The organism is Cellulomonas sp. C5510 (genome assembly GCF_019797765.1).
Lineage (GTDB): Bacteria > Actinomycetota > Actinomycetes > Actinomycetales > Cellulomonadaceae > Cellulomonas.
Genome location: NZ_CP081862.1, coordinates 230,336 through 286,201, shown reverse-complemented (window position 1 = coordinate 286,201; position 55,866 = coordinate 230,336). Strand labels below are relative to the sequence as shown.

Annotated in this window: 57 protein-coding genes, 1 tRNA gene and 1 pseudogene (2 of these 59 only partly in view); 20 read left to right on the top strand and 39 right to left on the bottom strand. The window is 75.9% G+C overall.

Annotated features, from left to right (window positions below; all coding sequences use genetic code 11):
- Positions 1-42, bottom strand: partial view of an ATP-binding cassette domain-containing protein gene (locus K5O09_RS19025; protein WP_255595965.1) — the 5' portion only. Its footprint begins 1,773 nt before the window's first position; the window shows 42 of its 1,815 coding nt (coding positions 1-42); its start codon is at positions 40-42; its stop codon lies beyond the left edge, outside the window.
- A complete protein-coding gene (locus tag K5O09_RS01280) occupies positions 39-1,136 on the bottom strand; it encodes an ABC transporter permease (RefSeq protein WP_222171098.1) in 1,098 nt (365 codons plus the stop codon). The genes K5O09_RS19025 and K5O09_RS01280 overlap by 4 nt, the downstream gene beginning before the upstream one ends.
- A 108-nt stretch (positions 1,137-1,244) precedes the next feature.
- Here K5O09_RS01280 and K5O09_RS01275 point away from each other — a divergent pair, with 108 nt between their 5' ends.
- On the top strand, positions 1,245-1,871 hold the full coding sequence (locus K5O09_RS01275) for a TetR/AcrR family transcriptional regulator (protein WP_222171097.1): 627 nt from the start codon (positions 1,245-1,247) through the stop codon (positions 1,869-1,871).
- A 204-nt stretch (positions 1,872-2,075) separates the two neighbouring features.
- On the opposite strand, the gene K5O09_RS01270 is transcribed toward K5O09_RS01275, so the two are convergent.
- A complete protein-coding gene (locus K5O09_RS01270) occupies positions 2,076-2,774 on the bottom strand; it encodes an alpha/beta fold hydrolase (RefSeq protein WP_222171096.1) in 699 nt (232 codons plus the stop codon).
- A 131-nt stretch (positions 2,775-2,905) separates the two neighbouring features.
- Between K5O09_RS01270 and K5O09_RS01265 the strand changes: the two genes are divergently transcribed.
- Positions 2,906-3,460: a hypothetical protein gene (locus K5O09_RS01265; protein WP_222171095.1), complete on the top strand. Its 555-nt coding sequence runs from the start codon at positions 2,906-2,908 to the stop codon at positions 3,458-3,460.
- 24 nt (positions 3,461-3,484) lie between these two features.
- Here K5O09_RS01265 and K5O09_RS01260 read toward each other — a convergent pair whose 3' ends face one another.
- Both K5O09_RS01260 and K5O09_RS01255 read right to left on the bottom strand, forming a co-directional pair.
- The gene (locus tag K5O09_RS01260; RefSeq protein WP_222171094.1) at positions 3,485-4,504 is read right to left on the bottom strand and encodes a LacI family DNA-binding transcriptional regulator; all 1,020 of its coding nucleotides are present in this window, start codon (positions 4,502-4,504) and stop codon (positions 3,485-3,487) included.
- A 299-nt stretch (positions 4,505-4,803) separates the two neighbouring features.
- On the bottom strand, positions 4,804-7,386 hold the full coding sequence (locus K5O09_RS01255; protein WP_222171093.1) for an ATP-dependent Clp protease ATP-binding subunit: 2,583 nt from the start codon (positions 7,384-7,386) through the stop codon (positions 4,804-4,806).
- A gap of 347 nt (positions 7,387-7,733) precedes the next feature.
- Between K5O09_RS01255 and K5O09_RS01250 the strand changes: the two genes are divergently transcribed.
- A complete protein-coding gene (locus tag K5O09_RS01250) occupies positions 7,734-9,371 on the top strand; it encodes a methyl-accepting chemotaxis protein (protein ID WP_222171092.1) in 1,638 nt (545 codons plus the stop codon).
- A gap of 133 nt (positions 9,372-9,504) precedes the next feature.
- On the opposite strand, the gene K5O09_RS01245 is transcribed toward K5O09_RS01250, so the two are convergent.
- Positions 9,505-11,145, bottom strand: coding sequence for a methyl-accepting chemotaxis protein (locus K5O09_RS01245; RefSeq protein WP_222171091.1), 1,641 nt, complete (start codon positions 11,143-11,145; stop codon positions 9,505-9,507).
- Between the two features lie 174 nt (positions 11,146-11,319).
- Here K5O09_RS01245 and K5O09_RS01240 point away from each other — a divergent pair, with 174 nt between their 5' ends.
- Positions 11,320-12,207, top strand: a complete 888-nt coding sequence (locus tag K5O09_RS01240) for a Cof-type HAD-IIB family hydrolase (RefSeq protein ID WP_255595964.1) — start codon at positions 11,320-11,322, stop codon at positions 12,205-12,207.
- A 3-nt stretch (positions 12,208-12,210) separates the two neighbouring features.
- On the opposite strand, the gene K5O09_RS01235 is transcribed toward K5O09_RS01240, so the two are convergent.
- From K5O09_RS01235 to K5O09_RS01220, 4 genes are read right to left on the bottom strand one after another with little or no spacing between them, the layout of a single operon-like run.
- Positions 12,211-12,684, bottom strand: coding sequence for a thioesterase family protein (locus K5O09_RS01235; RefSeq protein WP_255595963.1), 474 nt, complete (start codon positions 12,682-12,684; stop codon positions 12,211-12,213).
- Positions 12,681-13,043, bottom strand: coding sequence for a hypothetical protein (locus K5O09_RS01230; protein WP_222171090.1), 363 nt, complete (start codon positions 13,041-13,043; stop codon positions 12,681-12,683). The genes K5O09_RS01235 and K5O09_RS01230 overlap by 4 nt, the downstream gene beginning before the upstream one ends.
- 33 nt (positions 13,044-13,076) lie before the next feature.
- Complete coding sequence (locus tag K5O09_RS01225) at positions 13,077-13,742, bottom strand: TetR/AcrR family transcriptional regulator (protein WP_255595962.1); 666 nt, start codon at positions 13,740-13,742, stop codon at positions 13,077-13,079.
- A gap of 1 nt (position 13,743) precedes the next feature.
- The gene (locus K5O09_RS01220) at positions 13,744-14,589 is read right to left on the bottom strand and encodes an SDR family oxidoreductase (protein ID WP_255595961.1); all 846 of its coding nucleotides are present in this window, start codon (positions 14,587-14,589) and stop codon (positions 13,744-13,746) included.
- A 152-nt stretch (positions 14,590-14,741) separates the two neighbouring features.
- On the opposite strand from K5O09_RS01220, the gene K5O09_RS01215 reads away from it, so the two are divergent.
- Positions 14,742-15,749, top strand: coding sequence for an ATP-binding cassette domain-containing protein (locus tag K5O09_RS01215; protein ID WP_222171089.1), 1,008 nt, complete (start codon positions 14,742-14,744; stop codon positions 15,747-15,749).
- A complete protein-coding gene (locus tag K5O09_RS01210; RefSeq protein ID WP_222171088.1) occupies positions 15,746-16,579 on the top strand; it encodes an ABC transporter permease in 834 nt (277 codons plus the stop codon). The genes K5O09_RS01215 and K5O09_RS01210 overlap by 4 nt, the downstream gene beginning before the upstream one ends.
- Positions 16,580-16,690: 111 nt before the next feature.
- On the opposite strand, the gene K5O09_RS19020 is transcribed toward K5O09_RS01210, so the two are convergent.
- From K5O09_RS19020 to K5O09_RS01200, 3 genes and pseudogenes are all read right to left on the bottom strand, one after another.
- Positions 16,691-18,418: a hypothetical protein gene (locus tag K5O09_RS19020; RefSeq protein ID WP_255595960.1), complete on the bottom strand. Its 1,728-nt coding sequence runs from the start codon at positions 18,416-18,418 to the stop codon at positions 16,691-16,693.
- Positions 18,419-18,777: 359 nt separating this feature from the next.
- A pseudogene (locus K5O09_RS19485) lies at positions 18,778-19,797 on the bottom strand (BTAD domain-containing putative transcriptional regulator); the annotation flags it as partial.
- A 571-nt stretch (positions 19,798-20,368) separates the two neighbouring features.
- The gene (locus K5O09_RS01200; protein ID WP_222171086.1) at positions 20,369-20,725 is read right to left on the bottom strand and encodes a TraR/DksA C4-type zinc finger protein; all 357 of its coding nucleotides are present in this window, start codon (positions 20,723-20,725) and stop codon (positions 20,369-20,371) included.
- A 171-nt stretch (positions 20,726-20,896) separates the two neighbouring features.
- Between K5O09_RS01200 and K5O09_RS01195 the strand changes: the two genes are divergently transcribed.
- Entirely contained in the window at positions 20,897-22,054 is a 1,158-nt protein-coding gene (locus K5O09_RS01195) for a pyridoxal phosphate-dependent aminotransferase (RefSeq protein ID WP_222171085.1), read from the top strand.
- A 33-nt stretch (positions 22,055-22,087) separates the two neighbouring features.
- Here the strand turns inward: K5O09_RS01195 and K5O09_RS01190 are convergent, their stop codons facing one another.
- Positions 22,088-22,612, bottom strand: a complete 525-nt coding sequence (locus K5O09_RS01190) for an O-acetyl-ADP-ribose deacetylase (RefSeq protein WP_222171084.1) — start codon at positions 22,610-22,612, stop codon at positions 22,088-22,090.
- A gap of 64 nt (positions 22,613-22,676) precedes the next feature.
- Between K5O09_RS01190 and K5O09_RS01185 the strand changes: the two genes are divergently transcribed.
- Positions 22,677-22,859 carry a hypothetical protein gene (locus K5O09_RS01185; protein WP_222171083.1) on the top strand — a complete coding sequence of 61 codons (183 nt, stop codon included), beginning with the start codon at positions 22,677-22,679 and terminating at the stop codon, positions 22,857-22,859.
- Between the two features lie 102 nt (positions 22,860-22,961).
- Complete coding sequence (locus tag K5O09_RS01180) at positions 22,962-23,438, top strand: GNAT family N-acetyltransferase (protein WP_222171082.1); 477 nt, start codon at positions 22,962-22,964, stop codon at positions 23,436-23,438.
- A 25-nt stretch (positions 23,439-23,463) separates the two neighbouring features.
- Here the strand turns inward: K5O09_RS01180 and dtd are convergent, their stop codons facing one another.
- The 8 genes from dtd to K5O09_RS01140 form a co-directional block, all read right to left on the bottom strand.
- Positions 23,464-23,907, bottom strand: coding sequence for a D-aminoacyl-tRNA deacylase (gene dtd / locus K5O09_RS01175; RefSeq protein ID WP_222171081.1), 444 nt, complete (start codon positions 23,905-23,907; stop codon positions 23,464-23,466).
- Positions 23,904-25,010: an asparaginase gene (locus K5O09_RS01170; RefSeq protein WP_222172502.1), complete on the bottom strand. Its 1,107-nt coding sequence runs from the start codon at positions 25,008-25,010 to the stop codon at positions 23,904-23,906. The genes dtd and K5O09_RS01170 overlap by 4 nt, the downstream gene beginning before the upstream one ends.
- Positions 25,011-25,054: 44 nt before the next feature.
- Complete coding sequence (locus K5O09_RS01165; RefSeq protein ID WP_255595957.1) at positions 25,055-25,393, bottom strand: DUF2516 family protein; 339 nt, start codon at positions 25,391-25,393, stop codon at positions 25,055-25,057.
- A gap of 38 nt (positions 25,394-25,431) precedes the next feature.
- A complete protein-coding gene (locus K5O09_RS01160; protein ID WP_370635503.1) occupies positions 25,432-26,469 on the bottom strand; it encodes an aromatic acid exporter family protein in 1,038 nt (345 codons plus the stop codon).
- Positions 26,470-26,548: 79 nt separating this feature from the next.
- The gene (locus K5O09_RS01155; protein WP_222171079.1) at positions 26,549-27,739 is read right to left on the bottom strand and encodes a folate-binding protein YgfZ; all 1,191 of its coding nucleotides are present in this window, start codon (positions 27,737-27,739) and stop codon (positions 26,549-26,551) included.
- 1 nt (position 27,740) lies between these two features.
- Positions 27,741-28,310 carry an FABP family protein gene (locus K5O09_RS01150; RefSeq protein WP_222171078.1) on the bottom strand — a complete coding sequence of 190 codons (570 nt, stop codon included), beginning with the start codon at positions 28,308-28,310 and terminating at the stop codon, positions 27,741-27,743.
- A 164-nt stretch (positions 28,311-28,474) separates the two neighbouring features.
- Entirely contained in the window at positions 28,475-28,708 is a 234-nt protein-coding gene (locus K5O09_RS01145; protein WP_222171077.1) for a hypothetical protein, read from the bottom strand.
- Between the two features lies 1 nt (position 28,709).
- Positions 28,710-29,447: a hypothetical protein gene (locus K5O09_RS01140; protein WP_370635502.1), complete on the bottom strand. Its 738-nt coding sequence runs from the start codon at positions 29,445-29,447 to the stop codon at positions 28,710-28,712.
- A gap of 206 nt (positions 29,448-29,653) precedes the next feature.
- Here K5O09_RS01140 and K5O09_RS01135 point away from each other — a divergent pair, with 206 nt between their 5' ends.
- From K5O09_RS01135 to K5O09_RS01125, 3 genes are all read left to right on the top strand, one after another.
- Positions 29,654-30,385 (top strand): response regulator transcription factor, encoded by a 732-nt coding sequence (locus tag K5O09_RS01135; RefSeq protein WP_222171075.1) that lies wholly within the window; start codon positions 29,654-29,656, stop codon positions 30,383-30,385.
- A gap of 91 nt (positions 30,386-30,476) precedes the next feature.
- Positions 30,477-31,769, top strand: a complete 1,293-nt coding sequence (nhaA, locus tag K5O09_RS01130) for a Na+/H+ antiporter NhaA (RefSeq protein WP_222171074.1) — start codon at positions 30,477-30,479, stop codon at positions 31,767-31,769.
- A gap of 11 nt (positions 31,770-31,780) precedes the next feature.
- Positions 31,781-32,704: an alpha/beta fold hydrolase gene (locus K5O09_RS01125; protein WP_222171073.1), complete on the top strand. Its 924-nt coding sequence runs from the start codon at positions 31,781-31,783 to the stop codon at positions 32,702-32,704.
- Positions 32,705-32,728: 24 nt separating this feature from the next.
- Here K5O09_RS01125 and nth read toward each other — a convergent pair whose 3' ends face one another.
- Positions 32,729-33,466, bottom strand: a complete 738-nt coding sequence (gene nth / locus K5O09_RS01120) for an endonuclease III (protein WP_222171072.1) — start codon at positions 33,464-33,466, stop codon at positions 32,729-32,731.
- 154 nt (positions 33,467-33,620) lie between these two features.
- Here nth and K5O09_RS01115 point away from each other — a divergent pair, with 154 nt between their 5' ends.
- Together K5O09_RS01115 and K5O09_RS01110 are read left to right on the top strand one after the other, a co-directional pair.
- Positions 33,621-34,043 carry a hypothetical protein gene (locus K5O09_RS01115; protein ID WP_222171071.1) on the top strand — a complete coding sequence of 141 codons (423 nt, stop codon included), beginning with the start codon at positions 33,621-33,623 and terminating at the stop codon, positions 34,041-34,043.
- Between the two features lie 90 nt (positions 34,044-34,133).
- Positions 34,134-34,769 (top strand): Crp/Fnr family transcriptional regulator, encoded by a 636-nt coding sequence (locus tag K5O09_RS01110; protein WP_222172500.1) that lies wholly within the window; start codon positions 34,134-34,136, stop codon positions 34,767-34,769.
- A gap of 116 nt (positions 34,770-34,885) precedes the next feature.
- On the opposite strand, the gene K5O09_RS01105 is transcribed toward K5O09_RS01110, so the two are convergent.
- From K5O09_RS01105 to K5O09_RS01095, 3 genes are read right to left on the bottom strand one after another with little or no spacing between them, the layout of a single operon-like run.
- Positions 34,886-35,368 (bottom strand): RidA family protein, encoded by a 483-nt coding sequence (locus tag K5O09_RS01105; protein WP_222171070.1) that lies wholly within the window; start codon positions 35,366-35,368, stop codon positions 34,886-34,888.
- Positions 35,365-35,526, bottom strand: a complete 162-nt coding sequence (locus K5O09_RS01100) for a DUF4177 domain-containing protein (RefSeq protein ID WP_146837291.1) — start codon at positions 35,524-35,526, stop codon at positions 35,365-35,367. Before K5O09_RS01100 ends, K5O09_RS01105 begins: the two co-directional genes overlap by 4 nt.
- A 53-nt stretch (positions 35,527-35,579) precedes the next feature.
- Entirely contained in the window at positions 35,580-35,888 is a 309-nt protein-coding gene (locus K5O09_RS01095; protein WP_222171069.1) for a WhiB family transcriptional regulator, read from the bottom strand.
- A 251-nt stretch (positions 35,889-36,139) separates the two neighbouring features.
- On the opposite strand from K5O09_RS01095, the gene K5O09_RS01090 reads away from it, so the two are divergent.
- From K5O09_RS01090 to K5O09_RS01080, 3 genes are all read left to right on the top strand, one after another.
- On the top strand, positions 36,140-38,578 hold the full coding sequence (locus K5O09_RS01090; RefSeq protein ID WP_222171068.1) for a transglycosylase domain-containing protein: 2,439 nt from the start codon (positions 36,140-36,142) through the stop codon (positions 38,576-38,578).
- Positions 38,575-39,552: a metallophosphoesterase gene (locus K5O09_RS01085; RefSeq protein WP_222171067.1), complete on the top strand. Its 978-nt coding sequence runs from the start codon at positions 38,575-38,577 to the stop codon at positions 39,550-39,552. Before K5O09_RS01090 ends, K5O09_RS01085 begins: the two co-directional genes overlap by 4 nt.
- Before the next feature lie 88 nt (positions 39,553-39,640).
- Positions 39,641-39,714, top strand: a tRNA-Pro gene (locus tag K5O09_RS01080).
- A 224-nt stretch (positions 39,715-39,938) separates the two neighbouring features.
- On the opposite strand, the gene K5O09_RS01075 is transcribed toward K5O09_RS01080, so the two are convergent.
- The 10 genes from K5O09_RS01075 to K5O09_RS01030 form a co-directional block, all read right to left on the bottom strand.
- Positions 39,939-41,156 (bottom strand): GGDEF domain-containing protein, encoded by a 1,218-nt coding sequence (locus tag K5O09_RS01075; RefSeq protein WP_222171066.1) that lies wholly within the window; start codon positions 41,154-41,156, stop codon positions 39,939-39,941.
- Between the two features lie 85 nt (positions 41,157-41,241).
- Positions 41,242-42,012: an ABC transporter permease gene (locus K5O09_RS01070; protein ID WP_255595954.1), complete on the bottom strand. Its 771-nt coding sequence runs from the start codon at positions 42,010-42,012 to the stop codon at positions 41,242-41,244.
- 1 nt (position 42,013) lies between these two features.
- Positions 42,014-42,961: an ABC transporter ATP-binding protein gene (locus tag K5O09_RS01065; protein WP_222171064.1), complete on the bottom strand. Its 948-nt coding sequence runs from the start codon at positions 42,959-42,961 to the stop codon at positions 42,014-42,016.
- An 83-nt stretch (positions 42,962-43,044) separates the two neighbouring features.
- Positions 43,045-43,848, bottom strand: a complete 804-nt coding sequence (locus K5O09_RS01060; RefSeq protein ID WP_222171063.1) for a hypothetical protein — start codon at positions 43,846-43,848, stop codon at positions 43,045-43,047.
- On the bottom strand, positions 43,845-44,753 hold the full coding sequence (locus K5O09_RS01055) for an ABC transporter ATP-binding protein (RefSeq protein ID WP_222171062.1): 909 nt from the start codon (positions 44,751-44,753) through the stop codon (positions 43,845-43,847). Before K5O09_RS01055 ends, K5O09_RS01060 begins: the two co-directional genes overlap by 4 nt.
- On the bottom strand, positions 44,750-45,127 hold the full coding sequence (locus K5O09_RS01050; RefSeq protein ID WP_222171061.1) for a GntR family transcriptional regulator: 378 nt from the start codon (positions 45,125-45,127) through the stop codon (positions 44,750-44,752). Before K5O09_RS01050 ends, K5O09_RS01055 begins: the two co-directional genes overlap by 4 nt.
- Before the next feature lie 149 nt (positions 45,128-45,276).
- Positions 45,277-46,347 carry an aspartate-semialdehyde dehydrogenase gene (locus K5O09_RS01045; protein ID WP_222171060.1) on the bottom strand — a complete coding sequence of 357 codons (1,071 nt, stop codon included), beginning with the start codon at positions 46,345-46,347 and terminating at the stop codon, positions 45,277-45,279.
- Positions 46,344-47,618 carry an aspartate kinase gene (locus tag K5O09_RS01040; protein WP_222171059.1) on the bottom strand — a complete coding sequence of 425 codons (1,275 nt, stop codon included), beginning with the start codon at positions 47,616-47,618 and terminating at the stop codon, positions 46,344-46,346. Before K5O09_RS01040 ends, K5O09_RS01045 begins: the two co-directional genes overlap by 4 nt.
- A 125-nt stretch (positions 47,619-47,743) precedes the next feature.
- Entirely contained in the window at positions 47,744-48,523 is a 780-nt protein-coding gene (locus K5O09_RS01035) for a TSUP family transporter (protein WP_222171058.1), read from the bottom strand.
- Positions 48,520-49,122 (bottom strand): TetR/AcrR family transcriptional regulator, encoded by a 603-nt coding sequence (locus K5O09_RS01030; RefSeq protein WP_222171057.1) that lies wholly within the window; start codon positions 49,120-49,122, stop codon positions 48,520-48,522. The genes K5O09_RS01035 and K5O09_RS01030 overlap by 4 nt, the downstream gene beginning before the upstream one ends.
- Before the next feature lie 131 nt (positions 49,123-49,253).
- On the opposite strand from K5O09_RS01030, the gene K5O09_RS01025 reads away from it, so the two are divergent.
- Positions 49,254-49,679, top strand: coding sequence for an organic hydroperoxide resistance protein (locus K5O09_RS01025; RefSeq protein ID WP_222171056.1), 426 nt, complete (start codon positions 49,254-49,256; stop codon positions 49,677-49,679).
- A gap of 107 nt (positions 49,680-49,786) precedes the next feature.
- Here K5O09_RS01025 and K5O09_RS01020 read toward each other — a convergent pair whose 3' ends face one another.
- The 3 genes from K5O09_RS01020 to K5O09_RS01010 form a co-directional block, all read right to left on the bottom strand.
- A complete protein-coding gene (locus K5O09_RS01020; RefSeq protein WP_255595953.1) occupies positions 49,787-50,395 on the bottom strand; it encodes a DUF5063 domain-containing protein in 609 nt (202 codons plus the stop codon).
- 70 nt (positions 50,396-50,465) lie between these two features.
- Complete coding sequence (gene recR, locus K5O09_RS01015) at positions 50,466-51,065, bottom strand: recombination mediator RecR (protein WP_222171054.1); 600 nt, start codon at positions 51,063-51,065, stop codon at positions 50,466-50,468.
- Between the two features lie 63 nt (positions 51,066-51,128).
- Positions 51,129-53,945: a DNA polymerase III subunit gamma and tau gene (locus K5O09_RS01010; RefSeq protein ID WP_222171053.1), complete on the bottom strand. Its 2,817-nt coding sequence runs from the start codon at positions 53,943-53,945 to the stop codon at positions 51,129-51,131.
- A gap of 536 nt (positions 53,946-54,481) precedes the next feature.
- On the opposite strand from K5O09_RS01010, the gene K5O09_RS01005 reads away from it, so the two are divergent.
- Together K5O09_RS01005 and K5O09_RS01000 are read left to right on the top strand one after the other, a co-directional pair.
- Positions 54,482-55,378 carry a MetQ/NlpA family ABC transporter substrate-binding protein gene (locus K5O09_RS01005; protein WP_222171052.1) on the top strand — a complete coding sequence of 299 codons (897 nt, stop codon included), beginning with the start codon at positions 54,482-54,484 and terminating at the stop codon, positions 55,376-55,378.
- 102 nt (positions 55,379-55,480) lie between these two features.
- On the top strand, positions 55,481-55,866 hold the beginning of the coding sequence (locus K5O09_RS01000) for a methionine ABC transporter ATP-binding protein (protein WP_222171051.1). The gene runs 685 nt beyond the window's last position; 386 of the gene's 1,071 nt are visible here — the first part of the coding sequence; the start codon lies at positions 55,481-55,483; its stop codon lies off the right edge, out of view.

The following is a 55,866-nucleotide window of genomic DNA, read 5'->3' as shown; positions in this document are numbered from 1 at the left end:
CCCGCGGTGGACCGTCAGCCCCTCGACGCCGTAGCCGGTCACCGGGCCACCGCCGCCCGCTCGGCGACCGCCCCGGCGTCGCCCGCGGAACCGCGCGCACCGCGCGGCCGCCGCGGGGTGATGGACGCCCGGAACCGCCACACCGCCGCACCGAACACCGCCACCGCCATCCCCGACAGGACCACGACCGGCAGCCAGAGCGAGTCCAGCCCGGCGCCACGCAGCATCACGCCCTGCGCGACCTCCGTGAAGTACGTCAGCGGCAGGCAGTAGCCGATCCACCGGACGCCCAGGGGCATCGCGTCCAGCGGGAAGATGATGCCGGACAGCAGGATCTGCGGGAGCAGCACGAGGATCGCCGCCTGGATCGCCTGGCCCGCGTTCTGCGAGACGGTCGAGATGAACACGCCGAGGCCGAGCACCACGAACAGGAAGATCGCCCCCGCCAGCACGAACACGAGCACGCTGCCCGTGAACGGCACCCCGAAGATCAGCATCCCGAGCGCGGTCACGACCGCCATGTCGAGGGCCGCGAGCAGGAAGTACGGCGCGATCTTCCCGACGATCACGTCGACGGGCCGCAGCGGCATGACGGCGAGCTGCTCCAGGGTGCCCGCCGCCCGCTCCTTGACCAGACCGATGCTCGTGATGATCGTGCCGATGAAGGTGAGGATCAGCCCGATCAGCGCGGGGACCATCACCCAGGACGTCTCGAGGTCGGGGTTGAACAGCACCTCGGGCCGCACCTGGTCCCCGAGCCCCGCGACGACGACGTTCGCGGCCTGCGCGGCGAACAGGTTCGTGCCGTCGATCAGCACCTCGGGCGTCTCCGCGCCGGCGCTCGTGACGACGGCGAGGTCGTACCGGTCGGCCGCGAGCGCGTCGACCGCGTCGGCTCGCCCCTCGGACGGGCGGATCGACCGGACGTCGATCGTCCCGGAGGCAGGCGATGCGGCGATGCGGTCAGCCGCCTCCTGCGCCTGCGGGCCGACGGCGACGGTGGTGAGGCTGTCGACCGTGAAGTTCGCGGCGAAGCCGAAGATCGTCAGCAGCAGCAGCGGGAGCACCACCAGCATCGCGACGGTCCGGTGGTCGCGTCGCAGCTCCCGGAACTCCTTGAGGATCATCGCGCGCATGCTCGCCTCCCGGCAGCGTCGGGGGCGTCCTCCACGGCGCCCGTCCGCGACCACGGTAGCACCGAACCGGAACGTCCGGTTCCGCTTATGTCGGGCTAGGGTGACGTCGTGAGGGCGGACGCGGCACGGAACCGGCAGCGCATCCTCGACGCCGCCCGCACGCTCTACGGCACCCGCGGTCTGGACGTGCCCATGGAGGCCGTCGCCCGCGCCGCCGGTGTCGGCATCGGCACCGTCTACCGGCACTTCCCCGACCGGGCGACGCTCGTGCGCGCCGTGATCGCCGACCGCCTCGCGCACGTCGGCGGGCTCGTCACGACGGCCCACGCAGGCCTCGCCGGGGACGACCCCGGGGCCGCCTGGGACGCGTTCCTCACCGGCGTGCTCGAGTCGGGGCTGCCGATGCTGGTGCCCGCCCTGGCTCCCCGGGCCCGCGACGCGGACGTGTTCACCCCCGAGCTCGTCGAGGAGCGCGCCCGCACCGCCACATCGGCGGCCGGCGTCGTCGGCGCCGCCCAGCAGCGCGGACTCGTGCGGCCGGACATCGGCGTGCCCGAGATCCTCCTCATGTTCGCCGCGGCCCTGCGCCCGCTGCCCGGGCTGCCCGACGCGCTCAACGCGGCGATGCTGGAACGCCGCGCGCCGCTGCTCCGTGCCGCGCTGCGTCCCGGCGGCGACCCGCTGCCCGGACACCCGGTGGGCGTCGAGGACCTGCTCACGGCCCTGACCCCCTGACCCGCCCCTCCCCCGCGCCGCTCCCTCTCCGCCCACGAGCCCGGTCCGGTCGAGAGGCCGGCACCCGGGGCGCGCCCCCGCTCGTGACCCCCGCCTGGTGGCCGCTCGGCGGGTCGGAGCGCGGGGACGCCCGGCGCGCGGGTGCGCGCGCAGCGCCGGGAGGCGCGGGGGTCGAGGGCCACGGGGCTGCCCGCGGCGGCGCGGTCAGGCCGGGAGGTCGGCCAGGAACGCGCGGACCAGCGCGGTGAACGCCGCCGGGTCGTCGAGCGGCAGCCCGTGCCCCGCGCCGGCCACGACGTGCACGCGACCCTCCGGCAGGTGCGCCGCGATCGCCTCGGTGTGCGCACGCCGCACGACGTCGTGCTCGCCGGCCGCCACCAGCACCGGGACGTCCACCCGCGCCAGCGCCCGCAGGGGGATGCGCGGGTGGCGGACCATCAGGTCGGTGACCTCGGCCCGCTCGCGCGCACGCGCGTCGACCAGCCCCCGCGCCCGCTGTGCCAGCCACGTCAGCGTGACCTGCGCGCGGGTGCGGCCCGACAGGCCGGCGGGATCGGTGTTCGCGCCGTACAGCACGAGCGAGCGCACCAGCGCCGGATGACGCAGGGCGAGCAGCAGCGCGACGTTGCCGCCGTCGGAGTAGCCGACGACGTCGACCGGGCCGGTGACCCGCAGCCCGCCGAGCACGTCCGCCACGTCGTCGGCCATGCGCGGGATCGTCAGCGGTCCGGTGCCGCGCGGCGACGTGCCGTGCGCCCGCGCGTCGGGGGCGATGACGCGGTGGTCGTCCGCCAGCCCTCCGGCCACCGGCGCCAGGGACCGGGCGTCCTCGCCGTTGCCGTGCAGCAGGACGAGCGGCGGGCCGTCCCCGCTGACGCGCACGTGCAGAGGCAGGTCGGTCACCCGTCCGACCGTACCCGCGGCCGGCCGGCCGGGCCGCACGCACCACCGCACCGGTGCAAGGTCCGGTGATGCCGCCACACAGACCTGGCACACCCGGCCGCGCGTGCCGGGCACGACGACGGGAGGACGCCGTGCGGACCGACGAGCCAGACCCGCGCCCGCTCCCGGCGGGCCGGACCACCACCGCCCGGGCGGTGCTGCCGCTCCTGGCGGCCGTGGCCCTCGTGGCGTCCGGGGGCTGCGCGGCGGGCGCGACCCGCAGCGAGACCTGCGTCGACTGGGTGTCCTTCCCGACGCCGGCGGACGCGGTGGCGGAGGCGGACGCCGTGGTGCGCACCTCCGGCCCGGCGGCCGCCTCGGGGACGGCGGAGCTGTTCGGCACCGACGCGACCGTGCACACGCTCGCGGTCGGGGCGGTGCTCGCGGGTTCAGGCGCGCGCGCCGGGGACGTCCTCGAGGTGGCGTCGACGCCGGCGACCTGCACGGGCGGGAGCCGCTACCCGGACGGCGACCCGCTGGACACCGCCGGGACGCTGCTCGTCCTGCTGGAGCGGGACGAGCAGACGGGCACCTGGCGGACCCTCACCCCCGCGCAGGGCGTGGTGGCCGCGCCGGACGACGCCGTGCCGGGCTCCTGGCCGGCGGGGACCACCGGCACGGGAGACGCCGGCCGCGCTCAGGGCTGAACGAGCGCGCCGGTCCGCACGCGCTCACACGCCGGGCGTCGACCCCCGCAGGACGACCTGGCCGGTCACGCGGATCGTCTCGGGTTCCCCGTCGGCGGGCGGCTCGAGCGCCAGCCGGACCGCCCGCGCGCCGATGTCCGCGAACGGCAGCCGCACCGTCGTCAGGCCCGGCATCGCGTCCCGCAGCAGGCCGACGTCCCCGTAGCCCGCGACCGCGACGTCGCCCGGCACGGACAGCCCGGCGTCGCGCGCCGCGGCGAGCGCCCCCGCGGCCATGACGTCGCTGACGGCGACCACCACCTGCGCGTCCACCCGGTCCTCGACGAGCTGGCGCATCCCCTCGTAGCCGCCGTCGCGGGAGAACGCCCCGCGGAGCACCACCGGCGGCGGGCACCCGAGCGCGGCGAGCGCGGCGACGGCGCCCGCGCTGCGGTCCGCCGCGAGCGTGTGGGTCTGCGGGCCGGCGAGGACGGCGAACCGACGGTAGCCCCGTCCGTGCAGGGCCGTCACCAGGTCGGACGCCCCCTCACGGTCCCCGACCACGACCGTCGGCACCCCGAACGCGGCGCGACCGACGGACGCGACGGCCCCGCCCACCGCGCGGAACGAGTCGACGGCGGCACGCACCGCCTGCTCCCCCGCGGGATCGGCCTGGCGCCCGCCGGCGAGCACGACCGCCCGCGCACGCTGGCGCCCCAGCAGGGCGACGAGCGCGGCCTCCCGGCCCGGCTCGTGCCGGGTCGACGTCAGGGTCACGCTCATCCCGGCGTCCTCCGCGGCGGCGACCACCCCCGACGCGAGCTCGGCGCAGGCCGGGTCGGCGATGTCCGGGACGACCAGCCCGAGTGCCGTCGTCCGGCCCCGCGCCATGGCCTGCGCGATGCCGTCGGGCGAGTAGCGCAACCGCGACGCCGCCTCGAGCACCCGCTCGCGGAGGTCCGCCCCCACGGTCCGGTTGGCGCTGCCGTTCAGGGCCCGGGACGCGGTCGCGAGCGACACGCCGGCCTGGCGGGCCACGTCGCTGAGCGTCACCTGTCCGGCCATGGCCGCAGGGTAGGCGCATTCCCGCGCGCGCCGAGGGTCGGATCTGGGTGGCAGGACCCAGGCCGCGGGCACCCGCCCCGCTCGGTCGGGCGGCCGGCCCGCGCAGGTCCAGGCACCCGTCCGGCAGGACGCGCCCGTCCGCCGCGGTCGCGTCCACCGACCGCACGACCGCACCGGGCACGAGGCGCGACGGCCGCTCGGCGCGCACCCGACCAGTACCGCCACGCCCGAGACGCGACGAGGGCCGGGCCCGCACCGTAGGAGGTGCGGACCCGGCCCTCGTCGAGGCGGGACCGGCGTCAGGCCGGCATGAGCCCCGTGCCGCTGTCGCCGGACGACGCGATCGGCGGTGCCGGCGGGACGTCCGTCCCCGAGCCCGGGGTGCCCGCGGAGTGCGCGCCGACGGCCACCGGCTCCTTCGGGCGCGGCCCGCGCGCCTCGCCGCGGAACGTGAACTCACCGAGGATCCCCTCGCCGTGCGCGTCCACGACCACCTGCTGGCCCGCGTGCAGCTCCCCGAACAGGATCTTCTCGGACAGCGCGTCCTCGATCTCCCGCTGGATCGCGCGGCGCAGCGGCCGGGCGCCCAGGACCGGGTCGTAGCCCTTCTCCGAGAGCAGCTTCTTGGCCGCCTCGGTCAGCTCGATGCCCATGTCCTTGTCCCGCAGGCGGGCGTCGAGCTTCGCGATCATCAGGTCGACGATCGCGAAGATCTCCGTCTGCGACAGCTGCGGGAACACGACCACGTCGTCGACGCGGTTGAGGAACTCCGGACGGAAGTGCGTCTTGAGCTCGTCGTTGACCTTGGCCTTCATCCGCTCGTAGGACGTCGACAGGTCGCCGCCGGCCTGGAACCCGGTCTGCACGCCCTTGGCGATGTCCCGGGTGCCGAGGTTGGTGGTCATGATGATCACGGTGTTCTTGAAGTCGACCACCCGACCCTGCGAGTCGGTCAGGCGACCGTCCTCGAGGATCTGCAGCAGCGAGTTGAAGATGTCCGCGTGCGCCTTCTCGACCTCGTCGAACAGCACGACCGAGAACGGACGACGCCGCACCTTCTCCGTGAGCTGGCCGCCCTCGTCGTACCCGACGTAGCCGGGGGGCGAGCCGAACAGCCGCGAGACGGTGTGCTTCTCCGAGAACTCGGACATGTCGAGCTGGATCAGCGCGTCCTCGTCCCCGAACAGGAACTCGGCGAGCGCCTTGGCCAGCTCGGTCTTCCCGACGCCGGTGGGGCCGGCGAAGATGAACGACCCACCGGGACGCTTCGGGTCCTTCAGACCCGCACGCGTGCGGCGGATGGCCTGCGAGAGCGCCTTGATGGCCGCCTCCTGGCCGACGACCCGCTTGTGCAGCTCGTCCTCCATCTTGAGCAGCCGGCTCGACTCCTCCTCGGTGAGCTTGAACACCGGGATACCGGTGGCCAGCGCCAGCACCTCGGCGATGAGCTCCTCGTCGACCTCGGCGACCGCGTCCAGGTCGCCCGACTTCCAGGCCTTCTCCTTCTCCTGGCGCTTGAGGCCGAGCTGCTTCTCCTGGTCGCGCAGCCGCGCGGCCTTCTCGAAGTCCTGCTCGTCGATCGCCGACTCCTTGTCGCGGCGGGTCTCGGCGATCTGCTCGTCGAGCTCGCGCAGCTCCGGCGGGGCCGTCATGCGGCGGATGCGCAGGCGGGCGCCGGCCTCGTCGACCAGGTCGATCGCCTTGTCCGGCAGGAACCGGTCGTTGACGTACCGGTCGGCCAGGGTCGCCGCAGCCACGAGGGCCCCGTCGGTGATGGAGACGCGGTGGTGCGCCTCGTACCGGTCGCGCAGGCCCTTGAGGATCTCGATGGCGTGCTGGAGGTTCGGCTCGGAGACCTGGATGGGCTGGAACCGGCGCTCGAGGGCCGGGTCCTTCTCCACGTACTTGCGGTACTCGTCCAGGGTCGTCGCGCCGACGGTCTGCAGCTCGCCGCGGGCCAGCATCGGCTTGAGGATGCTCGCGGCGTCGATCGCGCCCTCGGCGGCACCCGCACCCACGAGGGTGTGGATCTCGTCGATGAACAGGATGATGTCGCCGCGCGTGCGGATCTCCTTGAGCACCTTCTTCAGGCGCTCCTCGAAGTCACCGCGGTACCGGGAACCGGCGACCAGGGCGCCGAGGTCGAGCGTGTAGAGCTGCTTGTCCTTCAGCGTCTCCGGCACGTCGCCCCGGACGATGTCCTGGGCGAGGCCCTCGACGACCGCCGTCTTGCCGACGCCGGGCTCGCCGATCAGCACCGGGTTGTTCTTGGTGCGGCGGGACAGCACCTGCATGACCCGCTCGATCTCCTTCTCGCGCCCGATGACCGGGTCGAGCTTGCCCTCGCGCGCGGCCTGCGTGAGGTTGCGTCCGAACTGGTCGAGGACGGCCGAGCCCGAGGGCTGACCCTCCTGCGGGCCGCCGGCCGAGACCGGCTCCTTGCCCTGGTAGCCGGACAGCAGCTGGATGACCTGCTGGCGGACGCGGTTCAGGTCCGCGCCGAGCTTGCCGAGCACCTGGGCCGCGACACCCTCGCCCTCGCGGATGAGACCGAGCAGGATGTGCTCGGTCCCGATGTAGTTGTGGCCGAGCTGCAGCGCCTCGCGCAGCGACAGCTCCAGCACCTTCTTGGCGCGCGGCGTGAACGGGATGTGCCCGCTGGGAGCCTGCTGGCCCTCGCCGATGATCTCCTGCACCTGGGCGCGCACCGCGTCGAGCGAGATGTTGAGCGACTCGAGCGCCTTGGCCGCGACACCCTCCCCCTCGTGGATGAGACCCAGGAGGATGTGCTCGGTGCCGATGTAGTTGTGGTTGAGCATCCGCGCCTCTTCCTGGGCGAGGACGACCACGCGACGGGCTCGGTCCGTGAATCTCTCGAACATGTGCACTCCTCACGAGCGGCGTGCTCGCCGCGCGACCCGGCCCGTTGACCCGGGGTCGACACGCACGACGAGTCGGCGTTGTTCGATGCTAACGGCGGGGTGTGTCGCGGGCGTCCCGTGTTCGCCCCTGGCGTGAAGGGGCCGCCCGGTGCGCGACCCGGCCACGGCGGCCGCCGTGCGGGTGAAGACCGGTCCCGGGCCCGGATCCGCCGTCACCCGTCCTGCGGTCGCACTGTCGCCCGAACGGGTCGTCTCGGCTCTTAACCGGTTTATCAGCACGGGTCCGGCCGATCAGCGAGGGCAGAGCGTTCCAGCAGGTGGGGCGCCCGAGCCCGAGGAGCGGGTCGATGACGACGGTGGCGGACAGCAGACGGGGATCGCGGATCAGGGACGGGCTCACCCGGTTCGGCTTCGCGACGAAGATCCTCCTGACGGTGGCGACCGCCGTCGTGGCCACCGTCGTGGTCGGCCTGGTCTCGGTGTCCTCCGTCCGGCACATGGCCGAGGCCTCGCACCGCATGTACGACGAGGACGTGCAGCTCACGGCGCTCGCCGGCGAGATGCGCTTCCAGATGGTCACCGCCCGGCAGAACACGATCGCGGCGCTGTACCAGCAGGTCGCGACCGGAGACGCGGAGATGATCGCGGGGTTCCAGGACGCGCGGGACGCCGCTCTGGAGCAGGTCGGTGAGCTCGCCGCCCAGTACGCCGGGCACCGTGGCCTGACCACCGAGCAGGCGGACACGGTCGCAGCCGTGCACGCGGACGTGCTGACCTACCAGCAGAAGATCGCCGACACGGCAGCGGCGCGGGCAGCGGGCGACGACGACCGCGCGCAGGCGCTGCAGACCGAGACGGCTCCGATCGGTCAGTCGGTGACCGACGGCATCGAGCGACTCGTCGACCTGCAGGTCACCTCGTCGAGGGCGGCGGACGAGTGGGCCGCCGAGCAGGCTCAGCAGCGCACCTGGCTCGTGCTCGGCTGCCTGGTGGCGGGGACGCTGCTGGCGGCAGCCGTGGCCGTGGTCGTGGCACGGAGGCTCAGCTCGAGGATGAGCAGCGTGCAGGCCGTCGCGGACGCCCTCGCCCACGGGGACCTGACGGTGCGCAGCGGTACGGGCGGCCGCGACGAGATCGGACGCACCGCCGCCTCGCTGGACAGGGCGACCGAGATCCTGCGCGGCACGGTCGCGGAGATCGTCCAGTCCTCGAACGACGTGGCCGGTGCGGCTCAGCAGCTCGCGGCGTCCTCCGCCCAGGTGGTCACCGGGTCCGACGAGACCTCGGCGCAGGCCGGGATCGTCGCAGCCGCGGCCGAGCAGGTGTCGCGGAACGTGCAGACCGTCGCCGCCGGCGCCGAGGAGATGGGTGCGAGCATCCGGGAGATCGCCCAGAACGCCACCCGGGCCGCCAAGGTCGCCGGCCGGGCGACCGACGCCGCCACACGGACGAACGAGCAGGTGGCGCGGCTCGGGACGTCGAGCACGGAGATCGGGAACGTCGTGAAGGTCATCACGAGCATCGCGGAGCAGACGAACCTGCTGGCCCTCAACGCGACGATCGAGGCCGCGCGAGCCGGCGAGTCCGGCAAGGGCTTCGCCGTCGTCGCCGGTGAGGTCAAGGAGCTCGCGCAGGAGACGGCGCGCGCCACGGAGGACATCGCGCGCCGCGTCGAGGCCATCCAGGGCGACACGACCGGCGCGGTCGCCGCGATCGGGGAGATCTCGCAGATCATCGCGTCGATCAACGACTACCAGCTCACGATCGCCTCCGCCGTGGAGGAGCAGACCGCGACCACCACGGAGATGTCCCGCTCGGTGTCGGAGGCGGCCGCCGGCTCCGGAGGGATCGCCACCAGCATCGTCGGCGTCGCCACGGCGTCCGCGTCGAACACGCAGGTGCTCGAGTCCATGCGGTCCTCGATCGACGACCTGGCCCGCGTCTCCACCGAGCTCCGCGCCCGCGCGTCGGGCTTCACGTACTGACCGGACGCGCTCGGCCGGTGGCCCTCGTCCCGGCAGACGGGGCCAGGACGAGGTAGGAGCCCTGACGGGAGGATCGAAGGGACCCCAGGGGTCGGCCACGCCACGGTTCCCGGCGTGGCCGACCGGGCGTCGGTCAGTACGTGAACTGCGCGACGCGCGCCCGGAGGTCCTCCGACATGCGCGCGAGCTCGCGGACGGCGCCGCCGACCTGCCCGACGATCTGCGAGGAGGACGCCGCGGCGGAGGCGACGCCCGTGATGTTCGTGGCGATCTCCCCCGAACCCGTCGCGGCCTCGGCCACCGAGCGGGACATCTCGTTCGTGGTCGCCGTCTGCTCCTCCACCGCCGACGCGATCGTCAGCTGGTAGTCGTTGATCGACGCGATGATCTGCGAGATCTCCCCGATCGCCGCCACCGCACCCGAGGTGTCGCCCTGGATCGCCTCCACCCGCCGGGCGATGTCCTCCGTCGCCTTCGCCGTCTCCTGCGCCAGCTCCTTGACCTCACCCGCCACGACCGCGAACCCCTTGCCCGCCTCCCCCGCACGCGCCGCCTCGATCGTCGCGTTCAACGCCAGCAGGTTCGTCTGCTCCGCGATCGACGTGATCACCTTCACCACGTTCCCGATCTCCTGACTCGAGACCCCGAGCCGCGACACCTGCTCGTTGGTGCTCGCCGCGACCTCGGTCGCCTGCCCGGCGACCTTCGCCGCCTGCGAGGAGTTCTGCGCGATCTCCCGGATCGAAGCCCCCATCTGCTCCGCACCGGCCGCCACCGTCTGCACGTTGCGCGACACCTGCTCGGCCGCAGCCGCCACCACACCCGCCTGCGCCGACGTCTCGTCCGTCCCGGCGGCGACCTCCGCGGACGCCGCGGACAGCTCCTCGGCGGCGGACGCCACGGTGTGCGCGGTCTCGACCACGCCCGCCATCGCCGCCCGCAGGCTGGTCTGCGCGGTCGCGAGCGCCGACGCCATCTCGCCGAGCTCGTCGCGGGTACGGACGTCGGGCACCAGGGTGAGGTCCCCGGTGGCCATCGCCTCGGCGGTCGCCCGGACGCGGCCGGCGGCGCGGGCCATCGACGAGGACGTCCGCAGCCCCAGGAGCAGCGCGAGCACGACACCCAGCGCGATGACCACCGCGGTCACGACGCGCCCCGTGCGGGCGGTCGACGCGGCGTCCTGCGTCGCGGCGACCGTCCGCTCGCGCAGCGAGTCCAGCAGCGACGTCGTCGCGTCGCCGATCGCGTAGTAGACGTCGTAGGCGTCGCCGGTGACGAGCGCGTCACCGGCGTCGAGCGACTCCGGGGTGTCCTCGCGGTACGTCTCGACGACGCGGTCGTCCGCCGCGAAGAAGTCGTCCCAGAGCGAGGCGATGTCGGAGAACGTCGCCCGCTCGGAGGCCGTCAGGTCGTCGGTGTCGACCGCCGCGAGCGTGTCGCGCAGACGCTGCGCGGACTCGAGGTAGCCGGCACGGTTCGGGTTCGCGTCGGCGACAGCCTCGGGGCCGCCGATCCGACGCGTGTCCCAGGCGTACGCCACCTGCCAGCCGGAGACGTCGGAGTTCATGGTGCGGACCTCCCCGACCTGGGTCGAGACCTCCTGCAGGTGCGCCAGCCGCTCGTTCGCCTCGGAGACGCCGCCGAGCGCCACCTGTGAGACGACTCCCGCGGCGACGGCCGTGGCCGCCCCGATCGCCGCCACGCCCAGCACCTTCGCCCGGACCCCCGTCCACCGCCGCGATCCCGACGCCGACGATCCCGCTGCTGCTGCCATGTCACGTCCTCCACCGTGTCGTCCCCCCGCGTGCGGCCGATCGGCTCACGGGGCGCCCACCTGAGCCGTCCGGCGCGCGGCGTCCGCCACACCCCCGCAGCCCGCCCGGCAGCCCGCCCGGACGCCTCGACCCGCGGGTGCAGCGGACGTCGGCGACCTTGGGACACTGGACCCGTGACGACCTCCACCACCGCGCCCGTGACCGACCCTCCCGCGCTGCCCCCGGGCCTCGACATCCGGCTGGTCGTGTCCGACATGGACGGGTCGCTGCTCGACGAGCAGGGCCGCGTGCCGGACTCGTTCTGGCCGGTGCTGGACGAGCTGGAGCGCCGGGGCATCGAGTTCTGCCCGGCGAGCGGGCGGCAGTACGCGAACCTGCGCGAGCTGTTCCGGCCGCACGGCCGCGACCTGGTGTGCATCGCCGAGAACGGGGCGTACGTGGGCCAGGGCGACGTCGCGCTGTCCGCCGACCCGCTGCCCGGGGACGAGGTGCCGGGGATCGTGGGACGGGTGCGCGACCTCACCGCGGCGGGGCGTGACGTCGGGATGGTGCTGTGCGGCCGGCGCGCCGGGTACGTCGAGCGGGGCGACGGCCCGTTCTTCGCGCACGCCGCGCGGCACTACGCGTGGCTGGAGCAGGTGGACGACCTGACCGCCGTCGAGGACGAGGTGCTGAAGATCGCGGTGTTCGACTTCGGCTCCGTCGAGGACGCCACCGCGCCGGCGTTCGCGGACCTGGAGCCGCGGCTGCGGGTGCTCGTGTCGGGGCAGCACTGGCTCGACGTGATGAACCCGGACGCGGACAAGGGCCACGCGCTGCGACGGGTCCAGGAGCGGCTCGGCGTCACCGCCGCCCAGACGATGGCGTTCGGGGACTACCTGAACGACGCGGGCCTGCTGGACGCCGCGCAGTGGTCGTTCGCGATGGACAACGCGCACCCCGACGTGCGGGCCCGGGCTCGGGACGTCGTGCCGTCGAACGCCCGCCACGGCGTGGTCCGCACGCTGGAGGCGCTGCTCGCCGCGACGCCCGGGGCTGACCGCCAGGCCGTCCGGGGCTGACCGCTACCAGGGGTGCAGCGACGGGGCCTCGCCCGGGAACTGCTCGAACACGGCCCGCTCCCCGGCGGTGAACGCACGCGGCGCGTGGGTCTCACGGTCCAGCTGCACCATGCGGGAGCGGGCGCTCAGGTAGACGACGGGGTCGGCGCCGTCGGGGTCGAGCACCTCGTAGCCGAAGTCCACCGACGACCGCCCGATGCGGGGCACCCAGACGTCGACGGCCACGGGCGCCGGGCGGAAGGACAACGGCGCCCGGTACTCGATCTCGTGCTTGACGACCACCAGCAGCGAGTCGGTGGGCCGGCCCGCGGGGTCGACGCCCATCGAGGGGAACAGCGCGAACCGCGCGTCGTCGAGGAACCGCAGGTAGGCGGCGTTGTTGACGTGCGCGAACAGGTCGACATCGGACCAGCGGACCTGCATGGTCACGCGACCGCGCCGGCCGTCGGGGGACGTGGTGGCGAGGGTGTCGGTCACCCCGTCAGCGTAGGTCCGCCCGTCCGCTCAGCCGTCCTGCGCCGCGGACGCCGCCCCCACCGCCACCCGGACCCCGGCACCCGCGCCTCCCCGCCGAGCCCGGGGTGCCGGTCCCGCAGCACCCCGAACGCCTCGTGCGCGACCTCGACCGTGCGCGCGACGTCGGCGGACGTCAGCGCGGCGTCCACGACGTGGTTGTGGTGGGACGTCACCCCGCGCCGCACGCACTCGGCGATCCACTCCTGGTGCAGCACCAGCGAGTCGTCCTCGGCGAGCCGCAGGACGAGCAGCACCGGGGAGTCGAGCTCGCGCAGCTGGGTGGTCGTCGCGATGCCCGCGGCGAACGGCACGGCGCTCATCCAGTCACGAACGCGGCGGCGCGGGGATCGGTGTCAGTGAGCACCGACGTCCTCCCGGTCGGGGTCGGGGGCGACGTCGTCCGGCTCCGCGAGCGCGGCCACGGACCTCGCGGCGAACCGGGCGCTGCGGAGCGCGGCGGCGGTGTCGCGGTCGGCGAGCCAGGTGGTGGTGAGCCCGTCGGTCATCATCACGAGCGCCCGGGCCGCGTCGTCGAGCGGCACGGTCCACCGGCTGCCGGTGGTGCGCGCGGCGGTGGTGAGGCTGGCGCACGCGGCCTCCCGGTACACGTCGTACTGCGCGACGAGCGCGGCGCGCTGCCCGGGGACCCGCATGGCGTACAGCGCGACCTCCAGCAGCGCGCGCTCCCGCTCCGGGTCGGCCGCGAGCAGCTCGACGTAGCGCTCGAGCCCGTCGCGGACGACCTCCTCGAGCGAGCGCGGGTCGGTGCCGGCCGGAGCGCCCTCCAGCGGCAGCAGGCCGGCCTCGGCGGCGCGACGCTCCTGGGCGGTGACGCGCGCGATCACCGCCTCCAGCAGGTGGTCGCGGGAGGGGAACGCGTAGTGGAGGCTCGCGAGCGACATCCCGGCCTCCGCGACGACGGCGCGCGTCGTCGCCCCCGCCACGCCATCCCGCGCGATCACGCGCACGGCGGCGTCCACGAGCGCGTGACGACGGTCCTCCACGGCCATCCGCGCCATGTCACTCCCCCGTCAGCCGGCCGGCGACCCGCAGCACGAGCCGCCGCGGCAGCGCCCCCGCCAGCGCGGCGGCGACGGCGTTCCGCCGCCCGGCGACGACGGACGGCGGCGGGTCCCGGCGGTCGAGCGCCCGGAACGCGACGTCGACCACCTGCGCGACCGTCAGGACCTGGCCGACGCGGAACCGGTCGGAGCCGGCGACCTCGAAGAACTCGGTCTCGGTGGGTCCAGGCGCCAGCGACAGCACCCGCAGCGCCGTGCCGCGGTGCTCCTGCCAGATGGCCTCCGTCAGCGACCGGACGTACGCCTTGGTCGCGGCGTACACCGCGAAGGACGGGCCGGGCTGGTACGCGGCGGTGCTGGCGACGTTGACGAGGACGCCGGCCGGTGCCGCGACGAGGTCCGGCAGCAGCAGCCGGGACAGCACCGTCAGCGCCACGACGTTGACCTGCACCTCCGCCGCGATCCGCGCGGGGTCCTCCGTCGCGAACGGCCCGTACGTGCCGAAGCCGGCGCTGTTGACGAGGGCGTCGGCGCGCAGGCCACGCCGACGCAGGCCGGCCGCCACCTCGGCCGGGCCGCCCGGGTCCGCGAGGTCGACCGGCAGCACGGTCACGCTGACGCCGTGCTCGGCGGCCAGCGCGTCCCCGAGCACGGTCAGCCGGTCCTCGCGGCGGGCGACCAGGACCAGGTCGTGCCCGCGGGCGGCGAAGCGGCGGGCGAACTCCTCGCCGATGCCGGAGGACGCCCCGGTGACGACGGCGACGGGACGGGCTGCGGTGGTGATGGCGGTCTCCTCGTGCGGGGCGCCGGTGGTCCGGCGACTGGAGTGGGTCGATCGACCCACAGCCGACTCTCGCACCGCACCCGACCGCGCGGAAGCCCGCGCGACCAGGTTTCACGTCCTGCTCACACGCCGCGCACCGGATGTCAGCGCGACGTGAGCGCCACGTGAGCGGCGGCGCGCACGCTCGGTCCGTCACCACAAGGAGGACCACCATGACCACATCCACCAGGGGAGCCTGGGCCGTCGAGGCGCACGGCCTCGTCAAGACGTTCGGCGACAACCGCGCCGTCGACGGCATCGACCTGCGCATCCGCACCGGCGCCGTCTACGGGTTCCTCGGGCCGAACGGAGCCGGCAAGACCACCACGATCCGGATGCTCGCCACGCTGCTGCGCCCGGACGGCGGCCGCGCCACCGTCTTCGGCCGGGACGTCGCCCGCGAGCCGCAGGCCGTGCGCTCGCTCATCGGCGTCACCGGCCAGTACGCGTCCGTGGACGAGAGCCTGTCCGCCACCGAGAACCTCGTGCTGTTCGCGCGGCTGCTCGGGCTGTCCCGGCGCGACGCGCGCACGGTGTCCGCCGCACTGCTCGACGAGTTCGGGCTCGCGGAGGCCGCCGCCCGGCCGCTCAAGAACTTCTCCGGCGGCATGCGGCGCCGCCTCGACCTCGCGGCCTCGCTGATCGCGCAGCCCCCGCTCATCTTCCTCGACGAGCCGACCACCGGGCTCGACCCGCGCACCCGGCTCCAGATGTGGGAGACCGTGCGGCGGCTCGTCGCGGGCGGCTCCACGGTCCTGCTCACCACGCAGTACCTCGACGAGGCCGACCAGCTCGCGGACCGCATCGCCGTCATCGACCGCGGCCGGCTCGTCGCCGAGGGCACCGGGGCGGAGCTGAAGGACTCGGTCGGCACCGCCCGCCTGCAGGTCGGGCTCGCCGACCCGGACGACGAGGCCGAGGTGCTGCGCCTCGCCCGCCAGGTGCTCGGCGTCGAGCCGGCCCGCACCCCCGACGGGCGGCTCTCGGCGCCCGTCACGACCGCCGACGCCGCGGGCGACCTGCTGGTCGCGCTGCGCTCCGCCGGCATCCCGCTGCGCGACGTCGCCGTGCAGCAGCCCACGCTCGACGAGGTCTTCCTCACGCTGACCGGGCACGCCGCCGAGGCGCCCGCCGGCGCGGACGGCACCGAGCCCCGCACCCTCCAGGAGGCCCGCGCATGACCACCCTCACCCCCGCCCGGCCCGCCGTCGACCCGCAGGCGCTGGCCCGCGACGCCGGCAGCGTCGTCCCGCTCGGGACCGCCGTCCGGCAGTCGCTCACGATGGGCTGGCGCGGCCTGCTGAAGATCCGCCGCACGCCCGAGCAGCTCGTCGACGTGACGCTGCAGCCCATCCTGTTCACGCTGATGTTCACGTACATCTTCGGCGGCGCGATCGCCGGGGACGTCCAGGCCTACCTGCCGTTCTTCATCCCCGGCATCCTCGTGCAGACCGTCATCACCACCTCCGTGGTCACGGGCGTGCAGCTGCGCGAGGACATGGACAAGGGCGTGTTCGACCGGTTCCGCTCGCTGCCGATCGCCCGCATCGCGCCGCTGGCCGGCGCGCTGCTGGCCGACACGGTGCGCTACGCGATCGCCACGGTGCTGACGTTCGTGATGGGCCTCGTCATGGGCTGGCGTCCCGACGGCGGCGCGGTCGGGGTCGTCACCGCCGGGCTGCTCGTCGTCGTCAGCGCCTGGTCGCTGTCCTGGATCTTCGCGTTCTTCGGCGTCGTCGCCCGCTCCGCCACAGCCGTCCAGGGCATCTCGATGCTCGTGCTGTTCCCGCTGACGTTCGCGTCCAACGCGTTCGTGCCGGCCGACACGATGCCGTCGTGGCTGCGCTCCTTCGTCACGGTGAACCCCGTGTCCCACCTGGTGACCGCTGCGCGCGACCTCACCACCGGCACGGGGATCACGGCCGACGCCGGGTGGGCGCTGCTGGGCGCCGCCGCCGTGGTCGCGGTCTTCGCACCGCTCACCGTGCGGGCGTACATGCGGCGGGCCTGAGCGGCGCCGCGGGCCGGGGTCGTGGGCGGCGTCGCGCGCGGGCGTCGCGCGCGGGCGTCGCGCGCTGGCGACGGGATCGGGCGACGGGATCGGGCGTCGGGCGCGGCAGGCTCAGCGCACGTCGGCGTCGACCGCGGACCCCGGGCCGGGCCCTCCCCCCGGCCCCGCGCCGCCCCCGGCCCGCAGCAGCTCCACGGCCCGGACCGCGTCCGCGCCGTGCGGCATCGCAGCCGCGCGCTCCCAGGCCGCGGCCACGGCCCGCTCGCCGTACACCGCGACAGCGCGCTCCCGGTGCAGGTCGGTGCGGGCCGCCGGGAAGTCCTGGCGGGGCCCCATGCGCGCGGCCACGGCCAGCAGCTCCAGGCCCGTCGGGTCTCCGGGGTCCGTCGCCACCCGCCACGTCGCGACGCCGAGCAGGGCCGTGCCGAGCACCGGGCGGTCCGTGAACCCCGCCGGGGCGATCTCGAGCCCCGCGACGCGCTGCGCGACGCCCGCGAGCGCCGGGTGACCCGCACGCCCCTCGAGCACGTGGGCGGCGAGGCAGATGCCCGTGGCGACGAGCAGCCACGGGTCCCCCGGACGCAGGCCGCCGACGTGCCCGAGCACCGCGCGGAAGCGGGCGAGCGCGCGGTCGACGTCGCGCCGCCCACGCCACGCCTCCGCGATGCCGAGGCCCGAGACGAGCTCGGCGTCCCGGACGTCCACCACGGAGCGGGCGACGAGCTCGAACACCCGCTCGGCCTCGTCCCACTCGCCGAGCACGAGCAGCGTCATCGCGAACGACTGCTCCAGCCCGTCGGACAGCGCCGTCAGCAGCGGGTCGCGGTGCGCGATCCGGGGGTCAGCGAGTGCCGTCCGCGCGGCGGCCACCCAGTCGAGGGCCTCCTGCGGGCGCAGGAGCTGGGCGTAGCCACCGGCCAGCGTCACGGCCCCCATCGCCCGGGTCCAGGGGTCGTCGGTGTCCACCGCCAGGTCGTACCCCTCGCGGGAGTACGCGACCGAGGCCTCCAGGTCCCCCTCGTTCTCGGCGACCGTCCACGACACCAGCAGCGCGAGCCGCCGGGCCCCGAGGTCGTCGGACGCGCGGGCGCGGGCCAGCACCCCGGCGACGGCCGCGCCGTCGTGGAACCGCTCGACCAGGTCGACCAGCAGCCGGGCCGGCGGGCGCAGGTCCGCCCCGACGGCCGCACGGCGCAGCCGCACCCGGGCGGTCACGCCGGCCCGGGCGTCCCCGAACAGCAGCTCGGTGCCGGCCAGCAGCGCGAGCCCGATCACCGCCGCCTCGGACTGGGCCTCGGGCCGCCACCGGGCGCTCGCCGCGAGCGCCCCGGCGGACACGTCCTTGACCTCCGCGTGCGCCCCCTGCGCCATCCACCGCAGGGCCACCACGGCGTACAGCGGCAGCACCGCGTCCGGGCGCTCGGTGCCGACCGCGAGCTCCCGGCGCAGCACGGCGACCAGGTTGTCGTGCTCGGCCTCGCCCACCGGGTCCAGCAGCAGCCGCTCCGGGCTGCCCGCGTCCCGCACGATCCGGGCGGCCAGGTCCTTGGCCCAGTCGAGCACGAGGTCGCGCACCCGGGCCTCCTCACCGACCTCGAGCACCTCGCGGCGGCCGAACTCCCGGACGGTCTCCAGCATGCGGTAGCGCACCGCGCCGGTCCGGGCGTCCTCCTCGACCCGCAGCAGCGACTGCGCCACCAGCGCGTCGAGGTCGTCGAGCACCCGGCTCTCGTGCGGTCCCCCGGCCGCCAGCACCACCGCCGCGTCCACCCCGAAGCCGTCGGGCAGCACCGCCACCCGACGCGCGAGCGTGCGCTGCGCTCCGTCAGCAGGTCCCACGACCACGCGATGACGGCGCGCAGCGTCCGGTGCCGCTCGGGCGCCCCCGCCGCGCCGGTGACCAGCAGCGCGAAGCGGTCCGACAGCCGCCGCTCCACCTCCACGACCGTCAGCGACCGGGTACGGGCCGCCGCGAGCTCGATCGCCAGCGGCAGGCCGTCCAGGCGGCGGCAGAGCCGCTCCACCACATCGGTCGGCAGGCTCACGCCCGGCCGCACCGCGGTCGCGCGCTCGGTGAACAGCCGGACCGCCGGGCCGGGCGCGCCGTCGGGCTCCCGGGCGGGCAGCGGCGCCAGCGGGTGCACACGCTCCCCGCGGACCCCCAGCGGCGAGCGGCTGGTCGTGAGCACCTGCAGCGACGGCAGCGCTGCGACGACCTCCGCCACCCAGGTCGCCGCGCCGTCGAGGACGTGCTCGCAGTTGTCGAGCACCAGCAGCGTCGGCTGCTCGCCGAGGCGGTCGAGCACCCGCTCGGACAGCGGCCGGGACCGGACGTCCGCGACGCCGCGCCGGGTCGTCGGGTCGGGCAGCTGGAGAGCCGCCGCGAGCGCGGGCAGCACGTCCGCGTCGTCCCGCACGCCCGCCAGCTCGGCGACGTGCACCACGGGGAAGCGGCCCGCGGCGCGGCGTGCGACCTCCTGCACGAGCCGCGTCTTGCCGAGCCCACCCGTGCCGAGCACCGTGACCACCGGGGCGGTGCGGAGCAGCTCCTCGACCGCGCGGACGTCGCCGTCGCGGCCGATCAGCGCGGTCGGGGCGACGCGCAGCCCGGGAGGTCCGGGACGCGTCGGCGGCGGGTCGACGGCGGGACGCGCGGGCGGGCTGCCCGCCGGGCGCGTGACGCCGGGTCCGCGGGGCCCCGTCCGGTCCGCCGGTGGGGGGTCCGGGCGGGATCCCGGGCCGGCCCCCGCCCGGGGGGACGCGGCCGACAGCAGCTCGAGGTGGTACGCCGCGACCTCCGCGGAGGGGTCCGTGCCGAGGGTGTCACGCAGCTGCTCGCGGTAGCGGGCGAAGGCCGCGACGGCCTCCGACGTGCGCCCGGCGGCGTGCAGCGCCCGGAGCAGCAGCAGGTGGGCCGTGTCGTCCAGGGGCGCGAGGGCGACGAGGTCCTCGGCCGCCCGGACCGCGCCCTCGGCGGCGGCACGGTCCGCCGGCCCGTCGAGCAGAGCGGCCGTCCGGACCCTCAGCAGCTGCCGGCGGGCGGCGTCCGCCCGCGTGCGCAGCGCCGTGACCACCGCACCCGCGGGGGCGCCGGTCCCCGGCTCGCCGTCCCAGAGCTCCAGCGCGGCCCCGGCCGTCCGCGCGGCACCGTCCGGGTCGCCGGCGGCCAGCAGCGTGCGCGCCTCCTCCGCCGCCGCGGTCGCACGGCCCAAGTCCACCCGCTCGGGCGGCACCCCGAGGGCGTAGCCGACGGCGGTCGAGGCCACGAGCCCGGCGTGGTGCGCCCCGCGGAGCCGCGACACGAGCGTCTGCAGCGCGGCACGCCCCGACGCGGGCGGCGCGTCCGGCCACGTCTCCTCGATCGCGCGGGCGGTGCTCAGCCCGCGCGGTTCGAGGGCGAGGGCGACCAGCAGGTTCGCGCCGAGGCCCGACACCGGCAGCAGCTCCGCGCCGTCGGGCGAGGCGGCCCGGACCTGGCCGAGGACGGTCAGGTCCAGCGGCAGGGGCGCGCGACCGGGCACCGCGGCAGTCTAGGTCGCCCACCCCCGGCCCACGCCCACACGCACCCCCGGGCCCGCGCGCCCCCCGGCCCGCGTGCACTCCCCCGGCCCGCGCGCACCCCACCTCCCGGCCCGCGCGCACCGAGATGCCAGGACACGCCCGGGCCGGGCCCGAACCTCGGGCGTGTCCTGGCATCTCGACGCATGCGGGTGGACGCGGGGTGCGCGGGTAGGGCGGGTGCGCGGGTAGGGCGGGTGCGCGGGTAGGGCGGGTGCGCGGGTGGGGCGGTCAGCGGGAGGCGCAGGCCACGCAGGTGCGCGCGGCCGGGAGGGCGCGCAGCCGTTCGACCGGGATCGGCTGCCCGCACCGCTCGCACGTGCCGTACGTCCCGCGGTCCAGCCGGTCGAGCGCGGCGTCCACCTCGGCGATCCGCTCCCGCATGTCGTGCGTCAGCGCGTCGAGCATCCGGCGCTCGTAGGCGATCGTCGAGCCCTCCGGGTCGTGCTCGTCGTCCGTGACGGACTCGCGGGCGGCCGCCACGACGGCCTCCCGCTCGGCGCCCGTCCCCGCGAGGCGCGCCACCGCCTCGCGTCGGCGCTCCCGCAGCACCGCCGCGACCTCGTCCCGGTCGAGCGTCTCTGCCATCCGTCGAGTATCCGCCCCCGGCGCCACGCCGGCACAGGGACGGACGGCACCGCGTCGCAGGGCCTCCCGCCGGGGCTGCCGGCCCGCCGTCCGGCCCGCGTGCGGCCGGCCCCCGGCGTCACCGGCCCGCGGCGTCACCGGCCCGACACACACGCGACCTAGCCTGCGGGCATGCCCGTGGCCGCCCCGCACGCCCTCACCGTCCCCGCCTCCGGGATCCGCCGCGTCCTGGAGCTCGCGTGGACCGTGCCGGACGCGGTCGTGCTCTGCGTGGGGGAGCCGGACCTGCCGACCGCGCCGCACGTGCTGGCCGCCGCGCGCGACGCCCTCGACCGCGACGACACCCGGTACACGCCCAACGGCGGCATCCCGGAGCTGCGCGACGCCCTCGCCGCGTGGCTGGACCCGCAGCACGCGCCGCCGGTCCGCCGTGACGACGTGTGGGTCACGGCCGGCGGCGCGCAGGCTCTCCACCTCGGGCTCAGCCTCACGGTCGGGGCCGGCGACGGCGTGCTGGTACCCGATCCCGGCTACCCGCCGTTCTCGATGGCGACCCGGCTGCTCCAGGCCGAGCCGCAGCCGTACGTGCTGCGCGCCGAGGACGGGTTCCTGCCCGACCCGGCCGTGGTCGAGGCGGCCGTGACCGACCGCACCCGGGTGCTGCTGCTGAACTCGCCGTCCAACCCGCTGGGCACGACCCTGCCGGCGGACCTCCTGGCGGAGCTCGTGGGCGTCGCGCGTCGGCACGACCTGTGGGTGCTGTCCGACGAGTGCTACGCCGCGTTCCCGGGCGACGCGCCGCACGTCCCGGCCGCGCGGTTCGACACGGACGGTCGCGTGCTGACGGTGCACACGTTCTCGAAGACCCACGCGATGACCGGTTTCCGGGTCGGCGCGCTCGTGGTGCCCGACCTGCTCGCCCCGCTGCTGCCGCACGTGCAGGAGGCCGTCGTGTCGTGCGTGAACACCCCCGCGCAGTACGCGGCACTCGCCGCGCTGACGGGCCCGCAGGACGCCGTCGAGCACGCCCGGCGCACCTACCGCGAGCACCGCGCCCTGGCGACCGCCGTCCTGGACGAGCGCGGCATCCCGTGGCTCGGGGCGACGGGCGGGCTGTACCTGTGGGCGGACGTCTCCCACGCCAGCGGCGGTGACGTGGCGGCGTGGGCGGAGGACCTCGTGCGGCAGGAGGGCGTGGCGGTCGCGCCGGGCTCGGCGTTCGGCACGGCCGGCGAGGGCTGGGCGCGGATCTCGCTCACCGCCGGCGCGGACGACCTGCGCCGGGGGCTGTCCCGCCTGCCTGCCCGCGTCCGGCGCGAGCCCGTCTGACGGCCCCGGGCCCCGGGCCCGTCACGACCGCGCTCAGGGCGTCGCCAGCGCGTCCTCGAAGACCGCCAGCACCGCGGGCGAGAGCAGCACGAACCGGACGAGGTCCACCGCGCCGTCGTGCTCGGCCGCCCAGGCCCGCACCGCCCGGGTCGCCTCACGTGCCACAGCCCCCGCCGGCCACCCGTAGACCCCGGCGCTCACCGCCGGGAACGCCACGGTCCGCGCGCCGAGCCCCGCCGCCACGTCGAGCGACCGCGTGAAGCAGGACCGCAGCAGCGCCGGGTCGCGCTGCCCGGCCCGCGCGTCCGGCCCGACGGTGTGCACCACCCAGCGCGCGGGGAGCCGCCCCGCGCCGGTCGCGACGGCGGAGCCCGTGGGCAGCCCGTCCGGCAGCGTCGTGCGTCGCAGCTCCCGGCAGGCGGCGAGCAGCTCCGGCCCGGCGGCGGCGTGCAGCGCCCCGTCGACACCACCGCCGCCCAGCAGGGACGAGTTCGCCGCGTTGACGACGACGTCGACGTCCTGGGTGGTGATGTCCCCGGGCACGGCCTCGATGCGCATGCCCCCATCGTCGCGCGGACGACCGCAGGTGCGCCTACCGTGGCGGCACAGCGAGGAGGTCGCGATGACGGAGTCCAGCCACCCGGTCCACGACGGCCGGGACGACGTGCCCGAGCTCGAGGTCGACGAGACGGTGCCGCCCCGCCCGGAGGAGGAGGTCGCCGACGTGGCGCGCGCCACGCCCGACCCGGCGGGTCACGGCGGCCCGGTGCCGGGCGCCGGCGACGAGACCCGCGTCCGCCCCTGACCCCGGCGCCCCGGTCCCGGGACCCCGACGGCACCGGGGCGCCGGGGCCCGGCCGCGGTGCGGCACCGCGCGACCCCCGCGGCGGTGCGGCATGCTGGCGGGGTGCGGCTCCGGCGGGTGGACGAGGACGACTGGCAGGTCGTCCGCGACGTGCGCCTGCGCGCCCTGCGGGAGGACCCGGACGTGTTCGGGTCCTCGCTGGCCCGCGAGGAGATGTTCGCCGAGACGCACTGGCGCATGCGCCTGCGCGGCGCCGCGACCTGGGTGGTCGACGACGACGGCACACCCCGGGGCCTCGTCGGCATGATCCAGGAGCCGGGGTCGCCGACGTCCGACCGGCACGTGGTGCAGCTCTGGGTGGCGCCCGAGGTCCGGCGCCGGGGCCTCGGGTGGGCCCTGCTCGACGCGGTCCGGGAGGCCGCCCGCGCGGAGGGCGCGGCGACGGTGTCGCTCTGGGTCGTCGACGGCAACCACGCCGCCGGTGACCTCGTGGTGCGCGCGGGCTTCGTCCGTACGGGCGAGCGGCACGCCCCGGCACAGGGTCGCTCGGAGGAGCGGCTGGTGCTGCACCTGGGCTGAGGCGCCCGGGCCGACGGACCCGCGCTCAGCCCGCCGCGTCGGGGGCGGACTCCACCAGCAGCGTCACAGGTCCGTCGTTCACGAGCTCGACGGCCATGTCGGCACCGAACACCCCCGTCGCGACCGTCAGCCCCCGCGCGCGCAGGTCCGCGACGACGGCGTCCACGAGCGGTTCCGCGACGGGCCCGGGTGCCGCGGCGTTCCAGGTGGGCCGACGGCCCTTGCGGGTGTCGCCGTAGAGCGTGAACTGGCTGACCACCAGCACCGGGGCACCGACGTCGGCGGCGGAGCGCTCGTCCCGCAGGATCCGCAGCTCGGCGATCTTCCGCGCGACGTGCGCGACCTGGGCGGGTCCGTCCCCGGGGGTCACGCCGAGCAGGACGACGAGGCCCGGGCCCTCGAACGCACCGACGACCTCGCCCGCGACGGTCACCGAGGCGCGGGTCGCCCGCTGGACGACCGCCCTCACGCGCGCTGCCCGGACGGCGCCCCGGACCCCGGCTCGGCCACCGTCCCCGGCTCGGGCCCGAACGCCGCCACGACCGCTCCGACGGGCTCCCCGTGGCCGAGCACCGGCACGTCGCCCAGGGCGGCGAGCGCCTCGAGGTCCACCCCGGGGACGGTCTCGGCGCCGGCGACCCGCAGTGCGGCCGCGAGCACGGCGGGGCGCGGGCGGGCGCTGCCGTCCGCGACCTTGAACGCCAGCGCGCCCCCGCCCGGCAGCGCCGCCGCGTACACCCCGTCGGCGCCGTCCTTCGCGACCAGACCGGGGACGGCCCGCATCGCGCGCGTGACGTCGCGCCGCTCGCCGCCGACCAGCTCCGGGTGCTCCGTCATCGCGGCGGCGACCCGTGCGAGCGGGGACCCGGGTTCGGCGACCGGGGCGGCGGCGATGCGCGCGAACGCCCGCGCGAGCCCCGTCAGGGTCGTGGAGAACAGCGCGGCACCGCAGCCGTCGACCGTCACGTGCCACGCCTGGACGCCCGTGAGCTCCTCGACCGCCGCGCGGCACGCCACCTGCACCGGGTGGTCGGCCTCGCGGTAGCGCTCCGGCTCCCACTCGGGCTCGCCGGCGTGCGCCACGCAGGTCGCGAGCATCGCGGCGTGCTTGCCGGAGCAGTTCTGCGCGACGGGCTCGGGCCCGTGGCCGTCCCGACGCCAGGCGAACGCCGCGTCGGGGTCCAGCGGCGCGTCGGGCGTGTTGTCCAGGGCGGACTCGTCCAGCCCCGCGCCGAGCAGGATCTCCCGCACCACGCGCAGGTGCTCGGGGGTCCCGTCGTGGCTGGCGCACGCGAGCGCGAGGTGCGGGCCGTCCAGGTCGAGACCGGCGCGCAGCATCCCGACCGCCTGCAGCGGCTTCAGCGACGACCGCGCGAGCACCGTGACATCGGGGTCGCCGAGCGTCAGCCGGACGTCGCCCCCGGGACCCAGCACGACCAGGTGACCGGCGTGCACCGACTCGACGACGTCGCCGCGGACCACGCGGGCCAGCGGCACGGCCGCCGTGCCGACGTCACCGGTCGCCGCCGCGTGCGCGGCCGTGACGGACGCGGCCGAGCCGACGTCGTGCAGCCGGGCCGCGAGGTGCGGCCCCCCGGGGCGGGCCCCCGGCACGCTCACCACCCGCCGCGCGACGGACCGCCGCCGCCGCGACGACCCGAGTGCGGGCCGATGGCGGGGCGCACGTCGACCAGGTAGACGATCGCCGCCACGGCGCTGAGCAGGGCCAGGAACAGCGGGAACGCCCCGATGCCGAGCGGCGGGGGCACGGCGATGAACGCCACGACCGTGGCGACGCCCAGGATGATGGACCAGATCTGCTTGGTCTGCTTGCCGGCCGCGGCGAACGCCGACGCCGGCCGTCGGAGGGCGTCGACGAGCGCCCAGACCGCCAGCACGAGGATGACGAGGCTGAACGCGAGCAGCAGCAGAACCTGCGCGGAGGCGAAGATCACGCGCCGAGCCTACGGGGCGACGCGGGACGACGACGAGGTCAGATCTCCGGCAGCGTCTCGCGGGCGGTGCGGGCGTCCACACCGGCGGCCTCCAGCAGGTCCACGACGAGCGACCGCAGCAGCAGCACGAGGCTCTGGGCCTGCCAGTCGCCGGGCGTGAGCGTGAACGGGTCGAGCTCGGCCGCCAGGCGCAGCAGCTCCTCGCGGGTGCGCAGCGGCTCGGACCCGGTGCCGAGCGCGGCGGCGAGCGCGTCCGCGGCCAGCGCGACGCGGTCGACGGCGTCGGCCACCGCCGCGAGGTCGTGCGGCGGCTCGGCCTCGACCGTCGCGAGCGAGCGGCGAGCGAGGACGCGGGCGTTGCGCACGGCACGGTCGACCCGCACGGCGGACTGCCCGACCCACACGAGCTCCGCGCGGTGCCGCCTCCCGGCGGGCGAGACCCGCGCCAGGTCCCGGGCGGCGGTCGCCGCGTCCTGCCACTCGTCGAGCGCGGGCTGGGAGGCGCGCCCGCGGATCAGGGCGTCCTCGACGTCGGACGGCGTCCGGCCGCGCATCCCCCGGGCGAGCAGCCGGAGCATCGCGGCCAGCTCCTCGACCGCCGCGCGTCCCTGCGCCCGGGGCCGCCGACGCGGGTCGCTCGGTGTCAGCGCGGCGACGGCGAGCGCGACGGCACCGCCCACCAGGGCGTCCGTCCACCGGCCGACCGGCCCGCCCGACGCGCCGACCGCCGGCAGGCCGACGATGACGATCGCCTGGACGCCGGCCTGCGTGGTGAGCATCGGACCGCGGTCGAGGAACCGCGCGACCAGCGCCGCGACGCCGAGCACCAGCGCGACCTGCCACGGCCCCGTCCCGATGCCGTGGACCACCAGGTCCCCCAGCGCCACCCCGAGCGCGACGCCGACCGCGAGCTCGGCGACCCGCCGCAGGTCCCGGTCCGCGGTGAACCCGAGCGCGATCCACGCGCTCACGGGCGCGAAGAACGGCGCGCTGTGCCCGAGGACGTGGTAGCCGATCGCGTAGGCGACGCCCGCCGCGACGACCGCCTGCAGGACGGGGACGAAGGCGCTGCGCACCCGCGACCACCCCTGCCGGGCGCGCGCGGCGACCTGGACCCGGACCGAGGACGGCCCCCTGCCCCCGCTCACCGGGCGGTCACAGCATCGGGTGGCCGCCCAGACCGCGCGTGAGCGGCCCGTGCGGCTGGGGGCGGTCCGCGGTGACGCCCTCCCCCGGGACCACGACCTCCTGACCCGCGGTGACCGGCCCGCCGTCGCACTCGACGACGACGTCCGTGTCGACCGGCGCGGAGCGCTTCACCACCGCGAGCGCGACCGGGCCGAGCTCGTGGTGCCGCGCCACCGTGGTCACGTGCCCGATCTCCCGGCCGGGCTCGCCCGAGGTCAGCAGGTCGCCCAGGTCGCGCACCGCCGCGCCGGCCTCCGGCAGCAGGTGCCCGGAGCCGTCGAGGTGCAGCATGACCAGCCGGCGGGGCGGCCGGCCCAGGTTGTGGACGCGCGCGACCGTCTCCTGCCCGCGGTAGCACCCCTTGTGCAGGTGCACCGCGGTGCGCAGCCAGTCGAGCTCGTGCGGGATGGTGCGGTGGTCGACCTCGCGGCCCGCGCGCGGACGCCACGCCTCGACGCGCACCGCCTCGCTCGCCCACGTGCCGACCAGCGGCCAGCCCGCGGCCTCCCGTGCGCGCACGGCGTCGACGAGCCCGGTGCGCGGCACCAGGACCAGCCGCCACGCGCGGTCGGCACCCGGGTGCTGGTCGTCGGGCAGCCCGTAGCGCGTCCCGCCGGGCAGCGTCCGCGGCCACGGGTCGGCCCACGTGACGGGCTCGTCCGGACCGCCCTCGGCGGCCAGGGGTTCGCCGATCGCGGCCCACTCGTCGGTGACGTCCGCGACCTCGACCCGCAGCATGAACCGCATCCGGTCGAGCCACGCCGCCAGGCCCGGCGCTGTCTCGGAGACCAGCCACGTCGCCTCGCCGTCGTCGACGACCGCCGCCGCGTGCTCGATGTGGCCCTGCGGGCTGAGCACGAGCGTCTCCGTCGACGTGCGCGGCGCCAGCCCCTCGAGCTGCTGCGAGGAGATGGAGTGCAGCCACGACAGCCGGTCCGGGCCGGTCACCCGCACCACGCCGAGGTGGGACTGGTCGACCACGGCGCCGCCGCGCGTCAGGGCGCGCTGCTCCGCCGTCGGGTCGCCGTAGTGCCAGGCGACGCCGGCGTCCGGCCCCGACGCGGCGACCGCGCCGCGCCGGTCCAGCAGCGGGCTGCGGTGGCGCGGGGCGGCCTGCGTCTGCGTGGTCGGCCCGGTCCCGACGCCGTCGGCGGCCACGTCAGCCGACCTGCACGCGGCTGAGCCGCGCCGACGCGTAGGACTGCAGGTCGTGGCCGAACGCGGCCAGGTCGTGCGCCCACATCAGCTCGCCCTGCACCAGGCCGTAGAGCCGCTTGCCCGCGGTCACCTCGGCACCGGTGGCGGTGCGCGCGATGACGTCGCTCACCAGGTCGATGCGCCCGTTGCCGGTGGCCCCGACGAACACGGCGACGTGCCCGGACGGGTCGGCCAGCAGGAGCTCCACGGGGAACAGCTCCGAGCCCAGGCCCTCCGGCCGCTCCGGCGGGATGCGCCAGTAGCCCTGCTCGGTCTGCCAGACGGGCCCGGGCTCGCCGGGCGCGCCCGCGGCCTCCTCGAGCGCGGAGGCGTCGTCCGGGGCGACCACGAGCCGGACGGTCGACGTGTACGACAGGTACGGCCCGCCGTCGTGGTCGACCACGAGGTCCTGGGTGAACGCCGTCTCCTCGATGCCCGGGTACCCGACGACCCCCTCGCCGTGCCACCGCCCGACCAGCCAGGCCAGCGGGTACATCTCGGGCGCGAGGCCCTCGGGGAGGGTGAACGCCATGGGAGCCCTTCCGGTCAGCGCTGTCCCTTGAACAGCCGGTAGACGACGAAGCCGGCGAACCAGCCGATCGCGATCGTCGCAGCGACGAGCAGACCGATGAACACGATCTCGAGTGCCTGCATGCACCGATCCTAACGACGGAACCGCCGCGCGCCTTCCCGGGCTCAGGCCCGCGCGGCGGGCGGGGCGAGCCGGGGGCGCACGAGACGCCGGAGCAGCAGGCGCCGGACCGGGCCCCGCGCGCCGCGGGCGGTGCCCACCGCGGTCAGGACAGGGTCGGCGGATGCGCCGCCGGGAGCGGTGCGGGCGGCCACGAACCGCCCGTTGCGCGCGCCGGACCGGCCGGCGGACGCGGTGAGCGCGAGCACGGGCAGGACCAGCAGCGCCCGCAGCTCCACGTCACCCCACCAGCACGCGTCCGACGACGTAGACGAGGATGCCGGTGACGGCGACGGGCAGGACAGCCGCCGCCCAGCCCGCGAGGCGGTGCTCCAGGGCCGGCAGGCGGTCGAGCAGGGCGTCCGCGGCGGACACCAGCACGCCGACGGCGACACCGACGAGGCCGCCCGGCAGCAGGCCGACCGCGGGCAGCGCGGCACCGGCGACCAGCGCCCCGGCGACGGCGCCGCCGAGCGAGACCCCCGCACCGGTCCAGCCTCTCAGGGGGAGCGCCGTCAGCGCCGAGCCCACGGCGAGCGCGACGGCGCCGGTCACGACCACCGCGTCGCCCGCGACGGTGCGCTCGGCGGCGAGCCAGCCCGCGGCGCACACGGCGACGAGAGCGCCCGTCACCGTCCCCGCGACCGACTCCACCAGCCGCTCGCGTCCGTCGCGCCGTGCGAGCTCGGCGACGAAGGCGGCGAGCACCGCACCGGCGAACACGGCGGGCAGGTCGCCGAGCAGCGGCTCGGACCGCGTGAGGTGCACGGCCACCACGGCGCCGACACCGGCGAGCCCGATGACGGCGGAGCTCCCGACCCGCGCCGGCAGCCCGGCGAGGTACGGCAGCCCGGCGGCGAGCACGAGCACGAGGACGACGACGAGGCCGGCCAGCACGACGCCGTCGCGCCCGGCCAGGGAGACGTCCCCGAGGACGCCGGCGACGGCGACGAGCGTCGCCAGGACCGCCGTGGTCACGGCACGATTCGACGCCTGCACGCGGGCCATCCTCGCAGACACCGGCGCCCGGCCCGGCATCTCCGGGCGGGCGGACCCGGTCCCCGCGGGCGTCCCGGGCGCCCCGCGGTGTTCGCCCGCGGGGCGGAATGTGACGGACCAGGACACGGTGGCGTGACACGCACGCGGTACCGTGTCCCCCAATTCGGACGCCGGAGGAGGGGAACGTGGCCGACCTGCTGCTGCTCACACCCGCGTCCGGCGGTTCGTCCCAGGTGCTGCCCGCACTCGGTCTGCTGTCGCACCGGGTGCGCGTCCTGCCGGTCGAGCCCTCGGCCCTGGTCGACGCGCCCGACGCGGACATCGTCGTGCTGGACGCGCGCCGGGACCTCGTGACCGCCCGCACCACCTGCCGCCTGCTGCGCGCGACCGGGCTCACCGTCCCGCTCGTCCTCGTGCTCACGGAGGGCGGTCTGACGGTCGTCACCGCCGAGTGGGGCGCGGACGACATCGTGCTGGAGAACGCCACGCCCGCCGAGGTCGAGACCCGGTTCCGGCTCGTCATCGAGCGCGCGGCGTCCTCGTCGTACGACGACCAGCCGCAGGAGATCTCCTCGGGCGAGCTCATGATCGACGCCGGCGGGTACACCGCGCGGCTGCGCGGCCGCCCGCTCGACCTCACGTACAAGGAGTTCGAGCTCCTCAAGTACCTCGTGCAGCACCCGGGGCGCGTGTTCACGCGCGCCCAGCTGCTGCAGGAGGTGTGGGGCTACGACTACTACGGCGGCACGCGCACCGTCGACGTGCACGTGCGCCGGCTGCGCGCCAAGCTGGGGCCCGAGCACGAGCAGCTGATCGGCACCGTCCGCAACGTCGGCTACCGGTTCGACCCTCCGAAGGACCGCCGCACCGGCGACCCCGGCCCCGCCTCACCCGCCGAGGTGTCCGCGGAGGCCTGACGGGGTGCGCGTCGTCACGGGCGCGTACGATCCCCGGCGGGGTGTGCCGGGAAGTCTGGTCGGCGCCCGTTCGTCGACCCCTGGAGCACCCGTGCCGCACCCGCCCGCCACCTCGCCCCGGTCCCCGCGCGCCGACCGGCCCCGGCTGTTCTCCGCGCTGACGCCCGGCGGCGAGCGCAACCTGCTCGACACCCTGCGGGCGGAACGCACCGGCGGCCTGCTCCTGCTGGCCGGCGCACTCGTGGCGCTGGTCTGGGCGAACTCGCCGTGGTCCGCCGCGTACGCCACGGTCTCCGGGACCGTGGTCGGGCCGTCCGCGCTGCACCTCGACCTCTCGCTCGCCGGATGGGCCACCGACGGCCTGCTGGCGGTGTTCTTCTTCGTCGTCGGCGTGGAGCTCAAGCGCGAGATCGTGGACGGCGAGCTGCGCCGGCTGCGGACCGCCGTGGTCCCGGTCGTGGCCGCGGTGGGCGGGATGGCAGCGCCCGCTCTGCTCTACGTGGCCGTGAACGCCGGGGCCGGGGGCGACACGCTGCGGGGGTGGGCGGTGCCGACCGCCACGGACATCGCGTTCGCCGTCGCGGTGCTCTCCGTCGTCGGGCGCAGCCTGCCGACGTCGCTGCGGGCGTTCCTGCTCACGCTCGCGGTCGTGGACGACCTGCTCGGCATCGTCATCATCGCGGTGGTCTACACCGACGCCCTGCACCTGGTGTGGCTCGGCGCCTCGCTGCTCGCCGTCGCGGCCTTCGCCGCGCTGGTGCGGGTCCGCCGCCGCGGGGCGACCGGAGCGGTGGTCACGGTCGCGCTGCTCGTGCTCGCGGCCGCCGCGTGGGCGCTGATGCACGCCTCGGGGGTGCACGCGACGATCGCCGGGGTCGCCCTCGGTCTCACCGCGCCCGCCCTGGCCCGGAGCGGTGAGCGGGAGAGCGTCGCGGAGCGGCTCGAGCACCGGTGGCGACCGGTGTCCGCCGGCTTCGCCGTGCCGGTGTTCGCGCTGTTCGCTGCGGGCGTGCCGCTGGCGGACGGCGTGCTCGGCGCCGCGCTCGGCGACCCGGTGGCCCAGGGGGTCGCGCTCGGGCTGGTGGTCGGCAAGCCCCTGGGCATCCTCGCCGCGACCTGGCTCGTCGCGCGCTTCACCCGCGCCGAGCTCGCACCCGAGCTGCACTGGCGCGACATCGGCGCGGTGGGCCTCCTCGCCGGCATCGGGTTCACGGTGTCCCTGCTCATCGGCGAGCTCGCGTTCGGTGCCGGCAGCCCGCACGACGAGCACCTCAAGGTCGCCATCCTGGTCGCGTCCGCGACCGCGGCGGTGCTCGGCGGCGGCGCGCTCGCGTGGCGCGACCGGCACCACCGGCAGGCCCAGGAGGACTCCCCGACGCGGTAGGTTCGGCTCCGATGACCGTCGACTCCTCCGCCCTGCTGCTCGAGGGCCCGTGGCGGCACCACTTCGTCCCCGCGAACGGCGCACGGTTCCACGTCGCCGTCGCGGGCCCGGACGACCGTGACGTGCCCCTCGTCGTGCTGCTGCACGGCCTGCCCGAGCTGTGGTGGGCGTGGCGGCACCAGCTGCCGGCGCTCGCGGAGGACGGCTACCGCGTCGTCGCGATGGACCTGCGCGGGACCGGCGGCTCGGACAAGCCGCCGATCGGCTACGACGTCCCCACCCTGACGCGGGACGTCGCGGGCGTGGTGCGGTCGCTCGGCTGCGACCGGGCCGTCGTCGTCGGGCACGGTGTGGGCGGCGGCGACGTCGCCTGGGCGATGCCCGCGTACCACCCCGACCTCACCCGGGGTGTCGCGGCCGTGTCCTCCCCGCACCCGCTGCTGCGCCGGGCGGACCCGCGCTCCGGCCTGCGCGCCCGCGCCGCGCGCCGGATGGCGGCGATCCAGCTCCCGTACCTGCCGGAGCGCTCGATGACCCGGGGCGACCTGGTGGCGCGCCTGCTGCGCGAGTGGGGCGGGCCCCGCTGGCCGGAGCCCGCCGCGCTCGCGCTGTACCGGCGCGCCGCGCAGGTGCCGTTCGCGGCGCACTCCGCCCTGGAGCAGGTGCGGTGGCTCTACCGCTCCGGCGCACGCGCCGACGGCCGCCGCCACGCCCAGGCCCTGCGCGCCGCCGCCCCGGTGCCGACGCTCCAGGTGCACGGCGGGTCCGACGGGTGCTACCCCGTGTCCCGCGCCATGGCCGACGGTCCCGTCGGACGGGCGCTCGGCTCGCAGTACCGGTTCGAGATGCTGTCCGGCGCCGGGCACTACCTGCCCGAGGAGGAGCCCGACCGGGTCACCGCGGTGCTGCGGGACTGGCTCCGCGACCTGGGCTGACCCGAGGCGGCCGGGCATGCCTGCCTAGCGGTCGCGGGGCGCGGGCGGGACGGGCGTCGGCGGCACAGTCGGCGGTGGGACGGGCGGCACCGCCACGCGGACGAGCGCCGACGGGCAGTCCCGCGTCAGCGGGCAGGTCGCGCAGTCCGGGCGGCGCGCGTGGCAGGTACGGCGGCCGTGGAAGATCAGCCGGTGGCTGAGCAGCGTCCACTCGGCCCGCGGGATCAGGGCCGCGATGTCCCGCTCGACCTTCACCGGGTCGTCCTCGGTGGTCCAGCCCAGGCGCCGGGCCAGGCGGCCGACGTGCGTGTCGACCGTGATGCCGGGGATCCCGAACGCGTCACCCAGCACCACGTTCGCGGTCTTGCGCCCGACCCCGGGCAGCGTCACCAGGTCCTCCATGCGCGGGGGCACCTCGCCGTCGAACCGCTCGACCACGGCCCGCCCGAGCCCCTGCAGGGAACGGGCCTTGGCCCGGAAGAACCCCGTCGGCCGGATCAGCTCCTCGAGCTCCGCCAGGTCCGCGCCCGCGTACGCCGCGGCGTCCGGGTAGCGCGCGAACAGGGCGGGGGTGACCTGGTTGACCCGCACGTCCGTCGTCTGCGCGGACAGCACCGTCGCCACGAGCAGCTCGAGCGGCGTCCGGAAGTCGAGCTCGCAGCGGGCGTCCGGCCAGCGGACGGCGAGCGCCCGGTTCACCCGGCGGGCGCGCCGGACCAGGGCGAGCGGCGGCCGGTCCACGGACGGCGCGGACGACGTCATCAGGCCAGCGTAGGTCCCCCCGGGGGAACGGGCTGGTTCCCCCGGGTGACCGAGGCGCGGTTCACACCCGCGACCGCTCAAGTCCGCGCCGGTGCACGTCGAACGACTGGGGGACGGCCCGCGACCCGCGGTCCCGAGGAGGACGGCGGAACGCATGACCCTGGCGGGCACGGCTGCGGAGCTCGTCGAGCTGCGCAGGCAGCGGAGCGCCCTGCGCCTGGAGCACCAGCACGTGGTCCGGTGGCGCCGCCTCGTCCGGGACCGCCTGGAGCTGGCCGTGGCCGCAGCCGCGCCGCCGCAGGCCCCCGGGGCCGACCCTGACGTGCGCGACCTGCTCGGTCCCGCCGGCGACGTCCCGCCCGCCGCCGAGCTCGCGGCGGCGGTGCGCGGCGCGCTCCCGATCGCCGAGGTCCAGGAGCTGCCGCGGCTCCGCGAGCTCGAGGGGCGGCTCGCCCGGTACGAGCATCGGCTCGCCGATGCCCTGCGCGAGCTGACCGACCGGTACATCGAGCAGCTCGCGCGCGACGTCACCGACGGCGGCACCCGCGCGCTCGGCGGGGCCGCACGCGCCCGATGAGGCAGACTGAGGGTCGTCACATCCCGGTCAGAAGGTGAGGTTCCTCCCGTGGAGGACGACGTCGTGCTCACGGCGCCCCTGTTCGCGAACATGGACCCCGAGGCGTCCCGGACGCTGCTCGCGTCGATGGCGCCGGTGCACGTCGCGCGCGGAGAGGTGCTGTTCCACGAGGGCGAGCCGGGTGACCGGCTGTACGTGATCCGCTCCGGCAAGATCAAGCTCGGCCGCCGCTCCTCGGACGGGCGGGAGAACCTGCTCGCCGTGCTCGGTCCGGGCGAGATGTTCGGCGAGCTGTCGCTGTTCGACCCCGGCCCGCGGACCGCCACCGCGACCGGTCTCGCCGACGCCGTCGTGCTGGAGCTCGGCCACGGCGACCTCATCCCGTGGCTCGAGCAGAACCCGACCGTCGCCAAGCACCTGCTCGGTGCGCTGGGCCGCCGGCTGCGCCGCACGAACGACGCGCTCGCGGACCTGGTGTTCTCCGACGTGCCGGGCCGCGTCGCCAAGGCGCTGCTGGACCTGTCGCACCGGTTCGGGCAGCAGACCGACGAGGGCGTGCGCGTCGCGCACGACCTGACGCAGGAGGAGCTCGCGCAGCTCGTCGGCGCCAGCCGGGAGACCGTCAACAAGGCGCTGGCCGACTTCGCCGCGCGCGGCTGGGTCCGACGGGAGGGCCGCGCGATCGTGCTGCTGGACCTCGAGCGGCTGGAGCGACGGGCGCGCTGAGCGACCGGCACCCTGAGCACGGCGCGCCGAGAGGCGCGCCCCGGGAGCGCGCCGGACACCGACGGCCCGGTCGCCCCGTGGGCGGCCGGGCCGTCGTGGTCCCCGGGGTGCGGAGGTCAGGCCTCGGGAGCGAGCTCGACGACGATCTCGACCTCGACGGGCGAGTCGAGCGGCAGCACCGCGACGCCCACGGCGGAGCGCGCGTGCACGCCTGCGTCGCCGAACACCTCGTGCAGCAGGGTGCTCGCTCCGTTGACGACGCCGGGCTGGCCGGTGAACGCGGGATCGCTGGCGACGAAGCCGACGACCTTGACGACCCGGACGACCCGGTCGAGGTCGCCCACCAGCGAGGCGACCGCCGCGACGGCGTTCAGCGCCGCGGTCCGGGCGAGCTCCTGGGCCGTCTCGGGCGACACCAGCCCGGGGCCCGCGCCCACCTTGCCGGCGACGGGCAGGGCACCACCGACGAACGGGAGCTGGCCGGAGGTGTGGACGTACGCGCCCGTCCGGACGGCGGGGACGTAGGCGGCGACGGGCGCGGCGACCTCGGGCAGCTCGATGCCGAGCGCCGCGAGGCGCTCGAGGACGCGCCCGGTCACTTCTCGCCCGTCGGGCGCTTGAGGTAGGCGACCAGCCCGGTCTCGGACTGGAGGACCTGGACGAGCTCCCAGCCGTCCTGACCCCACTGGTCGAGGATCGCCTTGGTCGCGTGCACGATGAGCGGGACGGTCGCGTACTCCCACGTGGTGGTGGCCATGACGCCACCCTAGCCCGGAGCCCGGCGCACCGGCCGGGCCGGCCGGGCCGCCGTCAGGTGGCCAGCGCCTGCGCCCGCGTCGCGTCGGCCTCGCCGACCAGCTCGTCGCGCCAGCACTCCACCTCGGGGCGCCTGCGGCGCAGCGCGCGGCGCTCGCGCTCCGTCATCCCGCCCCACACACCGAAGTCCGCCCGCGAGTCGAGCGCGTCGGCCAGGCACTCGAGGCGCACGACGCAGGAGGTGCACACGGAGCGCGCGTCGCGCTGCGCCGCACCCTCGACGAACAGCTCGTCCGGGCGGACCTTGCCCGACCCGCACGCCGCCCGCGCCGTCCAGTGGCCGTCCGGCCCCGCGATCGACATCGGCACTCCCTCGTCCCTGAGACACCGGGACGCGCCGGTGCGCCCGCCGGCACCCAGGTGCGACGACGGACGGTGCGGCAGTCCCCCCTGCACGGCGACCGTACCCGGTCGTGTCGTCCCGGGGCATCCACCGTTCGGTGGATCTGCCGTCGTCGCGGCCCGCGGCGCGCCATGTGCAGGTAGCGTGCAGGTCGACGTGCGCCCTGTGGACGGCGCGATCACGCGGGCCCTCCTCCCGTACCCTGGCGGGCATGGCTCCCTCCCCCTCGCCCCGCGGGCGGCAGGTCACCGTCGTGCAGGCGCTGGCGCTCCTGCTCGCCTTCGTGCTGACGGCGGGCGTCGGCGGGCTCCTGACGGCAGGCCTGGTGCTGCCCACCGTGGCCGTCGCCGACACCGCGACCGACCTCAGCATCGAGGCGTTCGAGGACCTGCCGAGCGAGCTCGAGCCGGGCCCCCTGTCGGAGAAGTCGACGATGCTCGCCGCAGACGGCACCGTGCTCGCCACCTTCTACTCCGAGAACCGCGTGGTCGTCCCCCTGGAGGACGTCTCCGAGTACATGCAGCAGGCCGTCATCGCCACGGAGGACAAGCGGTTCTACCTGCACGGCGGCATCGACCCGGCGGGCATGATGCGCGCCGCGGCCCGCAACCTGATGGGGAGCTCGCGCGAGGGCGCCTCGACGCTCACGCAGCAGTACGTGAAGAACGTCCTCATCGAGACCGCGGTCCGCGACAACGACCTCGCCGCCGCGGCCGCCGCCCGCGAGGCCGAGGGGACCGAGGGGTACGCGCGCAAGCTCCGCGAGGCCAAGCTGGCCATCGCCCTCGAGAAGCGGATGACGAAGGACGAGATCCTCGAGAACTACCTCAACATCGCGCAGTTCGGCGTCGCGACCTACGGCGTGGAGTCCGCCGCCCAGCGGTACTTCAGCAAGTCCGCCAAGGACCTGACGTACCTCGAGGCCGCGACGATCGCCGGCATCACCAAGAGCCCCAGCGCCCTCGACCCCGTGGACTACCCGGAGGACGCCCAGGGTCGCCGCAACGTCGTGCTCGGCCTGATGAGGGACCAGGACTACATCACGAAGGAGGAGTACGACACGGGCGTCCAGACGCCCATCGCCGACACCCTCCACGTGAGCGAGCCCCGCAGCGGGTGCATGTCCGCCGGCAGCGTCGTCGCCGGCTCCGGGTTCTTCTGCGACTACGTGACCCGTGTCATCGAGAACGACCCGGCCTTCGGCGAGACGCCCGAGGAGCGCCGCGAGCTGCTGCTGCGCGGCGGCCTGACCATCACGACGACGCTCGACCCGCGGCTGCAGACCTCCGCCGACGGCGAGGTGAAGGCCGGTGTGCCGGTGGACGACCCGACCGGCATCGGCTCGGCGATCTCGGTGGTCGAGCCCGGCACCGGTCAGATCAAGGCCATGGCCGAGAACCGGAACTTCAACAACTCCGCCGACGCCGCCGGCCGCGACACCTCCGTCAACTACAACACCTCGTACGACTACGGGGGTTCCACCGGGTTCGCCCCCGGTTCGACGTTCAAGCCGTTCACCCTGCTGGAGTGGCTGAAGCAGGGTCACAGCCTGAACGAGCGCGTCAACGGCTCCGTCCGCCCCTTGAACGAGAACCAGTTCACCGCGTGCGGGCAGAAGGGCATCAACAAGACCTGGACGCCCGGCAACGCCGAGGGCGGGCGCGGTGTCATGACCGTCGCCGACGCGACCAAGGGCTCCGTCAACCTGGCGTACCTGACGATGGCCATGCAGCTCGACCTCTGCAACATCATGGAAGGGGCCGCGCAGCTCGGCGTCGTGAAGGCCGGCGGGAAGTCCGGCACCGGAGCGTTCGACCCGTTCCCCGCCAACGTCCTCGGCTCGCAGTCGACGACGCCGCTCGCGCTCGCCGCGGCGTACGCGACCTTCGCCTCCGGCGGCACCTACTGCCAGCCGATCGCCATCACGAGCGTCAAGAACGCGAACGGCGAGGAGCTCGAGGTCCCGTCCGCCACCTGCACACAGGCCCTCAGCCCCGAGCTCGCCAACGCGATGAACTTCGGCCTGAGCCAGGTGTTCAACGGCACGGGCAAGACGATCGGCACGCCGCAGTACACCGCGTCCGGCAAGACGGGCACGACGTCGGAGAACGAGTACACCTGGTTCGTCGGCTACACCCCGCGCCTGTCCACCGCCGTGTGGGTCGGGTACCCGGACCGCTTCACGCCGATGCAGCACCTCACGGTGAACGGCCGGTGGATCACCTACATGTACGGCGCGACGATCGCCGGCCCGACGTGGAAGCGGTTCATGGACACCGCCCTGCTCGACGGGCAGCCCAACCCCGGCTTCGGCGAGCCCACCAGCGACTACGTCTACGGTCGCCCCGTCCCGGTCCCGTCGGTGGTCGGCCAGGACCAGGTGAGCGCCATCAGCACCCTCGAGGGCGCCGGCTTCGTCGTGTCGCTCACCGCCCCGGCCAGCTCCGACACCGTCCCGGCCGGTGCCGTGATCTCGCAGGACCCGGCCGGCGAGGCCGTGCTCGGCTCGTCGATCACGCTGACCGTCTCGAGCGGTCCGGCGCCCCAGGCGCCCGACCCGCAGGACAACGGCCAACAGGACGACAACGGCCCTGGCGGCGGGGGCGGCGAGGGCGGCGCGAACCCGCCCGGACAGAACGCCAGACCGTGACGCACCCCGCCGCCCGCACGCTCGGCGGCCTCGCGCTCGCCGGCGCGGGTGCCCTCGCCTGGGCGTCGCTGGTCGAGGTCCGCTGGTACACCCTGCGCGAGGTCACCGTCCCGGTGCTGCCGCCCGGTCAGGACCCGCTGCGGGTCCTGCACCTGTCGGACCTGCACCTGACCCCCGGCCAGCGCCGCAAGGTCGACTGGGTCCGTGACCTCGCGTCGCTGCGCCCCGACCTGGTGGTGGACACCGGCGACAACTGGGCGCACCTCGACGCGATGCCCGCGCTCCTCCACGCGCTGGAGCCGCACCTCGGCACCCCGGGGGCGTTCGTCTGGGGCTCGAACGACTTCGTCGCCCCGACGCCCAAGAACCCCGCCCGCTACCTCCTGCCCGACGCGCGGACGACGCGCCGCGAGCCACCCGTCGAGCTGCCGTGGCGCGAGCTGGGGCGCCGCCTGTCGTCCGCCGGCTGGGTCGACCTCACGAACCGCCGCGGCGAGGTGACGACCGCGGGGCGCCGGATCTCCCTGGTCGGCACCGACGACGCCCACCTCGACCGTGACCGGTTCCCCGTCGGCGGTGGCCCGGACGACGTCCGACCGGCCCGCGTGCGGGACGACGCCGGCGTGGCCCGCGCCGAGGGCGGCGACGTCGACCTGCACCTCGGCGTCACGCACGCCCCGTACCGGCGCGTCCTCGACGCGATGCACGCCGACGACGCCGACCTGGTGCTGGCCGGCCACACGCACGGCGGCCAGCTCGCGGTGCCCGGCTACGGTGCCCTCGTCACCAACTGCGACCTGGACCGCGGCCGGGCCAAGGGCCTGCACGGCTGGCCCGGCCCGCGCCCCGACGAGCGCGGCGGCGCCGACTCCACGTGGCTGCACGTCAGCGGCGGCCTCGGCACCTCCCCGTACGCGCCCGTGCGCTTCGCGTGCCGCCCGGAGGCGACGCTCCTGACCCTCGTCCCCGCCTGACCGGCGCGACGTCGGTCACACCCGGCGGCACCCGGCCCACCCGGTTAACGACCACCCCCCGACCTCGGCTATGCTGGGCGGGCTTCACCGGGGTGTGGCGCAGCTTGGTAGCGCGCCTCGTTCGGGACGAGGAGGTCGTGGGTTCGAATCCCGCCACCCCGACCGGTGATGTCGCAGCACGGCATCGGCGAAGGCCCGGACCGCACGGTCCGGGCCTTCGTGGTTCCCCGGCGCGGGGCGCCGAGACGGTCACGTGCCTGCGCGGCACCGAGCCCGTGGGCACCGGGCCCGTGGGCACTGTCCCACCGGCGGAGATCCGGCGGTGCCAAGTCGTCGGGCGGAGCCGCAGCCCGCGGCCGCGGCGCGCCCCGTCCCCCGGGTGGGGCTCAGCAGCCCGACCGGGTGCCCCGCCTGTCGGGGTCGGCACCGGGACGCTCTGCGTCCGAGCCGTCCGGCCCGGCGGCGCGCTCACCGGCCGGTGCCGCGTCGGGTCGGCCCAGGTCGTGCCGGCCCGCGTGGGACGCCTGCGCCCCGGCGGTCGGCGCCTCCGCGGCGCGAGGGGCGTCCAGGGCCGCCGTCGCGATGCGGAACCGGTCCCGCCCCGCCTGCTTCGCCCGGTACAGCGCGATGTCCGCCGCGGCCAACGCGCTGCCGGGCGGCGTCGTCGCCGTGACGCGCGCGATGCCCGCGGAGAACGTGACGCCGGTGCCCTCCTCCGCCCACTCGGCGCGCAGCGCGCGGAGCATGTTGACGGCCTGGACGGGCTCGGTGCGCGGCAGGACGAGCACGAACTCCTCACCGCCGTACCGGGCGGCGTAGTCGCGGCGGCGCAGGTGCTGGTCGACAGCGTGGCCGAATCGCTCGAGCACGTGGTCCCCCATCGCGTGGCCGTGCGTGTCGTTGACGTCCTTGAAGTGGTCGAGGTCGCAGATGACCACGCAGTCGCCCGGGCGCGCGGCGGCGAGCCGGTCGTCGAGCCCCCGGCGGTTGCCGAGAGAGGTGAGCGCGTCCGTGCGGGCGTCGGCGCGGAGCGAGCGGAGGATGGCGCGCTGGTAGGCGATCGTGAGCGCCAGCACCTGCGCGATCGCCCACCAGGTGATGCCGTACACCGCGAGCCGCACGACGACCCTGCCCCCCAGCGCCGTCACCATCGCGATGTAGGCGCACCACGCCATCGGCAGCAGCGCGAGGGCGTCCCTGCCGCGGTGGAACAGGCCGACGTAGACGAAGCAGAGCGGGATGAGGCCGAGGAAGGCCCCCGCGATCCCGGAGGTGGTCGGGCCCAGCACGCCGAGCGCGAGCAGCAGCACGACGGGGAAGGCGAGCGTCGCCCGGGAGCCCCGACGCCACGGCACCCGCAGGCTCACGAGGACCAGCAGCAGCATCGCGGTGGACGTGGAGGCGAGGACGACGAGCTCGTGCTGGTCGGCGCCGAGGAACACCGCGCCGATCACCACGACCGCGCCGGCGAAGAGCAGCAGGACCCGCCCGGCCGTGGCCGCGTCACCGCCGACGCGGAACGGCGCCGGGACCTGGGCGAGCAGGCGGACGACCACGGGCGCGCCGGTGCGCTCGCGGAGGTCGTCGGTCGCCGAGGAGGTCACAGGTGACCCATCGGCCGGAGAGGGCGCCACCTTCAGGAAGTGGTTGAGTCGTCCACAAGATCTGCGCGAGATGCTGCGGTCCGCCTCAGCGCCAGCGGAACACGCGCGCGGCGACCGGGACGAGCACGACGGTCCAGCCGGCCATCACCAGCAGCTCCCGGACCGGGACGCCGTCGCCCACCCACCCGGCCAGCATCGCCTGCGACCCGGCGCCGAGCGGCGTCCACGCGGCGATCCGCTGGACGGCCTCGGGCATGATCGGGAGCGGCAGCCACACGCCCGCGAAGAACAGCGAGACGACGTACAGCGTCATGCCGATGCCGTTCGCCGCCCCGGCGGTGGGCGCCCGCGCCGCGACGAGGGACCCGAGCCCGAATGTCGACGCCGCGGTGAGCAGGAACGCCGCCAGCACGACGCCGGGCCGCTCGGGCGCGCTCACGTCGACGACGAGCATGCCGAGCGTCAGCGTGAGCACGGCGGCGAGGAGCAGCGCCGCGACGTTCACGACGATCTGCGCGAGCAGGAGCCGCGACGGCGGCAGCGGTGTCGTCGAGAGCCGGCGCAGCACACCCTGCCCCCGGTACGTGGCGACGACCGTCGGGTAGGACGACAGCGCCACCGTCCCGACCGCGAGGGTCAGCACGATCGGGGTGTAGCCGGTGATCCCCGAGATCGTCGCGAGGAGGGGGTCCGACGGGTCGTACGGGGCGGATCCCGACGGCGTCGCGAGCCCGAGCACGGTCAGCAGCACGGCCGGGAAGAGCAGGGCGAAGAACACGGTGGCGGGATCCCGGAGCGCGAGGCGTGCCTCGACGGCGGTCACGCGGGCGAGGACGCGGGGACTGGTCGCGGACACCTCAGGCCTCCCGGGCGACGGGCCGGGCGTCCGCACCGGTGAGGCGGACGAACGCGTCCTCGAGCGTGGTCCGGCCGACGCGCAGGTCGTCCGGGCGGATGCCGTCGGCCGCGAGGACGACCATGACGTCCTGCACCACGTTGCCGGTGCCGCGGACCTCCAGCACGCCCGCCGGTCGCTCCTCGACGCCGGACACCGCGGGCAGCGCGCGCAGCACCGCGAGGTCGGGGGGCGACGACGGGCGGAAGACCAGCGACTGGTCGGCACCGACGCGAGCGGCGACCTCGGCGGGCGACCCCTCGGCGACCACCCGGCCGGCGTCGACCAGGACCACCCGGTCGCAGAGCCGCTCCGCCTCCTCCATGATGTGCGTGACCAGCAGGATCGTCACGCCGCGCTCCCGCACGCGCTCGACCACGGACCACGTGTCGCGGCGGGCCTGGGGGTCCAGCCCCGTCGTCAGCTCGTCGAGGACCGCGATCTCCGGGTTGCCGACGAGCGCGAGGGCGATCGACAGGCGCTGCTTCTGCCCGCCGGACAACGCGGCGAACCGCGTGCCGGCCTTGTCGAGCAGGTCCAGGTCGCGCAGCAGGGTCGACGGGTCGGCCGGGTCGTCGTAGAAGCAGGCGTACTCCTCGACCGCCTCCCGCACGGTGATGCGGGCCGGCAGCGCCGACTCCTGGAGCTGCAGGCCGACGCGCTCGCGCAGGGCCGCCCGGTCGCGCGCCGGCCCGCCCGGGTCGAGCCCGAGGACGCGGACGTCGCCGCCGTCCCGGTCGCGCAGGCCGCCGATGATCTCGACGGTCGTGGTCTTGCCGGCACCGTTGCGGCCGAGGATGCCGACGATCTCCCCCCTCTGGACGGTGAGGCCGACGTCGGCGACGGCCACGGTGCTGCCGTAGCGCTTGTGCAGGTGCTCCGCGTGGATCACGGGCTCGGTGCGGGTCATGCGGGTCGTTCCTCCTCGGCTCGGACGTGCGGGAGGTGCGGGGGTGCACGGCCGCTCCCGGGCCGCCGCGCACGGTGCGCGGGTCAGCCCCTGCGGGGCGCGATCGCGCGACGGCGGGTCAGGACGGAGAAGGCGGACGCGAGCGCCACCGCCAGGATCGCCGCCACGGCCAGGACCACGAACGGTGCGGTGCCGGTGCCCGGCTCCCCGCCGGTCAGGTCGGCGACCGGCCGCCAGCCCCCGCCGTCGCCCACGAGAGTCGCGACGAGCAGGACCGGGCCGACCGTGAGCGGGAGCGTCAGGGTGCCCCACCAGCCGCCGCCCACTGCGTAGACGGTGCCGACGAGCAGCCCGGACAGGTGGGCCACGACGTAGGTCGCCAGATAGCTGACGAAGGCGGCGGCCAGGCCCTCGGACGGCGCGAACCAGCCGTCCACCAGCCCCCAGTCCCACCCCATCGCCCGGTACCACGTGCGCTCGGCGAGCAGCCCGGCCGTCATCGCGGCCGAGAACACGGCAGCGATCACGACCACCGCCCCCAGGGTGCCGTGCACGTAGCTGCGCCGTGTCATGCCGTTCGCGACGTGCACCGTCGGGTGCACGGAGGCCACGCCGATGAGCACCGAGAAGGGGAACCAGATGCCGCTCTGGCGGGCGAACCAGACCACGGACATCTCGACGTGGCCGACGGCCGCGACCACCAGGGGCACGGCGACGACCACCACGACGAGGATCGCGGCGTAGATCCCGGCGATCGGCGCGAACCATCTCAGCAGGTTCCGGGCGGTGCGGAGCGCGGGCCCCCGCCGGCGGGGCGTGCCGGCCGGCCACAGCGGCCTGCCGCGGGCGGCGCCGGCCGCGGGCGACGGTGCGTGCGCGGTGGTCATCGGACCCTCCCCAGCTCCTGGACGACTTCGCCGGCGCCCTCCGCGGTCAGGTGGACGAACAGGTCCTGCAGCGGCACCGGGCCGATCTCCAGGCCCACCGAGCGGGCGTCAGCGAGCTCCGCGTCCGACAACGTGGCGAGCACGGTGGCCTGGGCCGTCCCGCCGAGCTGCTGCCGGCCGAGCACGGTACGCCCGACGACGAAGCGCTCGACCTCCCGCACGGCGCCGGTGACGGACACACCGCGCGACGTCAGCTCGTCCGCCTCCTGCGCGAGCAGCACCCGTCCGTGGTCGATCACGACGACGTGCTCCAGCAGGCGCTCGACCTCCGCGATGAGGTGGCTCGACAGCAGGACGGTGCGGGGGTGCTCGACGTAGTCCTCCAGGAGCGCGTCGTAGAACGCGTACCGGGCCGGGGCGTCGAGCCCCAGGTGCACCTCGTCGAGGATGGTGAGGTCGGCGCGCGCCGCGACGGCGAGGACGATCCCGAACGCGGACTTCTGGCCGCGGGACAGCTTCTGGGGCTTGGCGCCGGGGTCGAGCGCGAACCGGTCCATGAGGCGCTCGGCGACCTCCCGGCTGAACGCGGGGCGGCTGTCCGCCGTGTAGCGGAGGTTGGTGCGCAGCGTCTCGGTGTCGAGCACGTCGCCGGACTCACGGACCAGCAGGATGCGCGGCACGACCTCCTCGTCCTCCCAGGGCTCGCGGCCCCCGACGAGCACCCGTCCGGCCGTCGGCCGTCGGAACGCCGCGACCACGGACGCGAGCGTGGTCTTGCCCGAGCCGTTGCGGCCGAGGAGACCGGTGATGGCACCGGCGGGGACACTGAGCGTCACGCCGTCGAGGGCGACGGTCCGCCCGTAGCGCACGGTGAGGTCCTGGACCTCGACGTCGAGGGCGGTCACGACGCCTCCCCGCCCTGGCGCGCCGCGTGGTCGCGCAGTCGCGCCACGACGTCCTCGAGCGGGATGCCGAGCGCGCGGGCCCGCTCCGCGACCGGGTCGACGACCTCTGCGAAGAACGACTCACGCCCCTCGGCGCGCAGCCGGTCGGGCGCGCCCGGGGCCACGAACATGCCGACGCCGCGGCGCTTGTACAGGATCCCGTCGTCGACGAGCTGCGCGAAGGCCTTGGCCGCCGTGGCGGGGTTGATGCGGAAGGTGGTGGCGTACTGCGTCGTGCTCATCACCTGCTCCTCGGGCTGGAGGTCGCCCCGCAGGACGTCCTGGCGGATCTGGTCGGCGATCTGCACGTAGATGGGGTCACGCCCGTCGAACACGCGCACCCACCTCCTCGCCGGTCCTGTGGTTCGTTACTCCACTAATGAACCACAGCACCTCACGTCCGCACAAGCCCGGGCAGCACAGAGCCCGCCCGGCGGACGCGACGGTCGTGCCGTCGTATCCGCCGGGCGGGCTCGACGAGGCGTCAGGCCCGGGCGGCGCCCAGGCGCGCGGCCAGCAGCTCCGCGACCTGCACGGCGTTGAGGGCCGCGCCCTTGCGGAGGTTGTCGTTCGAGATGAACAGCGCGAGGCCCCGGCCGTCCGGCGCGCCCGGGTCCTGCCGGATGCGCCCCACCAGGGACGGGTCCGCGCCCGCGGCGGCCTGCGGCGTCGGCACGTCCGCGAGCTGCACCCCCGGCGCGCCGGCGAGCAGCTCGTACGCACGCTGCGGGGTGATCGGCCGCTCGAACTCCGCGTTCACCGACAGCGAGTGGCCGGTGTACACCGGCACCCGCACGCACGTGCCGGACACCAGCAGGTCCGGGATGCCCAGGATCTTGCGCGACTCGTGGCGGAGCTTCTGCTCCTCGTCGGTCTCCAGCAGGCCGTCGTCGACGATCGACCCCGCCAGCGGGATGACGTTGAACGCGATCGGGGCGACGTACTTCACCGGCTCCGGGAACGTCACGGCGGACCCGTCGTGCACGAGCGCGAGCGTGTCCTGCTCGACCGCCGCGCGCACCTGGCCGTCCAGCTCCTGCGCGCCCGCGAGCCCGCTGCCGGACACCGCCTGGTACGTCGACACGATCAGCCGGCGGAGCCCGGCCTCCTCGTGCAGCACCCGCAGCACGGGCATGGCCGCCATGGTCGTGCAGTTGGGGTTCGCGACGATGCCCTTCGGGATGGCGTCGAGCGCACCGGGGTTCACCTCGGAGACGACCAGCGGCACGTCGGGGTCCATGCGCCAGGCGGACGAGTTGTCGACCACGGTGACGCCCGCCGCCGCGAACCGCGGCGCCTGGGCCTTCGAGGTCGCGCCGCCCGCGGAGAACAGCGCGATGTCGAGCCCGCTCGGGTCGGCGGTCGCGGCGTCCTCCACGACGACGTCGCGCCCGCGCCACGGCAGCGTCGAGCCCGCCGACCGCGCGGAGGCGAAGTAGCGGATCTCCGCGACGGGGAAGTCCCGCTCCTCCAGCAGCCGCCGCATGACGGCACCGACCTGGCCCGTCGCCCCGACGACCCCGACCCGCAGCCCGGCGCGCGCCTGCTCGCTCATCGTCCCGTCCCTCCGTACACCACGGCCTGCTCGTCGGCGCTGTCCAGGTCGAAGGCGGTGTGCACCGCGCGGACGGCCTCGTCGAGCTGGTCGGACCGCGTGACGACGGAGATGCGGATCTCCGACGTGGAGATCATCTCGATGTTGATCCCGGCCTCCGACAGCGCCGCGAACAGCCGCGCGGACACCCCGGGGTGCGACTTCATCCCCGCGCCGATCAGCGAGAGCTTGCCGATCGTGTCGTCGTACTGCAGCGACGTGAAGCCGATGTCCGGCTGGTGCTCCGTCAGGGCGGTCGTCGCCGCGGCGCCGTCGCTCGCGGGCAGCGTGAAGGAGATGTCCGTGCGGCCGGTCGCCGCGACGGAGACGTTCTGCACGATCATGTCGAGGTTCACGCCCGCGGCCGCGACGACCTCGAAGATGCGCGCGGCCTTGCCCGGCACGTCCGGGACGTCGACGATCGTGATCTTGGCCTCGCTGCGGTCGTGCGCGACGCCGGCGATGATCGGCTGCTCCATCGGTGCTCCTTCTTCGTTCGGCGCGTCGGTGACGAGCGTGCCCGTGTGCGTGGAGAACGACGACCGCACGTGCACGGGCACCGCGTAGCGGCGGGCGTACTCGACGCAGCGCAGCATCAGCACCTTCGCGCCGCTGGCCGCCATCTCGAGCATCTCGTCGTAGCTGATCCGGTCGATCTTGCGGGCGGACGGCACGATGCGCGGGTCCGCGGTGAACACGCCGTCCACGTCGGTGTAGATCTCGCAGACGTCGGCCTGCAGGGCGGCCGCGAGCGCGACCGCGGTGGTGTCGGAGCCGCCGCGGCCGAGCGTCGTGACGTCGTTGGTGTGCTGGGTGACGCCCTGGAACCCCGCGACGATGGCCACGGCGCCGGAGGCCAGCGCGGCGGCGATGCGGCTCGGCGTGACGTCGATGATGCGTGCCTTGCCGTGCACCTCGTCGGTGATGACGCCCGCCTGCTGGCCGGTGAACGACTGCGCCTCCACACCCAGGCTGCTGATCGCCATCGCGAGCAGCGACATGGAGATCCGCTCGCCCGCGGTCAGCAGGATGTCCATCTCCCGCGACGGCGGCAGCGGGGTCATCTGCTGCGCGAGGTCGATGAGCTCGTCCGTCGTGTCGCCCATCGCGGACACGACCACCACCACGTCGTCGCCCGCGCGCCGGGCCTCCGCGATCCGCTTCGCGACGCGCTTGATGCTGTCGGCGTCGGCGACCGACGAACCGCCGTACTTCTGCACGATGAGGGCCACGAGTGGGGACTTTCCGGGTGGCGGGGTCCGGCCGCGGGGGCGACCGGCAGGGGTCGGGCGAAGTCTAGGACGCGCCGGCGCCCGCCCTCCCGGGCCGCCCGCATCGCGGGACCGGGCTGTCGCGGCTAGAGCAGCGAGGCGGCCAGCCGCACGATCAGCACCGCCACGACGACGAGGAACACGACGCGCACGAACCCGCTGCCCCGGGCGACGGCGGTGCGCGCCCCGAGGTACGAGCCGAGGACGTTCGCCGCGCCGACCAGCAGCCCCAGCCGCCACAGCGGGGCGCCCTGCGCCGCGAAGACGACGAGCGCGCCGAGGTTGGTGGCGGCGTTCACGATCTTCGCCTGGGCGGACGCCTCGAGGAACGCGTACCCGAGCACGCCCACCAGCGCGATGACCAGGAACGACCCCGTCCCCGGGCCGAGGAGGCCGTCGTAGAACCCGATGCCCGCCCCGAGCCCCAGCGCCACGGCCAGGTGCGTGCGGCCCTGCCAGCGCAGGGCGGTGGAACGGCCGACCTGCGGACGGGCCACCGTGTACGCGGCGACCGCGACCAGCGCCACGAGGATCACGGGCACGAACACGTCCTCGGGCAGCGACGACGCGAGCCCCGCCCCGCCCGCCGCGCCGGTGAGCGCCGCGAGCGCCATGGGCCCGGCCGTCGAGAGGCCGGGTTGCACACGGCGGTAGTAGGTCGCGGCGCTGACGGACGTCCCCAGGACGCCGGCGAGCTTGTTCGTCGCGAGCGCCTGCACCGGGCTGATGCCGGGCACGAGCAGCAGCGCGGGGAGCTGGACCAGCCCGCCCCCTCCGACGACGGCGTCGACCCACCCCGCGGCGAAGCCGGCGAGCACCAGCAGCAGCACCGTGCCGACGGTGAGCTCGAGCCCCGAGACCGTCACGAGGCGGGCGGGCGGTGCGCCGCCACGATCGCCGCGCCGGCGCGACGCAGGTGCCCGGCGACCGCCTCACCGGTGTCCGGACCACCGACGTAGCCCGCGACCATCGCGCCGTCTCGGAGCATGACGAGCTCCTCGGCGGCGGCCGCCGCGCCGGGCACACCCAGCGCGGTGAGCAGCTCCGTGGCGGTGGACACCATCCACCTGCGGTGCTCGGCGACCACCGCCCGGACCGGGTGGCCCGGGTCGGCGTACTCCGCCGCGGCGTTGATGAACGGGCAGCCGCGGAATCCGGGCAGGCACGCCGCACCGCCGAGCACGTCCGCGTAGGCGTCGAGCACCGCGCGCGCGTCCCCGGGGTGCGCGGCCCGGTACTCGTCGACCGCGGCGCGCTCGGCCTCGGCGACCGCCGTCAGGTACGCGACCACCAGCGCGTCCTTGGTCGGGAAGTGCCGGTAGAACGTGACCTTCGAGACCCCGGCCTCGGCGATGACGCGGTCGGCGCTGACGGTGCGGATGCCGTCGGCGGCGAAGCGCCGGACGGCGGCGTCGAGGATGCGGGCCGCGACGGGGGATGCGGACGTCGGCGCGGGCGTCGGCACGGCAGGCTCCCCTCGGGTCGGTGCAGCGGGACGTCGCCCGCGCGCCGATCCAGTCTGGCACGTCGCCCTCCTGCGTGATTCACTGTAGACGTACTAGTTCGTCTACCAGCGTCGAGCACGAGGAGCACCGCATGAGCGCCGTCTACACCGCCGTCGCGACGTCGACCGGCGAGGGCCGGGCCGGGGGCCGGGTCGCCACCGACGACGCCGTGCTGGACCTGACGCTGGCCGTGCCACCGGCCATGGGCGGCCCCGGCGGCGGCACGAACCCCGAGCAGCTGTTCGCGGCCGGGTGGGCGGCGTGCTTCCACTCCGCCCTCAAGGGCGTGGCGGCCGCGGCGAGGACACCGATCCGGGACTCCGCCGTCGTCGCCGAGGTCGGGATCCTGCCGGACGGGTCCGGCGGCTACACCCTCGAGGCCGCGCTGCGCGTCGAGCTCGGCGGCGTCGACCAGGAGACCGCCGAGCGGCTCGTCGCGCAGGCGCACCAGGTCTGCCCGTACTCCAACGCCACGCGCGACAACATCGAGGTCACGCTCGAGACCACCGTCGGCTGACCCGGTCCCCGCGCCGCCTCGCGCGGCGCGGGGTCGGCACGGCACCCGGGTGCAGGGGACCTCCGCCGCAGGCGTGCGGGACGCGGTTGCGGACGCCCCGCGCGGTCTCAGCGCTGCAAGGCGTCGTACTCCGCCTCGGCGGCGACGTCGTCCTCGACGTCCAGCCGCAGGTGGGCGAGCAGGGTCTGCAGGGTGCGCAGCACGCTCGACGCCCGTTCGCCCCACGCCGACAGGTACGAGAACTGCCACCACCACAGGGCCTCGAGCACGTGCCCCCGGTCGTAGTGCCGCAGCCCCTGGACCAGCGCCCCGGCGATCGCCACCAGGTCCCCCGACAGCGTGGCTGCGGTCACCTCCGCGCCGAGCACCGGGTCGACGACCTCCGCGTACTCGTCCACACCGTCCAGGACGTTCGCCAGAGCCGACCGCAGCGGGTCGACGTCCGGGTCCGGGCCGACGTCCGGCTCGTACCGCTCGTTCGGCACCACGTCGACGATCGCCCCGAGCCGGGCGCCGACCCCCAGCACGTCCGACACGGCGAGCAGCAGCAGCGGGATCGCGGCGTCCGGGTTCGCGCCGGCGCCGACCTCCGTGACCGTCGAGAGGAAGGCCCGGGACTCCCGCGCGACCGACTCGGCGACGGCGCGCAGGTCCGCGGCCTCGGCGTCGACGTCCGGCGCGGCGGCGGTGACGGGTGCGTCGTCAGATCGGGTCACGCGGGCCATCGTGCCCCCCACCGCCGCGACACGCCCAACGGGAGGCCACGCCTCCCGGCGGACACCCAGGTCAGGCGCTGATCCGGCGACGGCCCTCGAACGCGCGGCCCAGCGTGACCTCGTCCGCGTACTCCAGGTCCCCGCCGACCGGCAGGCCCGACGCCAGCCGGCTGATCGTCAGACCCATCGGCACCAGGAGCCGCGCGAGGTACGTGGCCGTGGCCTCGCCCTCGACGTTCGGGTCCGTCGCCAGGATCACCTCGGTGACCGTGCCGTCGGCCAGGCGCGTCATGAGGTCCTTGATGCGCAGGTCGTCCGGGCCGACGCCCGCGATCGGGTTGATCGCCCCGCCCAGCACGTGGTACCGCCCGCGGAACTCACGCGTGCGCTCGATCGCCACGACGTCCTTGGGCTCCTCGACGACGCAGAGCACCGCCGGGGAGCGCCGGGGGTCGCGGCAGATGCGGCAGAGGTCCTCCTCCGCGACGTTCCCGCACTGCACGCAGAACCGGACGCGGGCCTTGACCTCCGTGAGGGCGTCGACCAGCCGGCGCACGTCCGTCGGGTCGGCCGCGAGGATGTGGAACGCGATGCGCTGGGCGCTCTTCGGCCCGACCCCGGGCAGCCGCCCGAGCTCGTCGATCAGGTCCTGGACCGCGCCTTCGTACACGCGGACAGCCTACGGCCCGGCACCGACGCGGGCCCCCGCGCCGCTCCGGCCGGCCCCGCCGGCTCAGGACGTGCGGTCGTCCGGCTCCTCGACGACCGTCGCTCCCAGCATCTGCGCGAGCAGCGGGACGCCGGACAGCCCGGACGACCCGATGTCCGGGTCGTCCATGGAGGGCTCGTCGTCCGCCCACGTCAGGCGGGGACCGGCCTGCGCCGTGCCCGCACCGCCAGCACCGCCTGCGGCCGCGGCGCGCGCGGCGGCCCGCACGCGGTCCGCGCCGCTCGGCGGGGCCGGGGCCCAGTCGTCCTCGGGCGGCGGCTCGGGCGCGCCGGGGTCGTCCGGGTCGGCGTCCCACGGCGGCGGGGCGGAGGGGGCCCGGTCACCGGCGGGGCCGGGGCCGGGCGACGCGTCGTCCCGTGGGGTCCGCGGACGACCGGCGCCGCCCTCACCGGCCGCGGACCCGGCCGTGTCGCCGGGCGCGGCGGCGGGGTGCGCCGGGTGCCCGTCGCCGGCGCCCCGTCCGGGTGTCCGCGCGGACGGACCGGCGGAGGCGGGACCGCGTACCCCGCCCGGCTGCCCCGCGACCGGGCGCTCGTCCGGGCCGCCGGGGCGAGGCGCCCCGTCGGGGTCGTCGTCGGCGGGGCCGTCCGGGGCCGCGCCGGGGCCCGGGCCGTCGTGCGACGCGCGCGCACCCGGCTCGGGCGCGGACCGGGCCGCGGGCGCGTCCCACGACGCGGCCGCCTCCGCGGCCGACGGGGCGCCACCGCGGGCGCCGGCGGGCGCCGGGCCCTGCGGGTCGGCGGGCCGTCCCGCAGCGGACCCCGGGCCGGCGAGCACGGGCTCGACCTTCACCGAGAACCCGAGCGTCTCCCGCACCGCCTGCTGCACCAGGTCCGCGTGCGGCCCGGACCGGAACGCCGACGCCAGCCCGGGGGCCGAGAAGCCCAGGCGCAGGGTCGTGGCGTCGAGCTCGACGACCTGGGCGTTCTGGCTGATGAGCACCCACGTGGTCTTCTTGAGCCGGCCGAGCGTGTCGAGCACCTCGGGCCAGCGGCGGCGCAGCACCTCGGTGTCGCCGCCGCCGGGCGCCCCGGCGGGGCGCTCCACCGGGGCGACGGGCTCGGCGACCGGCACGTCGTGGACGACGGGATCGGGGGTCGCGGCGTCCGCCGACGGTGGCGCGGCGGCGACCGGCGCGGCGTCGGGTCCGGCAGCCTCCGGCTGCTCCGCCGCGTCGACGGGACCCTCGTCGACGGGGGCACCCGCTGTCCCGCGCCGGCCGGGCGCGGGGACGTCCGGCCAGGTGGTGTCGCCGCCGGCGTCCGGCGTCGCCCCGGACGCCGGCGCGGAGGTGGACGGCGCCGCGCCGGCAGGTGCCGACGGCGTGGCAGGTGCCGACGGCGCGGCAGGTGCCGGCTCAGCGGCGGGCGCCACGGCGCCGTCGGAGACCACGGCGGCGTCGGGCCCCGCGGCGGGTGCGCCCTCCGCGGCGGGCGCGGCGGTGGACCGCTCCGTGCCCGACGGCTCGACCGCAGGCCGCGCGGGAGCAGACCCCGCGGGGGCAGCCGGCCCGGCCGGGGGCGGCTCAGCCGGCGTGACCACGGCGACGCGCTCGACGGGTGCGGCCGGCGCGAAGGACCCGGGGGCCTGGCGCGCTCCGGCGGCCGGCCCGGCTCCCGAGCCCCCGTCCCCGGCACCCGGTGCGGCCGCCGCGCCGACGCGGACCCCGTCCCGTTCGAGCCGGTCGAGACGCGCGCCGAGCCCGGCGGCGGAGTCGTCGAGCGCGGGGAGCAGCAGCCGCGCCACGAGCAGCTCGAGGTGGAGGCGTGGCGACGTCGCCCCGGTCATCTCGGTGAGCGCGGCGTTGACGAGGTCGGCGGACCGGGACAGCTCGGCGGCGCCCAGGTGGGCGGACTGCGCCTGCATCCGGGCGAGCTGGTCGCCGGGCACGTCGCGGAGCACGGCGGCCGCGGCGTCGCCGGACGCCGCCAGGACGATGAGGTCGCGCAGCCGCTCGAGCAGGTCCTCCACGAACCGGCGCGGCTCGTGGCCGGTGGCGATGACGCGCTCGACCACCCGGAACGCGCTGGCGCCGTCCCGGGCGGCCACCGCCTCGACCAGGTCGTCGAGCAGGGAGGCGTGGGTGTAGCCGAGCAGCGCGACCGCGGCCTCGTAGTCCAGCCCCTCGGGCCCCGAGCCCGCGATGAGCTGGTCGAGCACGGAGAGCGAGTCGCGGACGGACCCCCCGCCGGCCCGCACGACGAGCGGGAGCACGCCGGACCCGACCTGGACGCCCTCCGCGCGGCAGAGCTGGTCGAGGTAGCCGACCATCACGTCCGGCGGCACGAGCCGGAACGGGTAGTGGTGGGTGCGGGAGCGGATCGTGCCGATGACCTTGTCGGGCTCCGTCGTCGCGAAGATGAACTTCACGTGCTCCGGCGGCTCCTCGACGATCTTCAGCAGGGCGTTGAACCCCTGGGGCGACACCATGTGCGCCTCGTCGAGGATGAACACCTTGTACCGGTCGCGCGCGGGCGCGAACGTCGCGCGCTCGCGCAGGTCGCGCGCGTCGTCGACACCGCCGTGGCTCGCCGCGTCGATCTCCACCACGTCGAGGCTGCCGGGGCCGCCGCGTGCGAGCTCGACGCAGGACTCGCACACGCCGCACGGGGTGTCGGTCGGCCCCTCGACGCAGTTGAGGCAGCGCGCGAGGATGCGCGCCGACGTCGTCTTGCCGCAGCCGCGCGGGCCGGAGAACAGGTACGCGTGGTTCGTCTGCCCCGTGCGCAGCGCCTGGCGGAGCGGACCGGTGACGTGGTCCTGTCCCACGACCTCCGCGAAGGTCTCGGGCCGGTAGCGGCGGTACAGGGCTGTCGTCACCCCCAGAACTCTAGAGGCCGCCGCCCACAGGCCGGCACCCGCGGGCGGGCGGGCCGGGGACGGTCCTGCCGCCCGGTGGGGCGGGCGCCCCGGGGCGTGAGACCGCGGGACCGCGCACTCCGGGCCGGTGCTATCGTCGCCGCCGTCCGCCCCCGCACCGGGACAGGAGTCGAGCACGTGAGCACCCCCGCCGCTTCCGAGCACCGCGCGCCGTCGATGCGCGCCACGGCCGGGGCGAGCTGCGGGCTCATGTGCTGTCAGCGAATGTGCTGACGCTGCGTCCTCGCAGCTCCGGCCTCCCGCGGCGGGCCCGCCGCCCGGCCTGACGCTCCGCGCGAGCACCGGCCGGGACGCACCGGACCTCACGCGCCCCGCCCCGGCGGAACCCCCTGGGCGTGGCGCTCCCGGCCGCCACGGGACCGCCACCCCGGCGTCGCGGCCCCCGCACGCCGGTCACGCCCCGCACGGTCCGCACCGGACCCCCCTGCCCGCACCGCCTTGCACGGCGCGGGCCGGCTACCTGGAAGGCACGCACCATGAAGCGCAGACTGACCGCCACCCTCGCCGCCCTCACGCTGGGCACGCTGGCCGCGTGCTCCGGCGGCGAGCCGTCGGCCCCGACGTCGGCGGACCCCGAGAACCCGGTCACCGTCACCATCGGCGTCGCGGACAAGGCGCAGGAGTACTGGACGACGTTCACGGACCTCGCCGAGCGGGAGGGCATCGACGTCGAGCTGGTGAACTTCACCGACTACCAGCAGCCGAACCCGGCGCTGAGCAGCGGGCAGCTCGACCTCAACCAGTTCCAGCACCTGCTGTTCCTCGCGGACTACAACGTCAACGCGGGCGACGACCTCACGCCGATCGGCAGCACGCTGATCTACCAGCTGGCGCTGTACTCGACGAAGGGCTACGCGACGCCGGACGACATCCCCGACGGCGCCGAGATCGCGATCCCGAACGACGCGACCAACCAGGCCCGCGCGCTGCTGGTGCTGCAGGCGGCCGGCCTCGTCACCCTCACCGGCGGCGGCGACGCGCTGTCGACCCCGGCGGACGTCGACGAGTCGGCGTCCCGCGTGACGGTCGTGCCGGTCGACGCGAACCAGACGGCGGTCCAGCTCCAGAGCCTCGACGGCGCCGTCATCAACAACACGTTCGCGACGGACGCGGGACTCGACCCGACCGAGGCGATCTTCTCCGACCTCGACGACCCCGACCAGGCGCGCCCGTACGCGAACGTCTGGGTGGCCCGCGCCGAGGACGCCGACAACCCCGTGTACGCGCAGCTGGTCGAGATCTACCAGCGCGACGAGGTCGTCGGCCAGCTCGAGGACGAGAACAAGGGCACGGCCGTGAGGCCGGACCTCTCGCCCGAGGAGCTGCAGTCGAGCCTGACCGACCTCGAGGACCTGGTCCGCGACCAGTCCTGACACCCGGCGCCGGGCGGCCCGCGAGGTCGCCCGGCGCCGTCGCGGTCCGGCCCGCCGGACGGCACGACCCTGCCCCGCCACACCACCTGGACGGTGACCCCGATGACCGCGATGGTCTCCCTGCGCGACGTCACGAAGGTGTTCGACGGGCCCTCGGGCCCGGTCCGCGCCGTCGACGGCGTCTCGCTCGACATCGGGCGCGGCGACGTGTTCGGCGTGATCGGCTACTCGGGCGCCGGCAAGAGCACGCTGGTGCGCCTGATCAACGCGCTCGAGACGCCCACCGGCGGCGAGGTCGTCGTCGACGGCACCTCCCTGACCGGGTTGTCGGAGCGCGGGCTGCGCCCCGCCCGGGCGGGGATCGGGTTCATCTTCCAGCAGTTCAACCTGCTGAGGTCCCGCACCGTGGCCGGCAACGTCGCGTACCCGCTGCGCGTCGCGCGCTGGCCCCGGGAGCAGCGCCGCGCGCGAGTCGCCGAGCTGCTCGA

Bases quoted from the DNA above. Each gene is read 5' to 3' on its own strand.
- K5O09_RS01150 (WP_222171078.1), bottom strand. From the start codon at position 28,310: ATGGCGTTCACCCTCCCCGAGGGCCTCGCGCCCGAGATGTACCCGCTG.
- K5O09_RS01215 (WP_222171089.1), top strand. From the start codon at position 14,742: ATGACCACATCCACCAGGGGAGCCTGGGCCGTCGAGGCGCACGGCCTC.
- K5O09_RS01190 (WP_222171084.1), bottom strand. From the start codon at position 22,612: ATGCGCATCGAGGCCGTGCCCGGGGACATCACCACCCAGGACGTCGAC.
- K5O09_RS01025 (WP_222171056.1), top strand. From the start codon at position 49,254: ATGAGCGCCGTCTACACCGCCGTCGCGACGTCGACCGGCGAGGGCCGG.
- K5O09_RS01210 (WP_222171088.1), top strand. From the start codon at position 15,746: ATGACCACCCTCACCCCCGCCCGGCCCGCCGTCGACCCGCAGGCGCTG.
- K5O09_RS01280 (WP_222171098.1), bottom strand. From the start codon at position 1,136: ATGCGCGCGATGATCCTCAAGGAGTTCCGGGAGCTGCGACGCGACCAC.
- K5O09_RS01110 (WP_222172500.1), top strand. From the start codon at position 34,134: ATGGACCCCGAGGCGTCCCGGACGCTGCTCGCGTCGATGGCGCCGGTG.
- K5O09_RS01125 (WP_222171073.1), top strand. From the start codon at position 31,781: ATGACCGTCGACTCCTCCGCCCTGCTGCTCGAGGGCCCGTGGCGGCAC.
- K5O09_RS01225 (WP_255595962.1), bottom strand. From the start codon at position 13,742: ATGGCGCGGATGGCCGTGGAGGACCGTCGTCACGCGCTCGTGGACGCC.
- K5O09_RS01195 (WP_222171085.1), top strand. From the start codon at position 20,897: ATGCCCGTGGCCGCCCCGCACGCCCTCACCGTCCCCGCCTCCGGGATC.
- K5O09_RS01245 (WP_222171091.1), bottom strand. From the start codon at position 11,145: ATGGCAGCAGCAGCGGGATCGTCGGCGTCGGGATCGCGGCGGTGGACG.
- K5O09_RS01200 (WP_222171086.1), bottom strand. From the start codon at position 20,725: ATGGCAGAGACGCTCGACCGGGACGAGGTCGCGGCGGTGCTGCGGGAG.
- K5O09_RS01090 (WP_222171068.1), top strand. From the start codon at position 36,140: ATGGCTCCCTCCCCCTCGCCCCGCGGGCGGCAGGTCACCGTCGTGCAG.
- K5O09_RS01005 (WP_222171052.1), top strand. From the start codon at position 54,482: ATGAAGCGCAGACTGACCGCCACCCTCGCCGCCCTCACGCTGGGCACG.
- K5O09_RS01115 (WP_222171071.1), top strand. From the start codon at position 33,621: ATGACCCTGGCGGGCACGGCTGCGGAGCTCGTCGAGCTGCGCAGGCAG.
- K5O09_RS01065 (WP_222171064.1), bottom strand. From the start codon at position 42,961: ATGACCCGCACCGAGCCCGTGATCCACGCGGAGCACCTGCACAAGCGC.
- K5O09_RS01250 (WP_222171092.1), top strand. From the start codon at position 7,734: ATGACGACGGTGGCGGACAGCAGACGGGGATCGCGGATCAGGGACGGG.
- nth (WP_222171072.1), bottom strand. From the start codon at position 33,466: ATGACGTCGTCCGCGCCGTCCGTGGACCGGCCGCCGCTCGCCCTGGTC.
- K5O09_RS01100 (WP_146837291.1), bottom strand. From the start codon at position 35,526: ATGGCCACCACCACGTGGGAGTACGCGACCGTCCCGCTCATCGTGCAC.
- K5O09_RS01095 (WP_222171069.1), bottom strand. From the start codon at position 35,888: ATGTCGATCGCGGGGCCGGACGGCCACTGGACGGCGCGGGCGGCGTGC.
- K5O09_RS01230 (WP_222171090.1), bottom strand. From the start codon at position 13,043: ATGAGCGCCGTGCCGTTCGCCGCGGGCATCGCGACGACCACCCAGCTG.
- K5O09_RS01255 (WP_222171093.1), bottom strand. From the start codon at position 7,386: ATGTTCGAGAGATTCACGGACCGAGCCCGTCGCGTGGTCGTCCTCGCC.
- K5O09_RS01045 (WP_222171060.1), bottom strand. From the start codon at position 46,347: ATGAGCGAGCAGGCGCGCGCCGGGCTGCGGGTCGGGGTCGTCGGGGCG.
- K5O09_RS01185 (WP_222171083.1), top strand. From the start codon at position 22,677: ATGACGGAGTCCAGCCACCCGGTCCACGACGGCCGGGACGACGTGCCC.
- K5O09_RS01060 (WP_222171063.1), bottom strand. From the start codon at position 43,848: ATGACCACCGCGCACGCACCGTCGCCCGCGGCCGGCGCCGCCCGCGGC.
- K5O09_RS01260 (WP_222171094.1), bottom strand. From the start codon at position 4,504: ATGGCCGGACAGGTGACGCTCAGCGACGTGGCCCGCCAGGCCGGCGTG.